A 42,127-nucleotide genomic window follows, 5' to 3' on the forward strand; every position below is an offset into this window, starting at 1 on the left:
TCAGCCAATATATCGTTGCCTGATACACCGCTTTCGCGAGCAAGCCCGCTCCCACACAAGCCCGTTCTCACAGTGAGGGCAGTGTCAGGGCTGAAGTAGTTGCTCCACCGCCGCAAACGCCGCAACCCGGCGCTCTTCCCAATTTCCCTTGATTATCAACACCGGCTGTTGATGCGCCTGCATCCACTCCAGGCTGCCCTGGAAAAACGCTTGGCGATCCTCCAGTTGCGGCTGGCAACGCTGCCCATCAGCGGTCCACTCCACCTCATCCGGTGACAACAGCAAGTGCAGGTCGTAGTGACGGGCCAGCAGTTCGCTGTCGAGCCAGGCCGGGTAGTCGCCGAACAGGACCTGGCTCCACAGCTTGTTGGTCAGCAAATGCGTATCGAGGATCAGCAGGCGCGGCTGTTGGGCGCGGGCGGCATCTTCCCAGGCCAGTTGGCCGTGGGCGATGGCCGGGATGTCAGCCAGGGTGGTGTCGCGTTGATGGTGGTCGATGAAGTGGCGCACGTATTCGCCCACCATCAGGCCGCCGAAATGCGCGTGCAGCTCAGCCGCCAGCCAGCTTTTGCCGCTGGACTCGGGCCCGGCCAGTACCACCACTTTCATGATTGCAGCGCCGGGTCGGCGCGCCATTCACGCCAGCCTTGCACGGCGATTACGGTGAACAAGGCGTAAAGCGCGGCGGTGAGGTACAGGCCTTTGTAGAGGAACAGGCCGACAAAGATCACATCCACGGCAATCCACAGCGGCCAGCATTGCACGCGCTTTTGCGCCATCCACAGCTGCGCCACCAGGCTGAAACCGGTGAGGGCGGCGTCGAGCCAGGGTTGCGCGGCGTCGGTCCAGTGGGCCATGGCGGCGCCCAGCAGCAGGCTGCCCACGGCGCCAATCGCCAAGCTGGCAGCAATGGCCGGTACACCCAGGCTCGTGACCTGCCGCCCTTGCTTGACCTCGCCGGCGCGGGTCCACTGCCACCAGCCGTACAGCTGCAACACGGCGTAGACCACTTGCAGGAGCATGTCGGAATAGAGTTTTACGTCGTAGAACACCCAAGTGTAGAGCAGCACCATAATCAGGCCGATAGGCCAGCACCAAGGGTTTTGTTTGACCGTCAGCCAGACAGCGATCACCCCCAGGGCGGCGGCGAACAGTTCAAGCCCGGACATGGCGGTTCCTTGGAGGAGTGGAAGAGGGCGGGGATTGTAACCAGCGCTCAGCAATCTTCAAACACTGAGGACTTAATGCAGGGATAGAGCTTGTGTGGGAGCTGGCTTGCCTGCGATGGCATCACCCTGGTCTGGCTGAAAAACCGAGGTGCCTGCATCGCAGGCAAGCCAGCTCCCACATGAGCCAGCGCCCGCAATAGAACAGTGTTAAACCTTGAACTGGCGCAGCAGGCCATCCAATTGTTCGCTGAGGCCGCGTAAGTGGGTACTCGCCACACTCGACTGCTGCGCCGCCAGCGCCGTGCTGTGGGACAACCCTGCCGCCTGGGTGACGTTCTGGTTGATGTCTTCCACCACATGGGCCTGTTGCAAGGTGGCGCTGGCAATCGACGCGTTCAAGCCATTGAGATTACGCAACGCCTGGCCGATGGCCGTGAGGCTGGCCCCGGCCTGGCCGGCTTGTTCGATGGTCAGCTGCGAGGCGCTGTGGCTGTCGCTGATGACTTTGACCGCTGCTTCCGAATGCCCTTGCAAGCGCTCGATCATGCCTTGGATCTCTGCGGTGGATTTTTGCGTGCGCTGGGCCAACAGCCGCACTTCATCGGCCACCACGGCAAACCCACGGCCTTGCTCGCCAGCACGGGCGGCTTCGATGGCGGCATTGAGCGCCAGCAGGTTGGTCTGGTCGGCGATGGAGCGGATCACTTCGAGCACGCTGCCGATCTGGGTACTTTCCGCCGACAGAGTGCGCATCACTTCGACCGCCTGGCTGATGGTGCCGGACAGTTGGTCGATCTGCTGCAAGCTGCCGTCGATATTGACCTGGCCTTGCTGCGCCTGGGCCTGGGCATCGCGCATTTCGCTGGCGGCGTGTTCGGCGTTCTTGGCTACGTCCTGCACGCCGTAGGTCACTTCGTTGATCGCGGTGGCCACCAGTTCCATTTGCTGGGACTGCTGCTGGCTGCGGTCATGGGCCTGGGTGGCGTTGCTGCCCAACTCGGTGGATGACTGGCCCAGGGCATTGGCGCACACCTGCAACTGGCTGACCACCTGGCGCAACTTGGCAGTGAAGCTGTTGAAGTGGTGCGACAGCTGGGTCACTTCGTCGTGGCCGTGGGTGTCGAGGCTGCGGGTCAGGTCGCTTTCACCGCTGGCGATGTTGCCCATGGCGTTCACCGCCGCTTGCAACGGGCGCACGATGCTGCGGGCGATCAGCGCCACCAGCAAGGCCATTACCACCGCAATGACCAGGCCGATCACCGAGGCTTTCCACACTTGGCCGGTGAACTCGGCCTGCACATCATCCACATACACGCCGGAGCCGATGATCCAGCCCCAGGGTTCGAACAGTTGGATGTACGAGGTTTTCGCCACCGGCGCATCGGCCCCCGGCTTCGGCCAGCGGTAGTTGACGATGCCGGCGCCCTTGGCCTTGGCCAGGATCACGAACTCGTTGAACACCGCAAAACCGTCCGGGTCGCGGATGGCCGAGAGGTTCTGGCCGTCCAGCTTGGGGTTGGCCGGGTGCATAATCATCAGCGGCGTGAGGTCATTGATCCAGAAGTAGTCGTCGTGGTCGTAGCGCAGGCCACGCACCACGCTCAAGGCTTGCTTCTGCGCGGCGTCGCGGGTGAGGGCGCCGGTTTTCTCGAGGTTCTGGTAGTAGGCCAGCACGCCGCTGGCGGTCTGCACTACGTGTTGGGTCTGCTGGCGTTTGGCCTGGTAGAGGTCGCCATGGATCTGCTTGAGCATCAACAGGCCCAAGGTCAACAACATCAACACGGCGACTATCAGGATCAGCCAGAGCCGGCGGCTGATCGACATGCTGCGCAAACTGTTCATCGTCCTGTCACTCCGTGCTTTTTATAATTGTGGGCGCTGCATCGACTTTTACGCCTTGTCTGATAGGCTTTCGGCCTGTAATCGGAAAACCTGAGTACTGCCTGATTTTTCACGGGTTTTTTATACACCCGGCGTCAGTGAACCACTTAAAAAAGACTATCGAGGCCTGCCTTGCGCAGGGCCTTTTGGGGGAAGCATGGATTTTTGGACCGCCATACAGGCATTGATTCTTGGCGTGGTGGAGGGGTTGACGGAGTTCCTGCCGATTTCCAGCACCGGCCACCAGATTATTGTCGCCGACCTGATCGGCTTCGGCGGCGAGCGCTTTGAAGCGTTCAACATCATTATCCAGCTGGGCGCGATCCTCGCCGTGGTCTGGGAATTCCGGCGCAAGATCCTGGATGTGGTCATCGGCCTGCCGACCCAGCGCAAGGCCCAGCGTTTCACGGTGAACCTGATTATCGCGGTGTTGCCGGCGGTGGTGCTGGGGGTGATTTTTGCCGACCTGATAAAACATTACCTGTTCAACCCGATCACCGTGGCGGCCGCGTTGGTGGTGGGCGGTGTGATCATGTTGTGGGCGGAGCGGCGGCAACATGCGGTGCACGCCGAGACGGTGGATGACATCACCTGGAAAGACGCGCTCAAGGTCGGCCTGGCCCAGTGCCTGGCGATGATCCCGGGCACTTCCCGTTCCGGCGCGACGATTATCGGCGGCCTGTTGTTTGGCCTGTCGCGCAAGACCGCCACGGAGTTCTCGTTCTTCCTGGCCATGCCGACCATGGTCGGTGCGGCGCTGTACTCGGGCTACAAATACCGCGACCTGTTCCAGCCCGCCGACCTGCCGGTGTTTGCCATTGGCTTTGTGACCTCGTTCATCTTCGCGATGATTGCGGTCAAGGCCTTGCTCAAGTTCATCGCCAGCCACAGCTATGCGGCGTTTGCCTGGTATCGCATCGCGTTTGGCCTGGTGATCCTGGCGACCTGGCAGTTTGGCTGGATCGACTGGTCTGCGGTCAAGCCATGAATATCCAGCACCCGCGCCTGAAGGCGGCGATTTTCCTGCTGTTGTGCGCCGCGCCGCTGTTGGGCTCGGTGCTGCTGTGGCAGCGCGGCGAGACGGTGCTGCCGCTAGCGGCGTACGCCGTGGTCAGCCTGTTGGCGTTTGTGTTGTATTGGCGCGACAAGCGCCAGGCGCAAACCGAGGGCCGGCGTACCCCGGAAAACATCCTGCACGCCGTCGAGCTGGCCGGCGGTTGGCCGGGAGCGTTGATTGCCCAGCAAGTGTTCCGGCACAAGACGCGCAAGGTGTCTTATCAGGTGCTGTTTTGGTTCATCGTGCTGCTGCACCAGGTGTTCTGGCTGGACCAGCTGTTCCTCGGCGGCACCTTGCTGTCAATCCTCTAGCAGCAAGCCGACCTGCGTGCGCTTGGGCAACTTGCTCACCACCAGTTGGTGGGAGCGCTGCAACAAGCCACGCAGTTCCTCCGCGCCCAGCGGGTAGGGCGTGTTCATGATGATCCACTGCGCTCGCGCCAGGTACGGCGCCGGGTGGATGCCGGGGCGGTCGACGTGGCCGAGGAACAGATCCTTGTCGACCTTGAACGCCAGCGACTCACCGCGCAGGTTCTGCAGGGCGAACATCTTGTTGCCGGCAATCGAAAACACCCGAACGCCGCCCCATTTGTAGTCTTCGCGCGCGCCGGGCAGGCTCAGACAGAAGCTGGCGACTTGTTCTTCGGTAATCTTCATAGCAGACGGTCTCCGCAGCCTTTGAAACCTTCTTCAAGGTAGTCGATCCACGCCCGAATGGCCGGCAATACGCCACGCCGATGGGGGTACACGGCTTGCAGCCAACCGCCCGGCAACGACCATTGCGGCAGCAGTTGCACCAGGCGGCCGCTGGCCAATTCCTCTTCGCAATACATCATCGGCAGTACCGTAAAGCCCAGGCCCATGATTGCGCTGGCCTTGCGCACGATAAAGTCGTCGATGCCCAGGCGCGCCTCCATCACCAGCTCGTGGGGGTTGCCCTCGGGGTCGAGGATGCGTTGATGGACCATGCGGTCCGGTTCCAGCGCGCCGAGCATGGGCAGCTGCTTGAGGTCGTCGAGGTTGTTGATCTGCTTGCCGTGGACAAAGGCCGGGCTGGCCACCAGCACCGTCTGGGCCTGGCGCAGGCGCTTGGTCACCAGCAGCGGGTCTTCATCCCCCAGCTCGCGCACGCGCAGGGCCACGTCGATGCCTTCGGCCACCAGGTCGACGCGGCGGTTGACCAGGGTCATCTCCAGTTGCACATGGGGATGGGCGGCGAGAAACCCGGCCACCAGTTCCGGCAGGATGTGCTGGGCCATGCCCACGGGGCAACTGACCCGCAGCCGTCCACGGGCCTCGCTGGACATGCTGGCCACGGCCTCGTCGGCCATCTCGGCTTCCAGCAGCATGGCCTGGCAATGGCGCAGGTAGCGTTCACCGACGGCGGTGAGGGTCAATTGCCGCGTGGTGCGTTGCAGCAGGCGGGCACCGAGGCGGTCTTCCAGCTCGGCAATCCGCCGCGACAGCCGCGACTTGGGAATCCCCAGCAGCCGGCCGGCGGCCGCGAAACCCCCGGCTTCGACGACTTTGGCGAAATAGTAGAGGTCGTTGAGGTCTTGCATGATCGGCCTATTGTCCTGTCAGTGGGACAAACTATCGCATTTCAGCTGGCTTATCGACTATTGGTTTCATGCGTAGCATCACCACCATCTGATCGCCACTGACGATCCTACTCGGAGCACTCACATGAAACTGTTGCACATCGATTCCAGCATCCTCGGCGACAACTCGGCCTCCCGTCAGCTGACTGCGGGCGTGGTCAAGGCCTGGCAAGCGGCTGAGCCGGGTGTGGAAGTGACCTACCGCGACCTGGCGAGCGAAGGCATCAGCCACTTTTCCGGCCTGACCCTGGGCGCATTGGGCACCGCTGCCGAATTGCGTGACGCGGTCCAGCAACACGAAGCTCAACTGAGCGCTTCGTCGCTGGCAGAATTCATCGCGGCGGACGCAGTGGTGATCGGCGCGCCGATGTACAACTTCTCGGTGCCGTCCCAACTCAAGGCCTGGATCGACCGCATCGCCGTCGCCGGCCAGACCTTCCGCTACACCGAAGCCGGCCCTGAAGGCCTGTGCGCTGGCAAGAAGCTGATCGTCGTTTCCACCGCCGGCGGCCTGCACGCTGGCCAGGCCAGCAACGTTGGCCACGAAGACTACCTGAAGCTGGTGTTTGGCTTCCTTGGCATCACCGATATCGAGTTCGTCCGCGCCCAAGGCCTGGCCTACGGTGATGAAGTGCGCAACAAGTCCTTGAGCGACGCCAACGTAGTCATCAACGAACAATTGTTCGCCGCCGCGTAAGGGTTGGGTAAAAGTTCGCTATTCCCCGTTTCATTCTGAAAACGGGCGCCTAAACTCTGTATTCTGCTCGCCTCGAACGCGATCGGAGTACGGAGTTTTTTCGTTTGCCCGCGGTCTTTTTAATATGGCCCAGGTTATGCAAGCTCGGGTTCAACACCCTGGACGTTTTATTCGACATGTCGGTTCTCACGCAACAAAGGTGGACATCCCCATGATGCGTCTTTGTGCTGTTTTGGTTCTTTCCCTGCTCGGTGGCCTGGTTTCAGTGCACGCCGCCCCTGCGCCGCACCCCCATTGGAGTGTGGGCTTCCATCGCATGAGCTTTCTTGATCCGCTGGATTTGCAGCCGATGAAGGCCATCGCGTTCTACCCGTCCACTGATGTCGAGCACAGCACGCAGCTGGGCGCTTACCGCGTGGGCGCCGGTGAAGACGCCAAGGTCGCCATTGGCCGCTTCCCGATGCTGATGTTGTCCCATGGCAATACCGGTACACCGCTGGCCCTGCATGACCTGGCCACGTCCCTGGCGCGCAAGGGCTTTGTGGTGGTGGCGGTGCTGCACCCCGGCGACAACTACAAGGACCACAGCCGCCTGGGCACCCTGAGCAATCTGTACGGGCGGCCGATCCAGATTTCCGAAGCGATTACTGCCACTCTCGGCGACCCGATGCTGTCGCCCTTCGTCAACGTCGATCAAGTCGGCGTGATTGGCTATTCGGCCGGTGGCGAGACGGCGCTGATCCTCGCGGGCGCGAAGCCGGATTTCGACCGCCTGCGCCGCTATTGCCAGGAACGTCCTGAAGACCGCGACGCCTGCACCACCAAAGGCGAGTTGGTGGTGGACCGCGACGACTTGCAACCGCAAGCCGACCCGCGCATCCACGCACTGATGCTGATGGCACCGCTGAGCCTGATGTTTGGCCGCCAGACCCTGGCCGACGTGCACGTGCCGGTGCTGCTCTACAGCGGCGATGGCGACAAACTGGTGGCCGTGGACAAGAACGCCGCCGCCCTGGCGCGCAAACTGCCGGAACCGCCGGACTTTAAGTTGCTGGCCGGGGCGGGGCACTTCGTGTTCATGGCGCCGTGCGACAGCGATCAACTGCTGGCCATGCCGGCCATCTGTACCGATGCGGACGGCGTCGACCGCGAAGGCATCCATCGCAATCTGATCTCCGAGGCGGGGCGGTTCTTCAGCCACACCCTGGGGCAATCGACCCGCGCCGGCTTGCAGACCGCCGATCAGTAAGTGCGGCGCTTGAGCAGCAGGGTCAGGCCCAATGCGCCGACCGACAGCAGTGCGGCGCAAAAGAAGATCCAGCCGTAGCCCAGGTTCAAGGCGACAAACCCCATCAACGGCCCGGCAATCGCCAGGGCCAGGTCAAAAAACACCGCATAGGCACTCAACCCGGCGCCACGGCTGCTGTTGGGCACCTGTTTGATCGCCTCCACGCCCAGCGCCGGGTACACCAGCGACAGGCCAAAACCGGTCAAGCCCGCACCGATCAGCGCCACGCCGGTGCTTGGCGCCAGCCACAGCAGCGTCAGGCCCAGGGTCTCGATGGTCATGCAGGCAATCGCCGCACGAAAGCCGCCAAAGCGGCTGATGGCGGAGATAAAGATCAGGCGCGAGACGATAAAGCACACGCCGAATACCGTCAGGCAGTACGCCGCACCGGTCCAGCCACGGTTGAGGTAGTACAAGGTGATAAAGGTCGTCAGCGTGCCGTAGCCGATTGAGGCCAGGCACAAACTGGCGCCAAACGGTGCGATGCGCCCAAACACCGCCCAGAACGGCAAGCGCTCGCCACGCACCACCGGCACCGACGGTTTATTGCGGATTAGCAGCAAACCCAGCGTCGCCAGCACCGACAGCGCAATCCCCAGGCTGCTGTAGCCGTATTCGGCGACCATCACCACACCCAAGGGCGCGCCGATGGCGATGGCGCCGTAGGACGCGATGCCATTCCAGGAGATCGACCGCGCAGTGTGCTCGGCGCCGACCTGGCCCATGCACCAACTGATGGTGCCGACACCGATCAGGCCCTGCGCCACGCCCAGCAACAGGCGCCCCGCGATCAAAATGCCGAGGCTGAGGGCGGGCATGCTTTCCATCAACGTCGCCAGCAACGTCAGCACGCCACTGAGCAGAATCCCCGCCAGCCCCAGCACAATCGCACGCTTGGTGCCGACGTTGTCCGACATGCGCCCGGCCATCGGACGACTGAGCAGGGTGGCCAGGTATTGCGAGCCAATGGTGATCCCGGCCACCACCGCGCTGAAGCCCAATTGTTCGTGCACGTAGCCCGGGATCACCGCAATCGGCAGGCCGATGCAGATAAAGGCAATAAAGGTATAGAAAACGATGGAGACGATCTGCAGGGTGATCGACAGGGAAGTGGGGGCGGCGGCAGACATGGGCACTCGTTCGCGGGCGGGCGGTGCGGCCATCATGGCAAGGGCGTGGGGGAAAAGAAAGCAGGCTAACGATTAATGATGGTGTGCCATCAAATGCAAAAAGCCCCGTCACAGTGGACGGGGCTTTTGTGTGTTGCGGGCGGTGCTTAGAACACGACGCCTTGGCTACGCAGGTAGTCGTCATAGGTGCCGCTGAAGTCGATCACGCCGTCGGCGCTCAACTCGATGATGCGGGTGGCCAGGGACGATACGAACTCACGGTCGTGGCTGACAAAGATCAGCGTGCCCGGGTAGTTTTCCAGCGCCAGGTTCAGCGCTTCGATGGATTCCATGTCCAAGTGGTTGGTCGGTTCGTCCATGATGAGCACGTTTGGCTTTTGCAGGATCAGCTTGCCGAACAGCATGCGGCCTTGCTCACCACCGGAAATCACCTTGACCGACTTCTGGATGTCGTCGTTGGAGAACAGCATGCGACCCAGGGTGCCACGGATCATCTGCTCGCCTTGGGTCCACTGGCCCATCCAGTCGAACAGGGTCACGTCGTCTTCGAAGTCGTGGGCGTGGTCCTGGGCGTAGTAGCCCAGTTCCGCGGCGTCGGTCCACTTGATGCTACCGGCATCCGGCGTCAGCTCGCTGACCAGGGTGCGCAGCAGGGTGGTCTTGCCGATACCGTTCGGGCCGATGATCGCCACGCGCTCGCCGGCTTCCACCTGGAAGCTGAAGTCCTTGAACAGCGGCTTGCCATCGAAGCCTTTGGCCATTTTTTCGACCATGACCGCCTGGCGGTGCAGCTTTTTGTTCTGCTCGAAACGGATGAACGGGCTCACACGGCTCGAAGGTTTGACCTCGGCCAGTTGGATCTTGTCGATCGCCTTGGCACGGGAGGTGGCCTGCTTGGCTTTCGAGGCGTTGGCCGAGAAGCGGCTGACAAAGGATTGCAGCTCGGTGATCTGCGCCTTCTTCTTGGCGTTGTCCGACAGCAGTTGCTCGCGGGACTGGGTCGCCACGGTCATGTACTCGTCGTAGTTGCCCGGGAACAGGCGCAGCTCGCCGTAGTCCAGGTCAGCCATGTGGGTGCACACGCTGTTCAGGAAGTGACGGTCGTGAGAGATGATGATCATCAGGCTGGAACGCTGGGTCAGGATATTTTCCAGCCAGCGGATGGTGTTGATGTCCAAGTGGTTGGTCGGTTCGTCGAGCAACAGCACTTCAGGGTCGGAGAACAGCGCCTGGGCCAGCAATACCCGCAGTTTCCAGCCCGGGGACACTTCGCTCATCGGGCCGAAGTGCTGCTCCAACGGAATACCCAGGCCCAGCAGCAACTCACCGGCACGGGACTCGGCAGTGTAGCCGTCCATCTCGGCGAACTCGGTTTCCAGCTCGGCCACGGCCATGCCGTCTTCTTCGCTCATTTCCGGCAGCGAATAGATACGATCGCGCTCGGCCTTGACCTTCCACAGTTCCTCGTGACCCATAATCACGGTGTCGAGCACCGTGAATTCTTCATAGGCGAACTGGTCCTGGCGCAGCTTACCCAGGCGCACATTCGGCTCCAGCATGACCTGGCCGCCAGACGGATCGAGGTCGCCGCCGAGGATTTTCATGAAGGTCGACTTGCCGCAACCGTTGGCACCGATCAAACCATAACGGTTGCCAGCGCCGAACTTGACCGAGACATTCTCGAAGAGCGGCTTGGCGCCGAACTGCATGGTGATGTTAGCTGTGGAGATCAATTACTTTACCTATCAATGGGTTGCGAGCGTGGCGGCAGGAGCCTTCAGGCGTGCATCAACAGCGACATCAAGGCGCGAAACCCGGTCGCTGAGCAGAAAATGGGGGATGTGTGTTGGAATTTGGCGCGCATTGTCGCATATGTGAAGCGACAGTTGTATGGCAGGCGATGATGGATGTTGGGTGGTTTGAGTGTGGGGGGGCCTGCGCGAAACATTTGGGTGGTCTGCTTAGCTTTGTTTACCGCATTCCAGCGCGTCATGGGGTGTCCTGGCTCCGATGATGAGTAGTCGCGGTTGGTCTACAGTTGATCGAGACGTTACTCGGTGGAGAGAAAATGGATGTTCGACAAGTATCCCGAGCAAAAGCAGGCCCGAAAGTGGCTAGGGGCGTTTGGCGTTGCGCTTCTGGCGCTGGGTGTGTTTCTGATTGTCAACGATGGAACGGGAGGTGGGCTTTGCATCGTGATGGGGAGCGGTTTGGTGCTGCTGGTGTTGCTGGCGAATGAAAAACAGTTTGCGAAGACGATAAGGGTGCTGGGTTGGTTTGATGGGCTTTCGTGAGTGGAATAGGCATTCGGCGGTTGGGTTTGTCTTTGCTGTGGAGCGGAATGTCTGCCGGTTGTCCGAGCATGACGCGGCTGTAGTTTTTCTCGGCAGGCAAGAGGGTTAGTAGGCGAATAAGACTGCGTAGATTTGGTCGGCATTGGAGAGTTTCAACATGATGGACCGCCTGATTTATAGAGCGCCGCAACCATTTGATGTACAGCGGCTATTCACTATTTATAGCGACCCCAAAACCAACCTTTTCAACCCGGCAGGCCCAATGACTGATCTTGTCAGTGCACAGGATTTACTGGGTCGCTGGATCGCACATTGGGACAAACATCTATACGGCGTGTGGGCTATTGCAAGGCGCGATGCGCCGGAGCACGTCATAGGGTTCGGTGGCATTTCCCTCCACGATTACTTGACTGAACAGCGCGTCAATCTGGGTTATCGCTTCGCGGTCGAAGCGTGGGGTCATGGTTATGCAACCCAGTTGGGACGAGAGGCGCTTACATATGCATTTGAACAGCTTTTCTTGTCCGAAGTTTACGGGCTAGTCAGACCAGATCATATGGCTTCTATCCGGGTGTTAGAGAAGATCGGCATGCAACCCTATGGGCAGTTGGATGATGTCCCAGGTAAAGCGCCAAGTTTGGTATTTAAGGTGCTGCGGGGCACGTCTACCTAATCGCGAGGGAACCCATAGCTATCGTCGTCGAAGGCCGGCGCTGGGCTTTCTGCATCTGACGTGCTCAGTGCTACAGTCCCGCCAAACTGATACGGCATCGATGATGCAAAGTGTCTCTGCTTATTCTTCCTTAAAACAGTAGATGGGAGGCTGATCTTGGGGAGTGATTATGAAGGAAGGGAAATCGGTGATTTTTACCGTCTTGTATAGCCTAAGATCGCTTCCAGTAGGAGGGAGGGTACTGCGCATTTTGTTCGCCACAATGGACTCGCTGGCTGGATTTGCAGGGCTAAAAGAGACAGTTAGGCTATCTGGGTCAATATCAATTAATTCACCGTCATCTTCCATGGATGCTCGCGACTGGTAATTCACGGTCATTGTGGTGGTTGCTGATCCCTGAGGGACAAACGTTACGCTCACATCATTACGGGTCAGGTTTCCCGTTCTTTCTTTGATGTGCGCGCGAGTTTTCAGGAGCGTTGGCAATAAATTTTTCCCGTTTCCTTCAAGCTGCGTCTCACAGCTAACAACACTACCGGGCGGGTACGCGGCATTGAGTTTGAGCATTTCTTCCCGCGTTATCGCTTCGACATTCATCGCGTACAACACCGCAACACCGATACTCGTAGGTAGTAGAAACGTTTTGTAGATGTGATTCATATTCCTATCCTTCGATATTGAAGTTCTGGTGGTGCTTAAATCCAGAAAAAGGAAACACACTCTGTGTCTTTCTGATTTAGATCGAGCATCATCGGCGAGCAGTTTACCCGGAGAGTGTCCCCACAGATCAATAGAGGGCGCAGATCTACCTTTTCCCCTCGCTGCAATGAACATTTTCAGGGAAAGGTCGCCTTCAGGATGCCGAGAGGAGGGTGGCTGATTCGTCGCCGTCGTCTATGGCGTTCATCTGGAGTGATTCGGCAAATCCTGCTTGCCGTAATTTGCGCGCCACGTTTTCTGATATCTCGTAACCGTGGCGCTTAATTCTAACGTTTGCGTTGCTGGACGCGGGCGATCCACGTGTCATAAGGGATATTTAGGGCGCGCTCACTATAAGAATCGTCTGATAGGAGGGTTTGATTGTTGTGACGTATCGTTTTTCGGCGTCTTAATTATTAGATGGCTAAAGATGTGGTTTCCGCAGTCGTGCATCACCACCAAGGTGCTCCTGGCTTTTTGAGGGCGATAGGTTGTTTATTAAACGCATCAAAGCGTCGTGCCAGAAGCAAGGCCTAATTATCGTTGCTGCGACAGCGCTTTTTTTTTCATCGAATTTAATGGCTGCTGGGACCTGTGCCTTTATTAACGGCACGAACCAGCAGGTTGTAAACTTTGGTGCCAATATAATGGGTGGCTTTGCGATCCCAAAAGACGCGCCAATTGGGACAGTTGTTTATGAAGAAGTTGTCACGGTGCCAGCACAGAGTTTTTACTGTCCAGACCTCCCGTCATATTTGGTTTTTATTTTAAATCCTGCCCTGGGGAACGTATCTGGCGGAAGCACTTTCCCCCTGGGCAATTCAGGAATGTCTTTTAGGCTCTACACAAACGATCGACTGATTAATAGGGAGGAGGTAATAGGCCAGGCGAATACCGACTACCCTTACAGGAACTTGAAAATGCAAATTTTTAAGTCTGGTAATTTAGTGTCGCAAAACATTGTGCCCGCAGGCTACATAGGGGTGCATGGAGTCGGTGGTCTAGATTTGTTCAAAGTCAATCTGCTCAAGCCAATCATCTTGAATTCCGCTTCCTGTCAGTCCCCCGGCGTTTCGGTCGATATGGGCGATGACTACGAGCTCGGAGAATTCATAAAGGCCGGTGATACCTCGAGGAATATTAAATTTAACATTGCTCTCAATCAGTGCGAGGCCAGTATTCAGAAAGTCACCTATTCGCTCCAAGCCACTTCTCAAATTATAAATCGGCAGGAGGGGGTCGTGGCACTGAATCCCAGTTCAACAGCAAAAGGAATTGGGCTGAAGTTGATGGGCGAGGATGGTAAGCCAATCGCGCTGGGTTCCACTTACCGATTCTATGGATTCAACACCACTGACAAGAACTTTAAAATACCGCTATCAGCGGCCTTCTACCGATTGCCTAATAGTACGCTGGAATCGGGTACTGCAAACGCATCAGTGACGTTCACAGTGAGTTATCTATAGCACCTTGAGAACTCCAGGATTAGGCCGCCAGGCTGACCGATAGTAGTGGTAACGTCTGCGCTGCAATCCCTCGAGACGGCCCGATGAATGCTCAACGATCAGCTAGTGCCACAGCAACAACGGCTGGCGGGCCAGGCACCGCCCATCCGCCTATTTGGTATTACGGCCCTGAAATACCCATTATCGGAAGCAATGGTATGGGCGTTTTTGGCTTCTCTCTTGCGCTGCTTCTGCTTTTTCCGGCCTACGGGCTTGTGACGTTCCTTTTCACAGGGCCGGGCGTCATACAGGGTGAGAGCCTCACAGCGTCAGCCTTCATTCTGCTGATGCTGGCCAGTGCAGTGTTCATGGGGGCGTTCTTTGCGTGGGTCGTCTCTGAGCCTCAAGTGCAGGCCTTCACGTTCGACGAAAACCAGCAGATGTTGACCCTCACCCTCACTCGTCGTTGCCGAAGCCCCATTGAAGTACGCGTACCCTTTAGCGAGATCATCTCCATTCGGCCTTATGTGATGACATCGTCTGCTCGTGATGGACATTTTCGCGTCGCGTATCGCGCAGCGAAGGGCAAGATTCTTGAGCATCTTCTAGGGGACGGTACGTCTCTCGAACATATTGAGTTTCATGGTGCGTGGTTGCGTGGAATGTTCGGAGAGCGAATGTGCGAGCTGATAGATCTCGACAAGTGAAAGCAGTCTCAAGCCGGACTGTATTCGCGTCTCACCTCGTCGGCCGGCGTGGTTCGTGAGCGTGAGTGATATGCTTTGCCGCTTCTCAAACAGGGAACGTGCCAATGGGCAAAAGGTTGGAAAGGATTCAAGAGTGGCTCACGCCGCGTAGGCGGCTATGGGCAGGAATCGCCTTGTATGCAATTACCCTCGCTGTGCCACTTGCCAGCCCCGGAACATCCGTCAGTTGGCTTATCGGGCCTGCGAGCGTTTTATTTGTCGGCAGCTTCATCCCTGCTACGAATGGAAAACGATAGGCGCAGACCTCCGTGATTTCGGATGATTGATAGCGCTACCGGGTGCGCAAGCGGTACTTGAAGACAGCGGTGAAAGACGCTACGAATTTGTATCTAAGACGCCGCTTGATCCCTGAGTCAAGACGCTAGCGAGCCGGCACGATGTTAGGCAGACGCCCAATTAAACTGCATCCTGGCCTCACGTCAGAACAAGCTAGCAATCGCCTCCGCCAGTTGCATATCGGACATGAGGGGCGCTGTGTAGGTTGCACGGTAATACCGCGACGCCTGCTCAAACTCCGCACCGCGAATCTCGCCGCCTGAACCCACAAACGCCAAGGCATCGGTCTTGGCGATTTTGAAAAGCTTGGGTGGCTCGGTCGTGAGGGAGGTGATTCCGCCAATCAGGATGGTCGGCAGAAAGGTGGTAATCATCAGCCCTTTATCGAAAGGATTGGCATTTTCTGCTGCCATTGCTTGAGTGGCGGTCAAAGCCATGACAGCTATGGCTAGTGTCTTCCATGGGTACATTCGTGACGCTTCCAATGCGATCTGAGGGCGCTACCATAACAGGGTATAGGCGCGAGCCTCCAGGTATGCATCAAGGCGCACTTAGCCGCGTTTGTCAGGCAATTGCCGTTTGCCGTGCGAGTGTTGGTTTCGCCAACGTCTCCGGCATCGCCAACGCCAACAGCGCCAACGCCACGCCTGCCACACCCGCCAACGTCAGGAACGCCGCGTTGTAACCAGCCTGTTGCACAACAAACCCCGCCAGGCTGCTGCTCAGTGCCGCGCCGAGGCCGAATGCGGTGGAGAGGGCGCCCAGGCTGACATTGAAGCGGCCGGTGCCTTGGGTCAGGTCTTTGACGATCACCGGGAACAGCGCGCCGAAGATACCCGCGCCGATGCCGTCGAGCATCTGCACCGCGACCAGCCAGTAGGGGTCGTTGGACAGGGTATACAGCACGCCGCGCAACGGCAGGATCATGAAGCCGGCGAGCAATAGCGGTTTGCGCCCCCAGCTATCCGCCTTCACGCCCACCAACCAGGCCACCGGCACCATCACCAGTTGCGCGGCGACGATGCACGCCGAGGTCAGCGGTGTGGCCAGGTGCAGGTTGATTTGCGCCAGTTTCTGGCTGACCAGCGGCAGCATCGCGGCATTGGCCAGGTGAAACAGCGCGCAGCAGACGGCGAATACCAGCAGGGGGCGATTAGCGAGCAATACGCGCAGGCCGGAGGGTTGCGCATGGTCGGTGACGTGGTCGGGGTCGAAGCCGCGGGCGACGTCATGGTCGATGGCGTTTGCCGACACGCAGCTGATCGCCACCACACTGGCCAGCGCCATGGCCGCCATCAGGTAGAACACCACCACCGGTCCGTACAGATACGCCAGGCCGCCGGCCAGCAGGGCGGCGGTGGCGTTGCCGGCGTGGTTGAAGGTCTCGTTGCGCCCGGTGCGCCGGGTAAAAGCGCGGGGCCCGGTGATACCGAGGGAAATCGCCGAAATCGCCGGGGCGAACACGGACGCAGCGACCGCACTGGCCGCCTGGGTCAGGGCCACCAGGCTGAACGAGCTGACAAAAGGCAACAGCAGGCAGCTGGCGGTGACCAGCACGGCGGCAATCGCGACCACCGCGCGTTTACGGCGGGTGCGATCGATCAGCGCGCCCGCCGGCCCTTGGCTGATAAGCGCAGCGATACCGGCCAGGGTCATGACCACGCCAATGCTGGCGGGGTCCCACTGGTGTACCGCCAGCAGGTATATCGCGAGGTAGGGGCCGAGGCCGTCACGCACGTCGGCCAGGAAGAAGTTCAGGCTGTCGAGGGACAGGGTGTTACGCAGGTCGGAGTGTTGGGTCACGGCGCAGGCTTCGGGAGCGGCGTTCAACGGCTGAACACCCATTGCGTTAATGACCTGCGGGGTTTGCGATAAGTTTCGAGGCGTTGGCAGGGTTTTATTTGGCGGGCGCTTGGCTTATTTTCTGAGGCCGATTGTTACGATTCTCTGGAGACGCAATGGACATGCCTTCGGCCCAACAGGCCGTCACCAGCAACAAGCACGCCTGGGATCAATCCGCAAAGTGGCACAAAGACACCGACAACTGGAAAACCCTGCTGCGCTCAGTCGCCGATCCAGGCTTCTCGTGCCTGGACCCTACGATCACCGCCGTGTTGCAAGACATCGGCGTCGCCGGCAAAGACGTTGTGCAACTGTGTTGCAACAACGGGCGAGAGAGCCTGTCTTTGTGCAGCCTTGGCGCGCGGTCGGTGGTGGGCGTGGATCAGTCCCGCGCCTTCCTGCTTCAGGCGCAGGAACTGGCCGAGGTCTCACCCCACCACCCCGAGTTCATCGAAGCCGACATCCATCATTTGCCCGAGCGGTTGCACGGGCGTTTCGATGTTGCCTTGGTCACCATCGGTGTACTCGGCTGGATGCCGGATGTCGCGCTGTTCATGCGCCACGTCGCGAGTACCTTGAAGCCGGGCGGCACCCTGGTGATGTATGAAACCCATCCGTTCCTGGAAGTGTTCGACCCACGGGCGAGCAATCCGCTGCTGCCTGCCAGCTCATATTTTCAACGGGACCCCTTTGTGTTGCAGGAGTCCATTGTTTACGAGGGGCGGGCTGAGGTGGCGGGGCCGACGTCCTACTGGTTCGTGCACACCCTGGGCAGCCTCATCAGCGGGGCGATAGCCGCGGGATTGCAGATTGGTCATTTGCAGGAATATCCGCACTGCAACCGTGAGGAGCTGTATGACCAATATGAGCACCAGCCTGCGCAGTTACCGTTGTGCTTTACCCTGACCGCGACTAAGCGCTGAGCCGGCGTACGAAGGTGCGCATCGTCTGGCCCGGGCCCGTGCTGAATTCGGTCGGGCGAGGCATATGCTCATCCGCGGCAATAAACACAAATTCATCCTTCTCCAGGCGATAGCTGGCAGGCAATTGTTTGCCAGCGTCTTCGCCGACGCTGTCGATCCAGGTGATGCTCTTGGGCGTGGTGGTGCTGTCCAGGAAAAACCGTCCGGCGAGCAACACGTCGCCATTGACGGTAGTCACTTCGAATCGATCACCGGCAATCGTCGTGATGGCGCCGGGAGCGCTGTGGGCATCGACGGGGTTGAGTACGCCACTGTCTTCCAGGGCGGTTTGCTCCCAGATGCCTTGCAGGGCTTGCAGGTCGGGATCTGTGCTACGTGACATATAAATTCCTTTTTCTTGAAGGGTTAATCGCCGCTAGTTAGGGGTAATGGGCTGCGTTCAGTCAATTAATTTCCCGAGCATTGTAGGAAAGATCTTTATTGTTCGAGAGTGCCCAGATTTCCCCTTTATAGGCAATGGATTAGCGCTATTTTCTGGCCCTCGGGCAGCGTTACGCACAGAACCCTCCATGTTGTCGTGAGTAACAAAGGGCGCCACTTTCGACCTTGACGTTGCCCCCTGTTTATTCCGTCGTTATTCAGGCCGGTGGTGTGGGGCGCTGACTAACCACTCTTCAGGGCGAACTTTCGGTGAACAAAATCCCCCCGACTCTTGCGCATCCGGCCTCGGATGAGATTGATCTTTTTGAACTGGTGCATGGGATCTGGAGACAACGCGTGCTGGTCGTCACGTGCGCAGCCATCGCTGCGATCCTGGGTGTCGGTTACGTGTTGTTTGCGCCGCAGGTGTACCAGGCCAGCAGTGTGCTGAGGGCGGTCGAGCTCAATGAGTTGGACGCGCTCAACCGCTCCGAGGTCTACCCACTGTCGCCGGCTGACGCATTGAGTAAAGTGGCGTTGCAACTGGACTCCTATGACACCCGGCTTGGGTTTTTCAAGGCCAATGCCGCGCTGTTCGAGACGTATCAGCGGCCAGGGCAAAGCCAGGAACGACGCTTTGACGCGTTTGATCGCAGCCTCATCAGCCAGGTGTTGCCCGATCCGAAAAACAGCAATGCCCCCGGCACCTTTATACGACTGGAAATGCAGTACCCCCAGGGCAGCGGCGGCGTGGCCATCCTCAATGGTTTTGTCGATTACGCAATTGCCCGCCAACGTGACCGTGTGGCAGCTGACGTCAAGGTGATCGTCCACAATCGTCTCGCGGAGCTAGGCCGTAAGATCGATGCCGCCCGTGAAAGCTATGAGAACGAAAAGTCCACGAGAATCGCCAGGTTGCTGGAAAGTGATGCCATCAAGCGTGGCCAACTGCAGGATGAGCTCGGCGCCCTGCGCGAGGAGCTGGCAAAGGAGCGCTCCCATCGCCTGGCACGACTGGCTGAAGCCATTGCCATTGCCCGATCCGTCGGTATCACAAGGCCGACCACGCCCTCGGTAATGGGCGCGGCGGCATTGCGGGGAGCAGGCCAGGTAACGGAGGTTTCCCAGCAAACCGTGCCTTTGTTTTTCATGGGGACACAAGTGCTGGAGGCTGAGCGTGCGGTATTGCAACAACGTAGCAGTGACGACATCACCAACGAGCGCATCGCCGAAATCAACAGAAAGCTACGTTTGCTCGAGGTCAATCGCGAGGTTGACGCCCTGAAGGCGCGCGGCAACGAGGACAGGTTCCTGCAGGACGTTGAATGGCTCCGTACGGAAACCACCCGGCTGCGTGCGCTCCACCTTGATATGGACGGGTTGAAAGTGGCGACGATCGACCGCCCGGCCCAAGAGCCGTTGGCCCCGATCAAGCCGCGCAAGGCGTTCGTGGTAGCGTTGAGCCTGGTCGCTGGCTTGATGCTGGGCGTGCTGGTGGCGGTGGTGCGATATTTTTCCGGCCTGCGTCGGGTTCATCCGCGAGGACGATATGTGCCCCAATAAGTAGGCTGAGTGGACAGCTTTTCACAATTCTTCGCTAACCTTTGGTTACAACTTGTGGCTAAATATCTGCCCAATGGTCACGCAGCGGCTTGTCGTTGAGCCGCTTGCGCTGCCTGTCTGTGAATTGTGATTTCAGCTGCTGCTTAACCAAACCTCGGCCGTCGTGGGCACGCAGGAGCAGCCTGTTTTCTCCTGACGTGTGACGAAATTCCGTGAAACTCATTATTGTTGCTCTCTACGTTGCCTCGATTGCGTATGTACACCTGCGTGGTCGGGTGCGCCACACACTGGGCCGCCAATTGAGCGACCACTCCACCTTTCTGGCACCGATCAACTGCTTTCTCTATCTGTTCTCCAAACTGCCCAGCCGACCCTATCTGGCCCCCAGCGACTTTCCTGACCTCAGCCCGCTGCAGGAACACTGGGAAGAAATTCGCCAGGAAGGGCAGAACCTGATGCGTGCCGGCGCGATCAAGCGCTCGGACCAGTACAACGACGTGGGTTTCAACTCGTTTTTCAAGTCGGGCTGGAAGCGCTTTTACCTCAAGTGGTACGGCGACAGCCATCCCTCGGCGATGAAACTGTGCCCGCGCACCACTGAACTGGTGCAGGGCATCGGCTCGATCAAGGCGGCCATGTTCGCCGAGTTGCCGCCAGGCTCCAAGCTGGTGCGCCATCGCGACCCCTACGCGGGTTCCTACCGCTACCACCTCGGGTTGGATACGCCCAACGATGCGGCCTGCTACATCAACGTGGATGGCGAGCGCTATGCCTGGCGGGATGGCGAGGCGGTGATGTTTGACGAGACCTACATCCATTACGCCGAAAACGCCACGCCGCACAACCGCATCATATTGTTCTGCGACATCGAACGGCCGATGAAATACCGCTGGGCTGCGGCCTTCAACCGCTGGTTCAGCCGCACGGTCATGGCAGCAGCGGGCTCGCCCAATGACGCCGGCGACAAGACCGGAGGGCTGAACCGCGCCTTTACCCGGCTGTACAAGATTCGCCTGCGCGGCAAGGCGCTGAAGAAACGCAACCGCACGCGTTATTACCTGGAGAAGTGGGCGATTTTTGCCGCATTGGCGGCCATTTTCCTGTTGATCTGAGGGGCTCTCGGACAGATCGTGTTACACCTGATGAGAAACTATTTAGTTACCAAAGGCGAACCCTCGGCGTAGCGTGTTATCGAAAGCACGTACTACTCGCCCTTGAGAGGCTTTGTCATGAATAGTTGTGTACGCCACCTTGCACTGCTGGCACTGGGTGTTTTCATGCTCCCCGGTGCCCAGGCGCAAAACCTGCCGGGCGGCAACGACGCCAACAACAGCCCGATCCACCGAGCCAACCCCAACAGCATGCAGGGCACCCAGCCCAATGCGCCGGCCATTCGCGGGCCTCAAGTCGGCCCGGCGCCGCGCGCACCGACCCTGGACAACGGCGGCATCGGCAATCGTTATCCCACGCGCAACACCGCCCCCAGCCGCCCAGCCAGCGAAACCAAAGCCCCCACTTACGATGCCAACGGCAATCGCCGGTAAGGACTCGCCCAATGCACCTACGTAAAACCCTTCTGGCCGCCCTTTGCGCGACCGCCATGGTTCCACTGTCGGCGGTTTATGCCGCTGGCCCCCAACAGTTCCCCAGCGAGCAAGGCAGCCTCACGGTCACGCCGATCGCCCAGGGCCTCGACCATCCATGGGCGGTGGCGTTTCTGCCAGACAGGCAAGGCTTCCTGGTGACTGAGCGCCCAGGCCATCTGCGCTTCGTCAGCCCGGACGGCAAACTGTCGGCGCCACTCAGCGGGGTGCCGCAAGTGTGGGCCAAAGGGCAGGGCGGCTTGCTTGATGTGGTGCTGTCGCCGGACTTCAAGCAGGACCGCATGGTGTACCTGTCGTACGCCGAAGGCGGTGGCAAGGGCGGTACCGCCGGCACGGCTGTCGGGCGTGGGCGCTTGGCCGATGACCTCAGCGGTTTGCAGGATTTCAAGGTGATCCTGCGCCAGGAGCCCAAGCTGTCCACCGGTAACCACTTTGGTTCACGCCTCGCGTTTGACCGCGACGGCTACCTGTTCGTGACCCTGGGCGAAAACAACGATCGCCCGACCGCCCAGGACCTGGACAAATTGCAAGGCAAGGTCGTACGCATCTACCCGGATGGCCGCGTGCCGGATGACAACCCGTTCGTGGGCCAGGCAGGTGTGCGCCCGGAGATCTGGTCCTATGGCCAGCGCAACCCGCAAGGCCTGGCACTGAACCCGTGGAGCGGCACGATCTGGGAAAACGAACACGGGCCCCGTGGCGGCGATGAGATCAACATCATCGAGCGCGGCAAGAACTACGGTTGGCCGTTGGCAACCCACGGCATCAACTATTCGCTGACGCCAATCCCGGAAGCCAAAGGCAAGACGGCAGAGGGCACGGTGCAGCCCCACCATGTCTGGGAGCAGTCCCCCGGCATCAGTGGCATGGCGTTTTATGACGCTGACCGCTTCAAGCCCTGGCAGCACAACGTGTTTATCGGCGCACTCGCCAGCCAGGAGCTGATCCGCCTGCAGTTCGATGGCGACAAGGTCGTCCACGAGGAACGGCTGTTGGGCGGTTTGAAAGCGCGCATTCGCGATGTGCGGCAGGGGCCGGATGGCTACTTGTATGTGCTGACGGATGAGGATGATGGCGTGTTGTACCGCGTGGGCCTGAATCAGGACTGAGCGGGCAGCCGCAAGCTTGAAGCTTCAAGCTTGCGGCTACAGGCTAAAGCCCCAAGTCCGACAGCCCCGGATGGTCATCCGGGCGCCGCCCCAGCGGCCAGTGGAACTTGCGCTCGCTGGCCTGGATCGGCAGGTCGTTGATGCAAGCAAACCGATTGGCCATCAGGCCGTTTTCATCGAACTCCCAGTTCTCGTTGCCGTAGGAGCGGAACCAGTTGCCCGAGTCGTCATGCCACTCGTAGGCATAACGCACGGCGATGCGGTTGTCGGTGAAGGCCCACAGCTCCTTGATGAGTCGGTAGTCCAGTTCCTTGGCCCATTTGCGTGTAAGAAAGCCCTTGGCTTGCTCGCGGCCGTGGGCAAATTCGGCGCGGTTGCGCCAGCGAGTGTCCAGCGTGTACGCCAGGGACACCCGTTGTGGGTCGCGGGAGTTCCAGCCGTCTTCGGCCAGGCGCACTTTCTCGATGGCCGATGCGCGGGTAAAGGGCGGCAAAGGTGGGCGTACTTCGATGTCTGATGACATTGGCATGCTCCTTAAAACAATAAGGGGTTATCGGAAAGTTGCCTGGCCTGCGGGTTCAAAGCGCCAATAACGTTCGCGCCATGCATTGCGCATTATCGGCCGCGGTTGAATCACCCATTACCAGGGCAACGGTAATGGCGCCATCGATCAGGATCAGCAGTTGCGCGGCCTGCTGTTGCGGGTCGGGGGTGCCATGTGCTTGACACAGTTCAAGTGCGTACTCGAACAGTTTCTGTTTATGGGCCTTGGCCAACAGGCGCACCGGGTCTTGTGGGTCGCCGGTTTCACCGCTGGTGTTGATAAAGGCGCAACCGCGGAAGTCGGCCGAACCGAACCACGCCTTGAGGGCGTCGAACAGCGCCAGCAAACGCTCGCCGCTGTCTTCGCGGCGCTCCACTTCCGTGCGTAGCCATAGCAGCCAGCGTTCGTCGCGGCGTTGCAGTGCGGCAATCACCAGTTCGTCCTTGTTGGCGAAGTAGCGGTAGATGCTTTTTCTCGAAACGCCGGCGGTTTTCACCAGGAAGTCCATGCCCGTGGCGGCGATGCCATGGCGATAGATCAACTTTTCGGTGACGTCGAGGATGATGTCGCGGGTTATGTCGTTCATGTTGCGAACAGTAGAACGATCGTTCTTCTTGGTCAATCAGATTTTTTCCATGCGCCGCCGCAAGACCTGAGCACCCCCATGGTGTAAGCTCGGTGCCTCTTCGGATTCGACCCATTGCGAGCCCTATGCCGTCGTTCTTCAAACGCTCCCTGTTGCCTAAACTGCGCGGTTTCCCCCTCACTCCCGACGCGATCGACGTGCTGTCCGGCGCCGATGCGTATCGCCGTTGCCTGCTGCGCCTGATCCCCCAGGCGACGCGGCGCATCTACATCGTTGCGCTGTACTTGCAGCACGACGAAGCCGGGCAGGAAATCTACGACGCCCTGCACGCCGCCAAGGCTGCGCGACCGGAGCTGGACATCGTCGTGGTGGTTGACTGGCTGCGCGCCCAACGCGGGCTGATCGGCGCGGGCAAACAACCCGGGAACAGCGCCTGGTACCAGGCCATGACCCAGCGCCACGCCAGTGAAGTGCCGGTTTACGGCGTGCCGGTGCAGACCCGCGAGCTGTTCGGCGTGCTGCACCTCAAGGGCTTTGTGATCGACGACACCGTCTTGTACAGCGGCGCCAGCCTGAACAATGTGTACCTGCACAAGTTCGACAAGTACCGCTTCGACCGTTACCACCTGATCCACAACCGGCCGCTGGCCGATTCGATGCAGCATCTGATTGAGCATGGCCTGGTGGCGTCCAAGGCCGTGCATCGCCTCGACCTGCCCAACCCGCCCACCACCCGCAGCCTGCGCAACGACATCGGCGACTTGCGCAGCCGCCTCAAGCACGCGGCCTATGACACCACGGCGGGGCAGTTGCCCAACGGTCACCTGTCGGTCAGCCCGCTGCTGGGTGTGGGCAAGAACAACCCGTTGAGCCGGGTGATCCTGGAGTTGATCGCCAGTGCCCAGCAGCAACTGACCATCTGCACCCCGTATTTCAACCTGCCGCTGCCGGTGACCCGCGAGATCAACCGTGCCCTGGCCCGTGGGGTGAAAATCGACATCATCGTCGGCGACAAGACGGCCAACGACTTCTACATCCCGCCCAGCGAGCCGTTCAAGGTGATCGCGGCATTGCCCTACCTGTATGAGATCAGCCTGCGCCGCTTTGCCAAGCGCCATCAGCCGATGCTCGACAGTGGCCAGTTGAACCTGCACCTGTGGCGCGACGGGGATAACACCTATCACCTCAAGGGCATGTGGGTCGACCAGCGCTATACGTTGCTGACGGGCAACAACCTCAACCCACGGGCGTTCCGCCTGGACCTGGAAAACGCCTTGCTGATCGACGATCCCCAGGGCCAGTGGCTGGAGCCGCGACGCACCGAACTGGCGCAGATATTCCAGCACGCCACGCGCATCGAACGTTACCAGCAGTTGCAAACCCTGGTGGACTACCCGGCGGCGGTCGGCAAGTTTTTACGGCGTGTCAGCCGCGTGCGCATTGAGCGGTTGCTGTACCGGATTCTTTAGGCCGAGGCTCAGCCATAGCCGTCAACCAATTGAGAATTTGCTTACCCTTTGCATTCGGCTTGTCTTGTACGTTTTCTATTGACAGTTCTTAAGGACAAGAACTCTCGCCACTTCACTGGTTAGAGAGCAATAGAAATGTCGTCAATCCATGTCAATAGTGCGGATACCGCTTTCAACAGGTTGTTCCGCGCCCCGCAGCCTCCCGCACCGTCTGCGCAAAGCCGTCCTGAGACGGCGACTGCCGATCGTCTGTCTGGGCTGCCACCCAATACCGCAGCCTTGCAGCACGAGGGGCGACCACAGACGAAAACAAGCCGATCCAAACGTGACGCTACCACTCCAGGCATCGAGCCGACTTCCGGGAGTGTCACGGCCAGCCGTCTTTTCCCTGCCAGCGATGTCGCGCAATCAGCGGACGTTACGTTGCAGGAAAACATGGTTCATTGGTTGAATACGGGCCACGCAAAAGAAGAACTCATCCCCCCAAACGCATCCATCTCGTCATTTCTCGAGCTGTACGACCAAGCGATCAAGGAGCCGCCCATCCAGGCCTGGTTCAAGTCCAAGGGGCTCAAATTGTCGACTGTGCGTGTGTTCAGCGACTCGGTGGTTGGCGTCGTGGTCGTCAATGGCAAACAGTCCTTCCAGCGGTTCACCACCACCGATGGCTCTGGTTGGTGGGAGGTCAGCGCAAAGGTCAATGCCCTGCACAAAGTGCTCTCGCCAAATGATCTAGGGATTCCGGTGGCACCCGGGCCGACTCAGGGGCCTGTTCCACGGGATGTGGTACTGGACTTTTACGGGGTGAAACCGCCTCTGAATGAAAAGGCTGCGCCGCGGTTGGGTAAACAACTCCAGCAAGAGGGCTGGCCCGAGATTTCACAGGCACAGCGTGCTCAGTGGGAGAAACAGTTCAAGCAACTGCAGCAGCACAGCAGCGACAGCGCTGTCCGTGAACGCCTGGGGGCGCAGTTGCAACCCCTGATCAAGAACAAGCAGGGGGGTGATGAGCTGACGCTGAATGAGCAGGCGATATTGGTTGAGCCGGGCTCCTCCCTGGACCAGGCGAGTACGTCACCACGCGAACAATTCGTTGAGTTTCTCGCATCAGCCGCCTTCAAGGCGTTCCTCGAGAGGGCTGGTGTCGCAGGGCTGGGCAGCGAATTCAGGATAACGGAAGGTGACCTGCAAATGCTCAGAGCGAACGGGCAGTGGATCTCCCTTCAAGATTCCTTTGACGCGGAAGTCGAGCTAATGTCTGGGCACGGCAGTGCAGACGAACAAGCCACCGCGCGCAAGTTTAATGAAGACTTCGACCGGTTGGTGCAGCAGAGTGAGAAAACCGGCAACGCCCTGTATTCCACCCGTCGGTACGACATGCGCCAGACTCTGGCCTACTATGCGCCCGACGTACCGAAAACCGTCGGGCAGATGCGTGCAGCGCTGCAGTGGCTTAATACAAAATTGCCTTCACCCCCGCTGGCTGGCGACTACGCGGGGATGACCCCTTACGTGCAAACCGAGGGATCGCTGTCTTCCAGCTCACTTGAAACAATGAAAGCGGCATCGGCGGGCGTCATGTCGTTGCTCAAGGGCTTCTCCGGCAGGCCATCGTTTGGTCAGTCTTTTCACGATCCGGACCGGCAACTGGCGGATTTTTTTGATTCGTCCAAGGCCATCGCCAAGGCCGATGAGATTGCCAAGGCCCTCAAACTCTACAGTGTGGCCGAGGGGCAAGCGCTCTCCCGGGCCGAACGTCACCAACTGCTGGCCACTGCGCTCAAGTTGAGTGTTGACGCCACCATGCCGGGTGTTCCGGGGCAGGTGGCGGGGTATTCGTTGTATCAGCCCGGCAATTTGGGGCGCTCACTCAAAGAGGTGCGCGATGACGTCGAAAAGCATCTTGAAAGCAAAGGCGTGGACGCCGGGTTGACGCCACTGGTGGCTCACCTGTTCCTTGCCCAGTCGGCTCCAGAGATGCTGGTCAAGGCTGACACCCGCGTGCCTGAAGACGCCAGGCAGGTGTTCAACCAAGACCCGCAAAACGTCAAGGTTGGCTCGACCGGTTGGCTGGAGCTGCGTCAGGGCTGTGCAATCGCCGATACCCTGAGTGGTCCGGGCAGTTCGCGTTTGATGAATTTTACGCAAGTCATGGCGCTTTCCCGGCTAGACGCCAGCGGGCCGAATCAGGAATACCTGCAAAAGAGCCTGGCTACCAAACCTTTGCTGGACTGGGGGGTAATGGCCGGTATTTTCCCAGCGACTGCGGACGGACAGTACTCCCCTGGGGACTACAAAGCCGCTGCGCAAGCATTTACCGAACGGGAAGACCAAACCCGCGACGCGTTCAACACCTTGACCAGCGAACCGCCGACCCAGACCACTGTTCTGATCAAGGAGCTGGTCCGGTTATTCCCGGAAATGACCGAGGAAGAACTTCGTACGTTCAAGCTTGAGTTGGACACCGATGTCAAATATGACTCCCGGCAGCACGCGCACATGGAAACCCGCCAACCGCTGTTGACCGATGTCATCCTGACCAATCAAGTCGACGATGATCCTCTACTTTTGTTGGACCGGTTAGTGAACTACCTGGTCAGTGGAGAAAAGAAATACAAGTTCAACCACCCGAAAATCTCCCAGGCCACTTTTTTGGAACGCATCAAGCAACTGCCGAAGATAAAACCGTTGGTGGAGCCGGCGGTCGATCAATACATTGCCGATACCCGCGCAGCTCAAGCCACGGCGCTGAAACTGATGCTTGCGCAGTTGCCGCTGGAAGACCGCAGGGCGTTGGAGTTGGGGAAAATCGAGTTCTTCAGCGTACGCAAGGAAACCGGGGAAGCCCTGGAGGACGACCAGGGCCCGGATTCCAAAGTGGCGAGTAACAGGGGCACTCACGGCCTATTGCTACGTTACGAAACCGGGCTTGTAACACCCTGGTTTGGTTACTACGAGGTGTTTCCCGGTTCGATGCAGATGGTCAAGCGCACCGATTTACCTGACCGCCTGCCGCTCGGTGGCGAAACCAAGGCGGGCCGCAAACCCCATGGGCCCTTTGCCTATGTGCAGACGTCTTTCCAAAGGGGCACTGAACAGCCGTTTGACTTTGATGCGTACAGCACGGGTTCTCCACCCAAGCCCGGTGCAAAATCGACGGTGATTATTGAAAAGATGGCAACGGAATTTCCGGCAACGACAGAAATAGCCTCGCGGCGCGTACCCAATACCTTTAGCTCGAACAAAACAGCACGGATGGTGGAAACGTTTCTGGCACACAGCTTTGACGGGAAGCGCGACGCGTTACTTGAGCACGCCAACCAGCCGACAAAGCTGCACAGCCGCCGTACCTATCCGTTTGCATCAGGCAAAGTGTTTTCTTCGGAAAATGCTCGTCTGATGTTGCGCCTTATCCCTTTCGTCGGGGCTGTGTTTGACTTTGCGCAGGGCAAGGTGGCAGAGGGTTTGACGGGGTTACTGATCGACTTTGCTTCATTCGTTGCCACCGGCGGACTGACCGGGGCGAGGCAGTTTTTTAGCGGTATGAAGATGTTGATCCCATTCAGTCGCAAGGCATTCAGCATGTCCGGCCTGAAGGGGGCGGGCTCGTTCTTCATGAGTGTATTCAACCCGTTGGCCGGTGCGGTTGATGTGCTGAAAGCCGGGCCAAAGTCGCTGGCCGCAACCCGGAAAATCCTGATGGGCGAAGCGGCCCGTGTTGGCCCAGGAATCTATATGACCAATACGATCATGGAGAAAATCCGGTGGATCACTGGGGCAAAAGACACCCCCTTTACGGATATCGCCCCCTCAGCAGGGCAATGGCCGGGGAGTCGCTTTGGCACCAGTCAAAACCGTGAGATGTATGCGATTCAGAAAAACGGTCAGTGGTATGCGATCGACTCGACCACCCTGCGGCCCACAGGTGCGCCGCTTGTGCAGTTCACCCCCCAGCCGGGTTGAAACCTGTGGCGCTCGTGCGCCCTGACGAGGTGCACGAGAGCCCGGTAGGTGCTATCAGTTCAAGCCCAGCTTGCCACGCAGGGTTGACAGGTCTTCAGCCAAGGTATTGACCGGCCCCACCAGGGCCTTGCGGTCGTTTTCCTTGACCTTGTCGTAGGTCTCGAAGCCGCCGTCCTTGGTCTTGTACTTGGCCAGGACCTTGTCCACGGTGGCGAAGTTCTTGTCGACCTTGGCCAGGAAGGCCTTGTCTTGTTTCTCGATCTGGCCCCGGAACAGATCGACGATTTTCTTCGCGCCGTCGATGTTGCCCTGGAAGTCATACAGGTCGGTGTGGCTGTAGCGGTCTTCTTCGCCGGAGATCTTGGTGGCGGCGACTTCCTCCAGCAACGCGGCGGCGCCGCCGACGACTTTTTCGGGCGGGAAGGTCAGGCCATCCACACGGGTTTTCAGGTCGTTGACGTCGGTGTTGAGCTTGGCGGTCAGCGCCTCCAACCCCTTGGTGGTGTTCTGCGAGAACAGCGCATATTCGATGCGGTGGAAGCCGGTGAAGTCTTCGGCGGTCACGCCTTTTTCATGGTCATCCACCCGCGAATCGATGGAGGCATCGAGGTCGCTGAACAGCTCGGCGATCGGCTCGATGGATTCATAGTGCACGCGGGTCGGCGCGTAGAGTTTCTTCGCCGTGGCCAGGTCGCCCTGATTGATCGCAGCGGTAAACGCCTGGGTCTGGGTGACCAGCTCGGCGATTTCTTCGGTGACGTAGATCTTGTAGTCCGACACCGGGCCTACCAGGTCCAGCGGCGCCGTGGCGGCGAACGCGGCCAGTGGCGAAAGGGTCAGTAGCAACGACAACGCGAGAGTCGACTTCTTCATGGGACGGTTTCCGCTGTGGGGTTGGTTTTCAGGTGTTGGCAGTGGTGTGCGGGTGCGTGGCGGCAAGCAGGGTGCGCCCAATGAAATCCTTAGGCCCCGTGACCCCCGGCAAGGTGAAGAAATACCCGCCGCCGACCGGCTTGAGGTATTCCTCCAGGGGCTCGCCATTAAGCCGGGTCTGCACGCTGATAAAGCCTTTCTCCAGGTCAGCCTGGTAGCAGATGAACAGCAGCCCCATGTCCAGCTGACCGTTTTTATTGACGCCGTTGGAGTAGTTGAACGGCCGGCGCAAGATCAGGTTGCCCTGGGTGTGCGGAGTACGCGGGTTGGCCAGGCGGATGTGGGCATCGAGCTTGGTCAGCTTGCCTTCGGGGTCCTTGCTGTAGTCGGGGACCTGGCTTTCCCGCTGGCCATCCATGGGTGCACCCGTGGTCTTGACGCGGCCGATGATGCTTTCCTGCTCCTGCAGCGGGGTGCGGTCCCAGCGTTCGACGAAGTTGCGGATGATGCGCACCGCCTGGTAGCTGCCATGGGCGGCCCAGGCCGGTTCGTCGCTGGACGGCTGGACCCAGACGATCTGGTCCATGGCCTTGTTGTCGTTGGAATTGGGGTTGGCCGAACCGTCACGGAAACCAAGGAAGTTACGCGCACTCTGCGCCGGTTCCCCGGGTTTGCTCGGCGCCTGGGGCGGCACGCTGCCTTCCTGTTTCCAACGCACCAACAGCAGGTCGGGCAGGTTTTTCACGATGTCGCGCAGGGCGTGGATATTGGTGTCGGGGGTGTTGGAGCAAAATTGCAGGCTCACGTCGCCGTGGCACTGCGCCGGTTCCAGCGCGTCATTGGGAAAACCCACCATGCGGCTCAGGCGCTTGGGCTTGGCGTGTTCCAGGCCGAAGCGCTCATCGAACAGCGACTCGCCGACGGACACGGTGATGGTCAGGTTGTCCGGCGTGACCACCGGGCCGAGAATCCCCGAATCGGTGGGCGGCAGCTTCGGATCGACTTGCGCCACGGTGCCGCCGGTCATCAGGAAGCTGATGCGCTCGTTCAACGTGCGAAACAGCCGCTCCAGGTCTTCGCGGTCGCTGGCCAGCACGTCGAACGCCACCAGCATGCCGCAGGCCGGGCGCGGGGTGACGATGCCGCTTTGGTGTCTGCCGAAGAAATCATGGTGGTCTTGGGTCTTGTCGCTGCGCGGTGCGCTGGTGACTTGCTCGGCGGCGGCCATGGCCGGGCAGCTCAGGCTGCTGCCCGCTAGCGCGACGCCGGTGGCGGCCATGCCCAGCAGGACACGGCGGCGCTGGAGGTTGGTGTGTGCGGAATCACTCATGTGTGCGGTCGTCTTCACTGCAGGCCGGAAAGGCCAAGGGCGGGATCGATTCCATCGAGTGCGGCGGCCAGAGCCTTGGCCTTGTCGGCGATCTGCTGGCGCTGATCGGCGGTCACGCTGTCGTAGGTGGTATAACCGTTGCTGGTCTTGAAACCGGCGAGTTCAGCGTCGAAGGCGGCGAAGGCGCTGTCGATTTTCGGCAACAGCTCGGCGGCGGATTTGCCCAGCAGCGGGCGCATCAGATCGACCACCTTGTGCGCGGCCTCCAGGTTGGCGGCGAAACCATACAGGTCGGTGTGGCTGTAGCGCTCTTCTTCACCACTGAGGGCGCGACTATCCGCCAGGCTGTTGAGGTTGCGCACTACGATACCGACCAACTGTTCCGGCGGTAGCGATTGAGCCAGCAGTTGTTGCTTGAGTGTGCTGACGTCGGCCAGCAAACGCTGGGCAATCGGCGCCAGGCCATCGAGGCTGCGCTGCTGGAACAGGCTGTATTCGAGGCGGTGGAAGCCGATGAAAGCCGGGTCCTGCTCGCGTTTCTCGAAGTAGTCGGCGCGGGCGTTGATCCCGTTGTCCAGTTCGGCCAGGCGCTGGGACGCCGGGGCGAGGCGCTGGTAGGCCTCACGGGCCGGGATGTACAGCGCTTGCGCCTGGGCCAGGTCATCGGCGTCGATGGCCTGTTGCAAGGCGGTCACCGCCTTGACCAGCGCGCTACCCTGGCTGCTCAGGTACACGCGGAACTCCGACAGCGGGCCGATAAACGCCACCATCGACGGCTTGGCCTTGGCCTGGGCGTCGGACTCCGCCGTCGGCGTCACATGCAAGGTGCCGCGTGGGTTGCTGAGCAAGCCGCAGGTGATTGCATAGTCGCCGGGCAGCAGGTTGGCGTTGATGACCTGGCTCAGGCCGGGGGCGATGTTTTCCCGTTCTTCGACCACCAGCACGCCGTCGAGGATTTCCCATTCCACCGCACGGTCGGAGCGGTTGATGATGCGAAAGCTCGCACGGCCGGCCGGTACGGTCAGCGCATTCGGCTCGCAGGCGTGGCCGTGAATGGTCACGGCGATTTCATTGTGGTTGGCCTGGCGCTTGCTCGCGGCCAGTTGCGACGCATAGTAGAACAGGCCACCTGCGGCGATCATCACGACCACCGAGCCCGCCACGGCCCAGCGCAGGGCGCGGGGCGGCAGGGCCGGTTGGGGAGTTGGGTTGGACAAGGGGCGGTCCTTACTGGCTGGAAACGGAGGAAGGTTGGGCGACGGGCGAGGGTAGGAAGAACATCACCAGCGCCACCACCAGATAGATCAAATAGGCGCCGAGGGTGCTGACGGTGGGTGCTTCCTGGTAACCAAACATCCCGGCGAGTACCGAGCCCAAGGGGCTGTCCATCGGCAACGCAGCGCTGAAATCGAACAACACGGTTTGCAGGTGGTTCCACACGCCGGCTTCGTGCAGGGCCTGCACCGAATTGGCGAGGATGCCGGCGGCCACCACCAGGATAAACAGGCCGGTCCAGCGGAAAAACGCGCCGAGGTTCAGGCGCATGCTGCCGCTGTAGATCAGGAAGCCGACGATGATCGCCAGGATCAAGCCGAGCAGGGCGCCAATCGGCGCGCCCGGGCCTTCACTTTGCTGGAACACCGCCAGCAGGAAGAACACGGTTTCCAGCCCTTCACGGGCCACGGCAAAAAACACCATGAGGATCAGCGCCGTCACCTGATGCTTGGAACCGGCCAGGGCGTGGTCGAGGGACTCATGCAGGGAATGCTTGATGGAGCGCGCCACCTTGCGCATCCAGAACACCATGGAACTGAGGATGGCGACGGCGACCAGTCCGACAACACCTTCGAACAATTCCTGCTGCTTTTGCGGGAATTCGGCGCTGATCAGTTCCAGGCCACCACCGACCAGCAACGCCAGCGCGGCGGCGAGGAATACGCCGATCCACACCGCCGGCATCCACTGGCCACGGCCGGTCTGTTGCAGGTAGCTGGCGATGATGCCAACGATCAGTGCGGCTTCAATGCCTTCGCGCAACATGATGAGAAAAGGGACAAGCATTCGGCACCGCATCAGAACTAGATAGGAAGCTAAGTTGTAACATAATGATACTCATTGCTAAACAACAATTCTTGACGTTTGCTGAACAGTGGCTGAACGGTGGTGGCGAAGGGCAACCGCCCTTATGATGCACGCCATCTTGTGTGCCGCCGGAACGCCCAACTGCCCATGTCGGAAAAAGACTCCATCTCCATTCATCTCGTGCGCGAAGCCTTGTTGCAGAGCTGTGCGCCGGGGGCGGCCACGGTTGAAGCGCTGAGCAAGGTCGGGATTGCCCCGGCGTTGCTGGAGCAGCCCGGCGCCCGCGTACCGGCGACGGCCTACGCGCGGTTGTGGCGCCTGCTGGCGCGGCGTCGGGATGACGAGTTTTTCGGCATGGACCCGCGCCGGCTCAAATCCGGTAGCCTGGCGTTCCTCTGTCACGCCTCGATGGCGCAACCGACGCTCGCCACGGCCCTGGAAACCGCGTTGGGGTTTCTGTCCTTGATGCTGGAGCAAATGCCCGCGCAACTGGTGCGCCAACAGAGCCTGGCAGAGATCGTGCTGGCGGAACCCGCGCCCAAACGCGCGTTCACCTATTTCACCTATTGGATGATCGTGCATGGCGTGGCCTGCTGGCTGGCGGGGCGGCGCATTCCGATCCTGGCGATTGAACTGCGCTGCCCGCAGCCGGACTTTTGCGACGACTACCAGGTGATGTTTTCCGACAACCTACGGTTTGATCGGCCACGCACCCGCATGATCTTTTCCGCCGACTGCCTCGACCTGCCGATCAAGCGCAGCGCCGAAGAGCTCAAACGCTTTCTCGCCCATGCCCCCGCCAACATCCTCGTCAAATACCGCGACCCCGACAGCCTCGCCACCCGCATCAAGCACGACCTGCGCCACCTGCCCCCCGACACCTGGCCGGAAACCGACGGCCTGGCCGCCAGCCTGTGCATCTCCGCCTCAACCCTGCGCCGACGCTTGGCGGAAGAGGGGCAGACGTATCAGGGCCTCAAGGACAGCGTGCGTAAAGAGTTGGCGATTGTCTGGCTGGCCGAACCGCAGATCAGCTTTGCCGAGATTGCCACGCGGTTGGGGTTTGCGGATGCAAGTTCGTTTTATAAGGCGTTTCGTAAATGGGCGGGGTCGAATCCGGGGCATTACCGGAGTTTGATTTTGAATGAAAATGCCCGGAGTTAGTTGGTCCTGAGCGGGATTAGGATATCGCTGACTCATTCCATCGAATTGATATGACAGAGCGCTCCTTAATGATTTTAGGAAGCGACTGGCATATTCACGGCCTGAATTCGTGCACAGTAAATCGTGTGTTTCCTTCTGCCAGTCGCAGTGACTTTAGGTTGCCGTGTAGGAAGCTGGACTTGCTGTTTAACTGTGAGGAAGTTCTATGGATAAATAAACCAATAGATTGGCTTTCTGTGCATATTTGAAAATTAATTTTTGATTTTGAGGTGTGGTCATGAAAAGTCTTATTGCGTTGCCGTTTGCTGTGCTGATGGTTGTGTCGTTGCAGGTGTCTGCGGCGTGCTTGTATATAACGGATAGCTTTAGTGGGATTGTGGCGGGGAAGCAAGCCGATACAGCCCATGGTCCGTTTACGATAACGTCTGTCAACGGATGCTCAAATGCAAATATCGATGTACGGGTTTCTGCGCTGGGTGTGGGTAGAGGTCCAGAGGTTTACATTGAGCGCCAGGTAGGCGGTTCGTGGAAACGAGAGACGTTCGGTATAGGTAGCAATGCTACGTACAATGGGCCACTCGGAACTTATCGAGTTCAAGTGAACAATGACGAAGAACTTCCAAAAGCTTACTCCGGTACCGCCAGGTACGGTCGGTAGGCTGCCGAAAGGTCAGTGCGCTAGGCTAAGCCTAGCGCACTGCTTCCTGCCGAGCCCCTCCAGTTCAGGCTCGCTCGTCGATAGACAAATTACTACTGTTCGAATTGATGAAGAATGCAAGTGCGTTTATTGCATGGTTTGCATCTACCATTCCCTGCAAATAGTCCGTAGCTCCTTCCCGCCTCGGGATTGCCGGATCGCTGTTGAAATGCGCAATAGTATCTTCAAGCTTTTCGTTGAAGAGGGCGATAGCATTGAATTTCACATGCGTGTCCGTTTGCTTTCCGTTAGCGTCGGACGCACCATCTCCAGAAATAAACATGCCGAAGGACCGGCGGCTAATCATTTCGTTTTTGTAAAGCAGGCTGCCAACGACTTTCAGTTCGTCAGTGCTGATTGACGTCATGTCATATTTTTTCAAAAATGCCTTCAGCTCAACGATTTGTTTAGTGTCGGTAAGCTTTAGTGTCTCCGCGGCCTTGGGTGCCTCGGTTATTGCGAATTGATTCGTCACCTGTCCGGGGTTCTTGATCTGGAAAGGATTGGAAGCCTTGGTGTGCCGCATTTGTTCAGCAGTCAACAAAATCGCCATGATGGTGCCCTTCAATAGTTGGAAGTTACATCGGCGTTTCGTCAGTCTCACTGTTTTCTTGAGTCAAGGTGAACGACAGTCAGTTATGCATTTTCAGGCTCAATTAAAGTAAGTCACTGCCAGTGAATACCACGGCAGGCTGGATTACGAAAAAACCTACAAGAAATTTCTAGTCGCCCTACAGTTATTACCCTCAATGTTTTAAGACCCCTCCCACAAAAAAACCTCAAAAAAAAGCCCCGCGACCAAATGGACCACGGGGCTAAAAATTGGCTGGATGCGACCAACCAAAGGAGCTCTTTAAATCAAATCACTTCGCGCTGGCCACCACCGTATCCGGCTGCCAGCCACCCCCCAGTGCCTTGTAGATCGCCACAATCCCGCGATACAAATCCACTTCGGCCTGGGCCTGGGAGTCTTCCGCCGCCAAGCGCTCACGTTGCGCGTCCAGCAGCACGAGGAAGTCCACCGTACCTTCGCGGTAACGAATCGCCGCCAGGTCCGCCGCCGCACGGCTGGATTCACTCTGACGGATCAACGACACCAGTCGCTGCTGCCGCTTGCCATAGTCACTGAACGCATTCTCGGACTCTTCCAACGCCAGCAGCACCTGCTGCTCATAGGTCGCCAACGCGCCGTCGGCTTCGGCATTCGCACCGCGCAAACGCGCGCGCACGCTGCCCAGGTCAAAAGCAGCCCAGGTGATGCTCGGGCCCAGGGACCAGGCATTCGCCGCGGCCGAGCCGATCTGCGAACCGCGCCCGGCGGTGAAGCCGAGGAAGCCGCTGAGGCTGACCCGTGGGAACAGGTCGGCCTTGGCCACGCCGATGCGCGCGGTGGCGGCGGCCAGTTTGCGTTCGGCGCTGAGGATGTCCGGACGGCGTTGTAGCAGTTGCCCCGGGTCGCCAATCGGCAGCGCCTTGGCAATCGCCGGCAGGTCTTTGGGGCTCAGGTCTACGCTCAGCTTGTCCGGGCGCTGGCCGAGGAGGGTGGCGATGCGGTTGCGCTCGCGCACTTGCTCGGCTTGCAGTTGCGGCACGCTGGCTTCGACCGCCGCCAGGCGGGCGTCGGCCCGTTCCACGTCCAACTGGTCGCCAACCCCGGCATCGCGCAGGCTGACGGTGATGGTGCGCGATTCCTGCTGGTTCTTCAGGTTGTCCAGGGCGATGCGTTCACGCAGTTGGGCGCCGCGCAGTTGACCGTAGGCATCCACCAACTCGGCAATCATGGTGACTTGCAGTTGGTACAGGTCGGCTTCCGCCACCTGTTGGTCAGCGTCGCTGGCCTCCAGGTTGCGGCGGATGCGCCCGAACAAATCCACTTCCCAGGCCATGTCCAGGCCCAGGTCATAGCGCTCGCTGGTGACGCGCCTGGTGGTCTGGCCGGGAATCTGGCCCTTGCCCACATCACTGCTGGCGCGGGAGGTGACCACCGGCATGATGTCGTTGGCCGCATCATCACGGATCGCCCGGGCGGCGCGCAGGCGGGCAAACGCCACACGCAGATCACGGTTACCGCTCAACGACTGGGTCACCAGTTGGTTGAGGGTCGGGTCCTCGAACTGCTGCCACCAGATGCCTTCGTACTGGGCGTGGTCATAGCTCTTGGTGTCGGCGGCGGCCGTGATGTTGGCCGCCTCCAGGTTCTCGGTTTTGTAGTCCGGGCCCACGGCACAGGCGCTCAGCGCCAGTACCAGCAAGCTCGGCAAAAATACTTTCACGCTCATTGCTGTGTCTCCAGCTTCAAGGCCTTGGCCGCTTTGCGCGCTTCCTGGCGCTCCACATAGCGACGGATCAGTACGTAGAACACTGGCGTCAGCAACAGACCGAAGAATGTCACGCCGATCATCCCGGAGAACACCGCCACGCCCATGGCATGACGCATCTCGGCACCGGCACCGCTGGACAACACCAGTGGCACCACACCCATGATGAACGCGAACGAGGTCATCAGGATCGGCCGCAGACGCAGGCGGCACGCCTCCAGCACCGCAGCCAGCGGGTCAAGACCCTCCGCCTGTTTATCCTTGGCAAACTCGACGATCAGAATCGCGTTCTTGCACGCCAGGCCCACCAGTACGATCAGGCCGATCTGGGTGAAGATGTTGTTGTCGCCGCCGGAGATAATCACCCCGGTGATGGCCGACAACAGGGTCATCGGTACGATCAGGATCACCGCCAGTGGCAGGCTCCAGCTTTCGTATTGGGCCGCCAGTACCAGGAACGCCAGCAGCACACACAGCGGGAACACGAACAATGCCGTGTTGCCCGAGAGGATTTGCTGATACGTCAGGTCGGTCCACTCGTAGGTCATGCCGTTGGGCAGTTCCTCTTTCAACAGTTTCTCGATCGCCGCTTCCGCCTGGCCCGAGCTGTAGCCCGGTGCGGCGTTGCCGTTGATCTCGGCGGTGATAAAGCCGTTGTAGTGCATCACGCGGTCCGGGCCCGAGGTGTCGCTGACCTTGATAAAGGTCGCCAGCGGGATCATCTCGCCTTTGTTGTTACGTACTTTCAGCTGGCCGATCTGGTCTTCGTCGAGGCGGAACTGCTGCTCAGCCTGCACGTTGACCTGGTAGGTACGGCCAAAGCGGTTGAAGTCGTTGGCATACAACGAACCCAGGTAGATCTGCAGGGTGTCGAAGATGTCGCTGATCGCCACGCCGTGGGTCTTCGCCTTTTCGCGGTCGATGGCAGCATCGACCTGGGGCACGTTGACCGTGTAGCTGGTGAACAGGCCGAACAGTTCCGGCACGTTGTGGCTCTTGGTGATGACGTTCTGCACTTCTTTGTACAACTCGTCGTAACCCAGGTTGCCACGGTCTTCGATCTGCAGGCGGAACCCGCCAATCGTACCCAGGCCCTGTACCGGCGGCGGTGGGAAGATCGCCATGTAGGCTTCCTGGATATCGCTGTACTTGCCGTTCAGCGCACCGGCAATCGCACCGGCGGACATGCTTGGGTCTTTACGCTCATCGAACGGCTTCAAGGTGACAAACACGATGCCGCTGTTCGGGCTGTTGGTGAAGCCGTTGATCGACAGGCCCGGGAACGCTACCGCTGCTTCCACGCCCGGTTGCTTGAGGGCGATGTCGGACATGCGCTTGATCACATCTTCGGTGCGGTCCAGGCTGGCGGCGTCCGGCAGTTGGGCGAAGGCCACCAGGTATTGCTTGTCCTGGGCCGGTACAAAACCGGTCGGGGTGTGGGCAAAACCGAACCAAGTCAGCACCATCAGGCCGGCGTACAGGAACAGGGCGATGCCGCTGCCGCGAATCACTCGGCGTACGGTGCCGACGTAACCGTGGCTGGCTTTCTCGAAGAAACGGTTGAACGGCTTGAACAACCAGCCGCCCAGCAGCTTGTCGAGCACCTTGGAGAAACGGTCTTTCGGGGCGTTGTGGCTCTTGAGCAACACCGCAGCCAGGGCCGGCGACAGGGTCAGCGAGTTGAACGCCGAGATCACCGTCGAGATCGCAATGGTCAAGGCGAACTGCTTGTAGAACTGCCCGGTCAAGCCGCTGATAAACGCAGCCGGGATGAACACCGCACACAGCACCAACGCCGTGGCAATGATCGGGCCGGTCACTTCGCTCATGGCTTTTTCAGTGGCCGGGAACGGTTCCAGGCCCAGCTCGATGTTCCGTTCGACGTTCTCCACCACCACGATGGCGTCGTCCACCACGATACCGATCGCCAGTACCAGGCCGAACAGTGACAGCGCGTTGAGCGAGAAGCCAAACAGGTGCATCACCGCAAACGTACCGATCAACGATACCGGCACCGCCACCAACGGAATGATCGAGGCGCGCCAGGTTTGCAGGAACAAAATTACTACCAGAACCACCAGGATCAGTGCTTCGAACAGTGTGTGCACCACGGCTTCGATGGAGCCACGCACGAAGATGGTCGGGTCATAGACGATGCTGTAGTCCATGCCCTGGGGGAAGCTCTTTTTCAGCTCTTCCATCTTGCCGCGCACTTCGTTGGAGATCTCGATCGCGTTGGAACCCGGACGCTGGAAGATCGGGATCGCCACCGCCGGCTGGTTGTTCAGCAACGAACGCAGGGCGTATTGGCTGGAACCCAGCTCGACCCGTGCGATGTCTTTCAAGCGGGTGATCTCACCGTTATCGCCGGAGCGAATGATGATGTTCTCGAACTCTTCTTCCGTCACCAGACGGCCCTGCGTGTTCACCGACAACTGGAAGCTGGTGGCATTCGGCGCAGGTTGCGCACCCAAGGCACCGGCCGCCACTTGGCGGTTCTGCTCGCGGATCGCGGTGACCACATCCGTCGCCGTCAAATTGCGCGACGCGGTTTTGTTCGGGTCCAGCCACACACGCAGGGAATAGTCGCCCATGCCGAACAGCTGCACGTCACCCACGCCGCCCAGGCGCGCCAGCTCATCCTTCACATTAAGCAAGGCATAGTTGGACAGGTAGAGCATGTCGTAGCGCTGATCCGGGGAGGTCAAGTGCACCACCATGGTCAGGTCGGGGGAGGCCTTGTCCACGGTGATACCGATGCGTGTCACTTCCTCAGGCAGTTTGGGCTGAGTCCGCGTCACCCGGTTTTGCACCTGCACCTGCGCGTTGTCCAGGTCGGTGCCCAGGGCGAAGGTGATGGTCAGGGTCAGCTTGCCGTCGGCGGTGGATTGCGAGGACATGTACAGCATGTTCTCGACGCCAGTAATGGCTTGCTCCAGCGGCGCGGCCACGGTTTCACCGATGACCTTGGGGTTGGCGCCAGGGAAGTTGGCACGCACCACCACGGTCGGCGGCACCACTTCCGGGTATTCGCTGATCGGCAGTTGGAACAGCGAGATTGCACCGGCGATCAGGATCAGCAGCGAAAGCACTGCTGCGAAGATCGGCCGCGAAATGAAGAACTTGGAAAAATTCATCTTGAGTCGTATCCCTTAACCGCGTGGAGTCGCAACGGCTGCGAGCTTGGGCGCGGTTTTTTCCGGCGCCACTTGCTCCAGGTTGCTGGCTTCAAGCGCTTGTCGTTGTTGGGCCAAGGCGGCGAGGGTTTCCTTGCTGGCCATCGGGATGGTTTCCGGGGCGACCGGCGAGCCAGGACGTACGCGTTGCAGGCCCTTGACGATTACCGTGTCATCTTTGTTCAGGCCACTGCGCACGATGCGCAAACCTTCGATTTTCGGCCCCAGTTCCACCGAGCGATACGCCGGCTTGTCGCCTTCCATCACCAGCACGAATTTTTTGCCCAGGTCAGTGCCGACGGCTTCGTCGTTGATTAACACGGCGGAGTAGGTGCCGCTGCCGACCAGCTTCAAGCGCGCGTACAGGCCCGGGGTGTAGCGGCCGTCCGTGTTGTCGAACACCGCACGCCCACGGATGGTGCCGGTGGCCGGGTTGACCTGGTTGTCGACGAAGTTCATCTGGCCCTGGTGCGGGTTGCCGGTTTCGTTGGACAGGCCCAGGTACACCGGAGTGGTCGCACCGCGACGGCCTTGGCGCGCCAGTTCGGTGTACTTGAGGAACACGCGCTCATCGGCGTCGAAGTAGGCGTAAACCTTGTCGGTAGAAACCACGCTGGTCAGCGCGGTGACGTCGGCGGTCACCAGGTTGCCGGCGGTGATTTCCGCACGGCTGACGCGGCCGCTGATGGGCGAAGTGACGCGGGTGAAACTCAGGTTCAGCTTGGCCAGGTCCAACTGCGCCTGGATGCCGGCGACCGCGGCGCGGGCTTCCTGGGCGGCGGTGGTGCGCGAATCGGCCAGTTCGGCGGAGATCGCATTGCTCTGGCGCAGGCGTTCACCGCGTTGCGCTTCGTTGTCGCTGCGGCTGGCAGCGGCACGGGTTTGTTGCAGCTGGGCTTCGAGGCGGCGCACTTCAGCCTGGAACGGACGCGGGTCGATCTGGAACAGCAGGTCGCCTTTCTTCACCAGGGCACCTTCGATGAAGGCCACCTGATCGATCTGGCCCGACACTCGCGGACGGATCTGCACGGTCTCCGGCGCTTCCAGGCGGCCGGTGAATTCATCCCACTCGTTGACCGGCTGTTCCAGCACCTTGGCCACGCTGACCTTGGCAGCTGGCATGGCGGCCGCTTGTTCCGGGGTCTTGCCGCACGCGCTCATCACCACCACGGCCAGGATCGCCAGGGGGAAGCGCAAATGTTTGAGTGACTGTTCCATGAGGTGCATCCGCCAATGTATTTGAGATGGGCGGATCATGCGCGGCGGGGTGCTATGTCACGAATCGAATGAAGCAAAGGTAACTATCATTCGGAATGATATAAGCGGCGGGAAAGCCCTCTAGGATGGGGGTTTCGTTAGGGGGCTATCAATGTCGTTGATGACAAAGGACTGTTGCAGGGCGTGCAGAAGTCTCTGTCAGGATCGAACAAAAACTGTGGGAGCGGGCTTGTGTGGGAGCGGGCTTGCTCGCGAATACGGTGTGTCAGT

37 protein-coding genes are annotated in these 42,127 nt (G+C 59.7%); 16 read left to right on the plus strand and 21 right to left on the minus strand.

The window, feature by feature from the left end:
* Nucleotides 1-84: 84 nt before the first annotated feature.
* The 3 genes from NUV89_RS08140 to NUV89_RS08150 form a co-directional block, all read right to left on the minus strand.
* Entirely contained in the window at nt 85-609 is a 525-nt protein-coding gene (locus NUV89_RS08140) for an AAA family ATPase (RefSeq protein WP_257780911.1), read from the minus strand.
* Complete coding sequence (gene pnuC / locus NUV89_RS08145) at nt 606-1,169, minus strand: nicotinamide riboside transporter PnuC (protein ID WP_257780912.1); 564 nt, start codon at nt 1,167-1,169, stop codon at nt 606-608. Before pnuC ends, NUV89_RS08140 begins: the two co-directional genes overlap by 4 nt.
* Nucleotides 1,170-1,376: 207 nt before the next feature.
* Complete coding sequence (locus NUV89_RS08150) at nt 1,377-3,011, minus strand: methyl-accepting chemotaxis protein (RefSeq protein ID WP_257780913.1); 1,635 nt, start codon at nt 3,009-3,011, stop codon at nt 1,377-1,379.
* 196 nt (nt 3,012-3,207) lie between these two features.
* On the opposite strand from NUV89_RS08150, the gene NUV89_RS08155 reads away from it, so the two are divergent.
* Nucleotides 3,208-4,038 carry an undecaprenyl-diphosphate phosphatase gene (locus NUV89_RS08155; RefSeq protein WP_017739401.1) on the plus strand — a complete coding sequence of 277 codons (831 nt, stop codon included), beginning with the start codon at nt 3,208-3,210 and terminating at the stop codon, nt 4,036-4,038.
* Nucleotides 4,035-4,418 carry a DUF1294 domain-containing protein gene (locus NUV89_RS08160; RefSeq protein WP_257780914.1) on the plus strand — a complete coding sequence of 128 codons (384 nt, stop codon included), beginning with the start codon at nt 4,035-4,037 and terminating at the stop codon, nt 4,416-4,418. Before NUV89_RS08155 ends, NUV89_RS08160 begins: the two co-directional genes overlap by 4 nt.
* Here the strand turns inward: NUV89_RS08160 and NUV89_RS08165 are convergent.
* Nucleotides 4,407-4,763 carry an MmcQ/YjbR family DNA-binding protein gene (locus tag NUV89_RS08165; RefSeq protein WP_207042093.1) on the minus strand — a complete coding sequence of 119 codons (357 nt, stop codon included), beginning with the start codon at nt 4,761-4,763 and terminating at the stop codon, nt 4,407-4,409. The genes NUV89_RS08160 and NUV89_RS08165 overlap by 12 nt on opposite strands.
* Nucleotides 4,760-5,668, minus strand: coding sequence for a LysR substrate-binding domain-containing protein (locus NUV89_RS08170; RefSeq protein WP_257780915.1), 909 nt, complete (start codon nt 5,666-5,668; stop codon nt 4,760-4,762). Before NUV89_RS08170 ends, NUV89_RS08165 begins: the two co-directional genes overlap by 4 nt.
* A 124-nt stretch (nt 5,669-5,792) precedes the next feature.
* On the opposite strand from NUV89_RS08170, the gene NUV89_RS08175 reads away from it, so the two are divergent.
* Entirely contained in the window at nt 5,793-6,404 is a 612-nt protein-coding gene (locus NUV89_RS08175; protein ID WP_257780916.1) for an FMN-dependent NADH-azoreductase, read from the plus strand.
* Nucleotides 6,405-6,615: 211 nt separating this feature from the next.
* Entirely contained in the window at nt 6,616-7,653 is a 1,038-nt protein-coding gene (locus NUV89_RS08180) for a dienelactone hydrolase (protein ID WP_257780917.1), read from the plus strand.
* Here the strand turns inward: NUV89_RS08180 and NUV89_RS08185 are convergent.
* Nucleotides 7,647-8,822: an MFS transporter gene (locus NUV89_RS08185; protein WP_257780918.1), complete on the minus strand. Its 1,176-nt coding sequence runs from the start codon at nt 8,820-8,822 to the stop codon at nt 7,647-7,649. The two genes, NUV89_RS08180 and NUV89_RS08185, sit on opposite strands and share 7 nt — an antisense overlap.
* 146 nt (nt 8,823-8,968) lie before the next feature.
* Nucleotides 8,969-10,555 carry an ABC-F family ATPase gene (locus NUV89_RS08190; protein ID WP_257780919.1) on the minus strand — a complete coding sequence of 529 codons (1,587 nt, stop codon included), beginning with the start codon at nt 10,553-10,555 and terminating at the stop codon, nt 8,969-8,971.
* Nucleotides 10,556-10,894: 339 nt separating this feature from the next.
* Here NUV89_RS08190 and NUV89_RS08195 point away from each other — a divergent pair, with 339 nt between their 5' ends.
* A complete protein-coding gene (locus NUV89_RS08195; RefSeq protein ID WP_257780920.1) occupies nt 10,895-11,116 on the plus strand; it encodes a hypothetical protein in 222 nt (73 codons plus the stop codon).
* A 157-nt stretch (nt 11,117-11,273) separates the two neighbouring features.
* Nucleotides 11,274-11,789 carry a GNAT family N-acetyltransferase gene (locus NUV89_RS08200; protein ID WP_257780921.1) on the plus strand — a complete coding sequence of 172 codons (516 nt, stop codon included), beginning with the start codon at nt 11,274-11,276 and terminating at the stop codon, nt 11,787-11,789.
* 120 nt (nt 11,790-11,909) lie between these two features.
* Here NUV89_RS08200 and NUV89_RS08205 read toward each other — a convergent pair whose 3' ends face one another.
* Nucleotides 11,910-12,449, minus strand: a complete 540-nt coding sequence (locus NUV89_RS08205; protein WP_257780922.1) for a hypothetical protein — start codon at nt 12,447-12,449, stop codon at nt 11,910-11,912.
* Nucleotides 12,450-12,979: 530 nt separating this feature from the next.
* Here NUV89_RS08205 and NUV89_RS08210 point away from each other — a divergent pair.
* Together NUV89_RS08210 and NUV89_RS08215 are read left to right on the plus strand one after the other, a co-directional pair.
* Nucleotides 12,980-13,954: a fimbrial protein gene (locus NUV89_RS08210; RefSeq protein WP_257780923.1), complete on the plus strand. Its 975-nt coding sequence runs from the start codon at nt 12,980-12,982 to the stop codon at nt 13,952-13,954.
* 83 nt (nt 13,955-14,037) lie between these two features.
* Entirely contained in the window at nt 14,038-14,640 is a 603-nt protein-coding gene (locus NUV89_RS08215; RefSeq protein ID WP_257780924.1) for a hypothetical protein, read from the plus strand.
* Between the two features lie 479 nt (nt 14,641-15,119).
* Here the strand turns inward: NUV89_RS08215 and NUV89_RS08220 are convergent, their stop codons facing one another.
* Together NUV89_RS08220 and NUV89_RS08225 are read right to left on the minus strand one after the other, a co-directional pair.
* Nucleotides 15,120-15,446, minus strand: coding sequence for a DUF2388 domain-containing protein (locus tag NUV89_RS08220; RefSeq protein ID WP_257780925.1), 327 nt, complete (start codon nt 15,444-15,446; stop codon nt 15,120-15,122).
* 94 nt (nt 15,447-15,540) lie between these two features.
* Nucleotides 15,541-16,779, minus strand: coding sequence for an MFS transporter (locus NUV89_RS08225; protein WP_257780943.1), 1,239 nt, complete (start codon nt 16,777-16,779; stop codon nt 15,541-15,543).
* Between the two features lie 155 nt (nt 16,780-16,934).
* On the opposite strand from NUV89_RS08225, the gene NUV89_RS08230 reads away from it, so the two are divergent.
* Nucleotides 16,935-17,741 (plus strand): bifunctional 2-polyprenyl-6-hydroxyphenol methylase/3-demethylubiquinol 3-O-methyltransferase UbiG, encoded by an 807-nt coding sequence (locus NUV89_RS08230; RefSeq protein ID WP_257780926.1) that lies wholly within the window; start codon nt 16,935-16,937, stop codon nt 17,739-17,741.
* Here NUV89_RS08230 and NUV89_RS08235 read toward each other — a convergent pair.
* Nucleotides 17,731-18,123: a TIGR03067 domain-containing protein gene (locus tag NUV89_RS08235; RefSeq protein ID WP_257780927.1), complete on the minus strand. Its 393-nt coding sequence runs from the start codon at nt 18,121-18,123 to the stop codon at nt 17,731-17,733. The two genes, NUV89_RS08230 and NUV89_RS08235, sit on opposite strands and share 11 nt — an antisense overlap.
* Nucleotides 18,124-18,431: 308 nt before the next feature.
* Between NUV89_RS08235 and NUV89_RS08240 the strand changes: the two genes are divergently transcribed.
* The 4 genes from NUV89_RS08240 (at nt 18,432) to NUV89_RS08255 (ending at nt 22,437) form a co-directional block, all read left to right on the plus strand.
* A complete protein-coding gene (locus tag NUV89_RS08240) occupies nt 18,432-19,724 on the plus strand; it encodes a Wzz/FepE/Etk N-terminal domain-containing protein (RefSeq protein ID WP_257780928.1) in 1,293 nt (430 codons plus the stop codon).
* Nucleotides 19,725-19,936: 212 nt separating this feature from the next.
* Nucleotides 19,937-20,836, plus strand: coding sequence for a lipid A hydroxylase LpxO (lpxO, locus tag NUV89_RS08245; protein ID WP_257780929.1), 900 nt, complete (start codon nt 19,937-19,939; stop codon nt 20,834-20,836).
* Between the two features lie 117 nt (nt 20,837-20,953).
* Complete coding sequence (locus NUV89_RS08250; RefSeq protein WP_257780930.1) at nt 20,954-21,268, plus strand: hypothetical protein; 315 nt, start codon at nt 20,954-20,956, stop codon at nt 21,266-21,268.
* Nucleotides 21,269-21,279: 11 nt separating this feature from the next.
* Nucleotides 21,280-22,437 (plus strand): PQQ-dependent sugar dehydrogenase, encoded by a 1,158-nt coding sequence (locus NUV89_RS08255; RefSeq protein ID WP_257780931.1) that lies wholly within the window; start codon nt 21,280-21,282, stop codon nt 22,435-22,437.
* A gap of 43 nt (nt 22,438-22,480) precedes the next feature.
* On the opposite strand, the gene NUV89_RS08260 is transcribed toward NUV89_RS08255, so the two are convergent.
* Both NUV89_RS08260 and NUV89_RS08265 read right to left on the minus strand, forming a co-directional pair.
* A complete protein-coding gene (locus tag NUV89_RS08260; RefSeq protein ID WP_257780932.1) occupies nt 22,481-22,960 on the minus strand; it encodes a nuclear transport factor 2 family protein in 480 nt (159 codons plus the stop codon).
* Nucleotides 22,961-23,015: 55 nt separating this feature from the next.
* A complete protein-coding gene (locus NUV89_RS08265) occupies nt 23,016-23,567 on the minus strand; it encodes a TetR/AcrR family transcriptional regulator (RefSeq protein WP_257780933.1) in 552 nt (183 codons plus the stop codon).
* 125 nt (nt 23,568-23,692) lie between these two features.
* Between NUV89_RS08265 and pssA the strand changes: the two genes are divergently transcribed.
* Both pssA and NUV89_RS08275 read left to right on the plus strand, forming a co-directional pair.
* Nucleotides 23,693-25,036 carry a CDP-diacylglycerol--serine O-phosphatidyltransferase gene (pssA, locus tag NUV89_RS08270; protein ID WP_257780934.1) on the plus strand — a complete coding sequence of 448 codons (1,344 nt, stop codon included), beginning with the start codon at nt 23,693-23,695 and terminating at the stop codon, nt 25,034-25,036.
* 135 nt (nt 25,037-25,171) lie between these two features.
* Nucleotides 25,172-28,999: a hypothetical protein gene (locus NUV89_RS08275; RefSeq protein ID WP_257780935.1), complete on the plus strand. Its 3,828-nt coding sequence runs from the start codon at nt 25,172-25,174 to the stop codon at nt 28,997-28,999.
* Nucleotides 29,000-29,053: 54 nt separating this feature from the next.
* On the opposite strand, the gene efeO (NUV89_RS08280) is transcribed toward NUV89_RS08275, so the two are convergent.
* From efeO (NUV89_RS08280) to efeU, 4 genes are read right to left on the minus strand one after another with little or no spacing between them, the layout of a single operon-like run.
* Entirely contained in the window at nt 29,054-29,872 is an 819-nt protein-coding gene (gene efeO / locus NUV89_RS08280; RefSeq protein ID WP_257780936.1) for an iron uptake system protein EfeO, read from the minus strand.
* Between the two features lie 28 nt (nt 29,873-29,900).
* On the minus strand, nt 29,901-31,220 hold the full coding sequence (gene efeB / locus NUV89_RS08285; protein ID WP_374684467.1) for an iron uptake transporter deferrochelatase/peroxidase subunit: 1,320 nt from the start codon (nt 31,218-31,220) through the stop codon (nt 29,901-29,903).
* Complete coding sequence (gene efeO / locus NUV89_RS08290) at nt 31,217-32,419, minus strand: iron uptake system protein EfeO (RefSeq protein WP_257780938.1); 1,203 nt, start codon at nt 32,417-32,419, stop codon at nt 31,217-31,219. The genes efeB and efeO (NUV89_RS08290) overlap by 4 nt, the downstream gene beginning before the upstream one ends.
* A gap of 10 nt (nt 32,420-32,429) precedes the next feature.
* A complete protein-coding gene (gene efeU / locus NUV89_RS08295) occupies nt 32,430-33,263 on the minus strand; it encodes an iron uptake transporter permease EfeU (protein WP_257780939.1) in 834 nt (277 codons plus the stop codon).
* 168 nt (nt 33,264-33,431) lie between these two features.
* On the opposite strand from efeU, the gene NUV89_RS08300 reads away from it, so the two are divergent.
* Nucleotides 33,432-34,448, plus strand: coding sequence for an AraC family transcriptional regulator (locus tag NUV89_RS08300; protein ID WP_257780940.1), 1,017 nt, complete (start codon nt 33,432-33,434; stop codon nt 34,446-34,448).
* A gap of 722 nt (nt 34,449-35,170) precedes the next feature.
* On the opposite strand, the gene NUV89_RS08305 is transcribed toward NUV89_RS08300, so the two are convergent.
* The 4 genes from NUV89_RS08305 to mexE form a co-directional block, all read right to left on the minus strand.
* Nucleotides 35,171-35,698 carry a hypothetical protein gene (locus NUV89_RS08305; RefSeq protein ID WP_257780941.1) on the minus strand — a complete coding sequence of 176 codons (528 nt, stop codon included), beginning with the start codon at nt 35,696-35,698 and terminating at the stop codon, nt 35,171-35,173.
* A 310-nt stretch (nt 35,699-36,008) separates the two neighbouring features.
* Complete coding sequence (locus NUV89_RS08310) at nt 36,009-37,424, minus strand: efflux transporter outer membrane subunit (RefSeq protein ID WP_257780942.1); 1,416 nt, start codon at nt 37,422-37,424, stop codon at nt 36,009-36,011.
* Entirely contained in the window at nt 37,421-40,600 is a 3,180-nt protein-coding gene (locus tag NUV89_RS08315) for a multidrug efflux RND transporter permease subunit (protein ID WP_017739370.1), read from the minus strand. Before NUV89_RS08315 ends, NUV89_RS08310 begins: the two co-directional genes overlap by 4 nt.
* 15 nt (nt 40,601-40,615) lie before the next feature.
* A complete protein-coding gene (mexE, locus tag NUV89_RS08320; RefSeq protein WP_207042131.1) occupies nt 40,616-41,857 on the minus strand; it encodes a multidrug efflux RND transporter periplasmic adaptor subunit MexE in 1,242 nt (413 codons plus the stop codon).
* Nucleotides 41,858-42,127: the final 270 nt, after the last annotated feature.

This window comes from Pseudomonas sp. 18.1.10 (assembly GCF_024655625.1).
GTDB lineage: Bacteria > Pseudomonadota > Gammaproteobacteria > Pseudomonadales > Pseudomonadaceae > Aquipseudomonas.

What these genes read in the sequence shown, in the direction of transcription:
- NUV89_RS08250 (WP_257780930.1), top strand. Translation starts at nt 20,954, where the DNA reads ATGAATAGTTGTGTACGCCACCTTGCACTGCTGGCACTGGGTGTTTTC.
- NUV89_RS08205 (WP_257780922.1), bottom strand. Translation starts at nt 12,449, where the DNA reads ATGAATCACATCTACAAAACGTTTCTACTACCTACGAGTATCGGTGTT.
- NUV89_RS08140 (WP_257780911.1), bottom strand. Translation starts at nt 609, where the DNA reads ATGAAAGTGGTGGTACTGGCCGGGCCCGAGTCCAGCGGCAAAAGCTGG.
- NUV89_RS08175 (WP_257780916.1), top strand. Translation starts at nt 5,793, where the DNA reads ATGAAACTGTTGCACATCGATTCCAGCATCCTCGGCGACAACTCGGCC.
- NUV89_RS08305 (WP_257780941.1), bottom strand. Translation starts at nt 35,698, where the DNA reads ATGGCGATTTTGTTGACTGCTGAACAAATGCGGCACACCAAGGCTTCC.
- NUV89_RS08220 (WP_257780925.1), bottom strand. Translation starts at nt 15,446, where the DNA reads ATGTACCCATGGAAGACACTAGCCATAGCTGTCATGGCTTTGACCGCC.
- pnuC (WP_257780912.1), bottom strand. Translation starts at nt 1,169, where the DNA reads ATGTCCGGGCTTGAACTGTTCGCCGCCGCCCTGGGGGTGATCGCTGTC.
- efeU (WP_257780939.1), bottom strand. Translation starts at nt 33,263, where the DNA reads ATGCTTGTCCCTTTTCTCATCATGTTGCGCGAAGGCATTGAAGCCGCA.
- NUV89_RS08185 (WP_257780918.1), bottom strand. Translation starts at nt 8,822, where the DNA reads ATGTCTGCCGCCGCCCCCACTTCCCTGTCGATCACCCTGCAGATCGTC.
- NUV89_RS08180 (WP_257780917.1), top strand. Translation starts at nt 6,616, where the DNA reads ATGATGCGTCTTTGTGCTGTTTTGGTTCTTTCCCTGCTCGGTGGCCTG.
- NUV89_RS08170 (WP_257780915.1), bottom strand. Translation starts at nt 5,668, where the DNA reads ATGCAAGACCTCAACGACCTCTACTATTTCGCCAAAGTCGTCGAAGCC.
- NUV89_RS08230 (WP_257780926.1), top strand. Translation starts at nt 16,935, where the DNA reads ATGGACATGCCTTCGGCCCAACAGGCCGTCACCAGCAACAAGCACGCC.
- mexE (WP_207042131.1), bottom strand. Translation starts at nt 41,857, where the DNA reads ATGGAACAGTCACTCAAACATTTGCGCTTCCCCCTGGCGATCCTGGCC.
- NUV89_RS08310 (WP_257780942.1), bottom strand. Translation starts at nt 37,424, where the DNA reads ATGAGCGTGAAAGTATTTTTGCCGAGCTTGCTGGTACTGGCGCTGAGC.
- NUV89_RS08165 (WP_207042093.1), bottom strand. Translation starts at nt 4,763, where the DNA reads ATGAAGATTACCGAAGAACAAGTCGCCAGCTTCTGTCTGAGCCTGCCC.
- NUV89_RS08195 (WP_257780920.1), top strand. Translation starts at nt 10,895, where the DNA reads ATGTTCGACAAGTATCCCGAGCAAAAGCAGGCCCGAAAGTGGCTAGGG.
- NUV89_RS08265 (WP_257780933.1), bottom strand. Translation starts at nt 23,567, where the DNA reads ATGAACGACATAACCCGCGACATCATCCTCGACGTCACCGAAAAGTTG.
- NUV89_RS08315 (WP_017739370.1), bottom strand. Translation starts at nt 40,600, where the DNA reads ATGAATTTTTCCAAGTTCTTCATTTCGCGGCCGATCTTCGCAGCAGTG.
- NUV89_RS08255 (WP_257780931.1), top strand. Translation starts at nt 21,280, where the DNA reads ATGCACCTACGTAAAACCCTTCTGGCCGCCCTTTGCGCGACCGCCATG.
- NUV89_RS08200 (WP_257780921.1), top strand. Translation starts at nt 11,274, where the DNA reads ATGATGGACCGCCTGATTTATAGAGCGCCGCAACCATTTGATGTACAG.
- NUV89_RS08160 (WP_257780914.1), top strand. Translation starts at nt 4,035, where the DNA reads ATGAATATCCAGCACCCGCGCCTGAAGGCGGCGATTTTCCTGCTGTTG.
- NUV89_RS08275 (WP_257780935.1), top strand. Translation starts at nt 25,172, where the DNA reads ATGTCGTCAATCCATGTCAATAGTGCGGATACCGCTTTCAACAGGTTG.
- NUV89_RS08260 (WP_257780932.1), bottom strand. Translation starts at nt 22,960, where the DNA reads ATGTCATCAGACATCGAAGTACGCCCACCTTTGCCGCCCTTTACCCGC.
- pssA (WP_257780934.1), top strand. Translation starts at nt 23,693, where the DNA reads ATGCCGTCGTTCTTCAAACGCTCCCTGTTGCCTAAACTGCGCGGTTTC.
- NUV89_RS08235 (WP_257780927.1), bottom strand. Translation starts at nt 18,123, where the DNA reads ATGTCACGTAGCACAGATCCCGACCTGCAAGCCCTGCAAGGCATCTGG.
- NUV89_RS08300 (WP_257780940.1), top strand. Translation starts at nt 33,432, where the DNA reads ATGTCGGAAAAAGACTCCATCTCCATTCATCTCGTGCGCGAAGCCTTG.
- NUV89_RS08155 (WP_017739401.1), top strand. Translation starts at nt 3,208, where the DNA reads ATGGATTTTTGGACCGCCATACAGGCATTGATTCTTGGCGTGGTGGAG.
- NUV89_RS08150 (WP_257780913.1), bottom strand. Translation starts at nt 3,011, where the DNA reads ATGAACAGTTTGCGCAGCATGTCGATCAGCCGCCGGCTCTGGCTGATC.
- efeO (WP_257780936.1), bottom strand. Translation starts at nt 29,872, where the DNA reads ATGAAGAAGTCGACTCTCGCGTTGTCGTTGCTACTGACCCTTTCGCCA.
- NUV89_RS08215 (WP_257780924.1), top strand. Translation starts at nt 14,038, where the DNA reads ATGAATGCTCAACGATCAGCTAGTGCCACAGCAACAACGGCTGGCGGG.